The 52,194-nt window shown below is 61.8% G+C and carries 64 protein-coding genes and 3 tRNA genes (2 of these 67 only partly in view); 20 read left to right on the top strand and 47 right to left on the bottom strand.

Annotated elements, in window-relative coordinates; genetic code table 11:
- The 3 genes from ACERI1_RS15190 to ACERI1_RS15180 form a co-directional block, all read right to left on the bottom strand.
- A protein-coding gene (locus ACERI1_RS15190) for a threonine synthase (protein ID WP_373619263.1) crosses the window boundary here: on the bottom strand, nucleotides 1–849 show its 5' portion. The gene continues 345 nt to the left of window position 1, outside the view; the window shows 849 of its 1,194 coding nt (coding positions 1–849); the start codon lies at nucleotides 847–849; its stop codon lies beyond the left edge, outside the window.
- A 152-nt stretch (nucleotides 850–1,001) separates the two neighbouring features.
- Nucleotides 1,002–1,178 carry a 50S ribosomal protein L37e gene (locus ACERI1_RS15185; protein ID WP_008011592.1) on the bottom strand — a complete coding sequence of 59 codons (177 nt, stop codon included), beginning with the start codon at nucleotides 1,176–1,178 and terminating at the stop codon, nucleotides 1,002–1,004.
- Complete coding sequence (locus ACERI1_RS15180) at nucleotides 1,175–1,402, bottom strand: LSM domain-containing protein (protein ID WP_008011591.1); 228 nt, start codon at nucleotides 1,400–1,402, stop codon at nucleotides 1,175–1,177. The genes ACERI1_RS15185 and ACERI1_RS15180 overlap by 4 nt, the downstream gene beginning before the upstream one ends.
- Before the next feature lie 128 nt (nucleotides 1,403–1,530).
- Here ACERI1_RS15180 and ACERI1_RS15175 point away from each other — a divergent pair, with 128 nt between their 5' ends.
- The gene (locus ACERI1_RS15175) at nucleotides 1,531–1,848 is read left to right on the top strand and encodes a hypothetical protein (RefSeq protein ID WP_373619261.1); all 318 of its coding nucleotides are present in this window, start codon (nucleotides 1,531–1,533) and stop codon (nucleotides 1,846–1,848) included.
- A 47-nt stretch (nucleotides 1,849–1,895) separates the two neighbouring features.
- Here the strand turns inward: ACERI1_RS15175 and ACERI1_RS15170 are convergent, their stop codons facing one another.
- Nucleotides 1,896–3,170: an RNA-guided endonuclease InsQ/TnpB family protein gene (locus tag ACERI1_RS15170; protein ID WP_373619260.1), complete on the bottom strand. Its 1,275-nt coding sequence runs from the start codon at nucleotides 3,168–3,170 to the stop codon at nucleotides 1,896–1,898.
- The gene (gene tnpA / locus ACERI1_RS15165) at nucleotides 3,167–3,547 is read right to left on the bottom strand and encodes an IS200/IS605 family transposase (protein WP_373619259.1); all 381 of its coding nucleotides are present in this window, start codon (nucleotides 3,545–3,547) and stop codon (nucleotides 3,167–3,169) included. The genes ACERI1_RS15170 and tnpA overlap by 4 nt, the downstream gene beginning before the upstream one ends.
- 337 nt (nucleotides 3,548–3,884) lie before the next feature.
- Here tnpA and ACERI1_RS15160 point away from each other — a divergent pair, with 337 nt between their 5' ends.
- Nucleotides 3,885–4,841 carry a zinc-dependent metalloprotease gene (locus tag ACERI1_RS15160; RefSeq protein ID WP_373619257.1) on the top strand — a complete coding sequence of 319 codons (957 nt, stop codon included), beginning with the start codon at nucleotides 3,885–3,887 and terminating at the stop codon, nucleotides 4,839–4,841.
- A gap of 27 nt (nucleotides 4,842–4,868) precedes the next feature.
- Here ACERI1_RS15160 and ACERI1_RS15155 read toward each other — a convergent pair whose 3' ends face one another.
- The 3 genes from ACERI1_RS15155 to ACERI1_RS15145 form a co-directional block, all read right to left on the bottom strand.
- Nucleotides 4,869–5,075: a hypothetical protein gene (locus ACERI1_RS15155; protein WP_373619255.1), complete on the bottom strand. Its 207-nt coding sequence runs from the start codon at nucleotides 5,073–5,075 to the stop codon at nucleotides 4,869–4,871.
- Entirely contained in the window at nucleotides 5,072–5,479 is a 408-nt protein-coding gene (locus ACERI1_RS15150; RefSeq protein ID WP_373619253.1) for a hypothetical protein, read from the bottom strand. Before ACERI1_RS15150 ends, ACERI1_RS15155 begins: the two co-directional genes overlap by 4 nt.
- A gap of 70 nt (nucleotides 5,480–5,549) precedes the next feature.
- Nucleotides 5,550–6,101, bottom strand: coding sequence for a hypothetical protein (locus tag ACERI1_RS15145; protein ID WP_373619252.1), 552 nt, complete (start codon nucleotides 6,099–6,101; stop codon nucleotides 5,550–5,552).
- A gap of 154 nt (nucleotides 6,102–6,255) precedes the next feature.
- On the opposite strand from ACERI1_RS15145, the gene ACERI1_RS15140 reads away from it, so the two are divergent.
- Nucleotides 6,256–6,510 carry a hypothetical protein gene (locus ACERI1_RS15140; RefSeq protein ID WP_373619250.1) on the top strand — a complete coding sequence of 85 codons (255 nt, stop codon included), beginning with the start codon at nucleotides 6,256–6,258 and terminating at the stop codon, nucleotides 6,508–6,510.
- Here ACERI1_RS15140 and ACERI1_RS15135 read toward each other — a convergent pair.
- Complete coding sequence (locus ACERI1_RS15135; RefSeq protein WP_373619248.1) at nucleotides 6,507–7,061, bottom strand: hypothetical protein; 555 nt, start codon at nucleotides 7,059–7,061, stop codon at nucleotides 6,507–6,509. The genes ACERI1_RS15140 and ACERI1_RS15135 overlap by 4 nt on opposite strands.
- Nucleotides 7,062–7,279: 218 nt before the next feature.
- Between ACERI1_RS15135 and ACERI1_RS15130 the strand changes: the two genes are divergently transcribed.
- From ACERI1_RS15130 to ACERI1_RS15120, 3 genes are all read left to right on the top strand, one after another.
- A complete protein-coding gene (locus tag ACERI1_RS15130) occupies nucleotides 7,280–10,018 on the top strand; it encodes an AAA domain-containing protein (protein ID WP_373619246.1) in 2,739 nt (912 codons plus the stop codon).
- A 96-nt stretch (nucleotides 10,019–10,114) separates the two neighbouring features.
- A complete protein-coding gene (locus tag ACERI1_RS15125; RefSeq protein WP_373619245.1) occupies nucleotides 10,115–10,954 on the top strand; it encodes a phosphatase PAP2 family protein in 840 nt (279 codons plus the stop codon).
- 124 nt (nucleotides 10,955–11,078) lie between these two features.
- On the top strand, nucleotides 11,079–11,393 hold the full coding sequence (locus ACERI1_RS15120; protein WP_373619244.1) for a YbjQ family protein: 315 nt from the start codon (nucleotides 11,079–11,081) through the stop codon (nucleotides 11,391–11,393).
- 39 nt (nucleotides 11,394–11,432) lie between these two features.
- Here the strand turns inward: ACERI1_RS15120 and ACERI1_RS15115 are convergent, their stop codons facing one another.
- Both ACERI1_RS15115 and ACERI1_RS15110 read right to left on the bottom strand, forming a co-directional pair.
- Nucleotides 11,433–12,434 carry an AIR synthase family protein gene (locus tag ACERI1_RS15115; RefSeq protein ID WP_373619242.1) on the bottom strand — a complete coding sequence of 334 codons (1,002 nt, stop codon included), beginning with the start codon at nucleotides 12,432–12,434 and terminating at the stop codon, nucleotides 11,433–11,435.
- A 127-nt stretch (nucleotides 12,435–12,561) separates the two neighbouring features.
- Nucleotides 12,562–13,563: a TIGR04024 family LLM class F420-dependent oxidoreductase gene (locus ACERI1_RS15110; RefSeq protein WP_373619240.1), complete on the bottom strand. Its 1,002-nt coding sequence runs from the start codon at nucleotides 13,561–13,563 to the stop codon at nucleotides 12,562–12,564.
- A 312-nt stretch (nucleotides 13,564–13,875) separates the two neighbouring features.
- On the opposite strand from ACERI1_RS15110, the gene ACERI1_RS15105 reads away from it, so the two are divergent.
- Nucleotides 13,876–14,538, top strand: a complete 663-nt coding sequence (locus tag ACERI1_RS15105) for an AIM24 family protein (RefSeq protein WP_373619238.1) — start codon at nucleotides 13,876–13,878, stop codon at nucleotides 14,536–14,538.
- Nucleotides 14,539–14,650: 112 nt separating this feature from the next.
- On the opposite strand, the gene ACERI1_RS15100 is transcribed toward ACERI1_RS15105, so the two are convergent.
- Together ACERI1_RS15100 and ACERI1_RS15095 are read right to left on the bottom strand one after the other, a co-directional pair.
- Nucleotides 14,651–15,175 carry an Lrp/AsnC family transcriptional regulator gene (locus ACERI1_RS15100; protein ID WP_373619237.1) on the bottom strand — a complete coding sequence of 175 codons (525 nt, stop codon included), beginning with the start codon at nucleotides 15,173–15,175 and terminating at the stop codon, nucleotides 14,651–14,653.
- Between the two features lie 85 nt (nucleotides 15,176–15,260).
- On the bottom strand, nucleotides 15,261–18,095 hold the full coding sequence (locus tag ACERI1_RS15095) for an ATP-dependent helicase (RefSeq protein WP_373619235.1): 2,835 nt from the start codon (nucleotides 18,093–18,095) through the stop codon (nucleotides 15,261–15,263).
- Nucleotides 18,096–18,242: 147 nt separating this feature from the next.
- On the opposite strand from ACERI1_RS15095, the gene ACERI1_RS15090 reads away from it, so the two are divergent.
- The 3 genes from ACERI1_RS15090 (at nucleotide 18,243) to ACERI1_RS15080 (ending at nucleotide 20,451) form a co-directional block, all read left to right on the top strand.
- Nucleotides 18,243–19,451, top strand: a complete 1,209-nt coding sequence (locus ACERI1_RS15090) for a hypothetical protein (protein WP_373619233.1) — start codon at nucleotides 18,243–18,245, stop codon at nucleotides 19,449–19,451.
- Nucleotides 19,452–19,615: 164 nt separating this feature from the next.
- Nucleotides 19,616–19,975: a hypothetical protein gene (locus tag ACERI1_RS15085; RefSeq protein ID WP_373619232.1), complete on the top strand. Its 360-nt coding sequence runs from the start codon at nucleotides 19,616–19,618 to the stop codon at nucleotides 19,973–19,975.
- A 209-nt stretch (nucleotides 19,976–20,184) separates the two neighbouring features.
- On the top strand, nucleotides 20,185–20,451 hold the full coding sequence (locus ACERI1_RS15080) for a HalOD1 output domain-containing protein (protein ID WP_373619230.1): 267 nt from the start codon (nucleotides 20,185–20,187) through the stop codon (nucleotides 20,449–20,451).
- 764 nt (nucleotides 20,452–21,215) lie between these two features.
- Here the strand turns inward: ACERI1_RS15080 and ACERI1_RS15075 are convergent.
- From ACERI1_RS15075 to ACERI1_RS15060, 4 genes are all read right to left on the bottom strand, one after another.
- A tRNA-Pro gene (locus ACERI1_RS15075) sits at nucleotides 21,216–21,286 on the bottom strand.
- A gap of 165 nt (nucleotides 21,287–21,451) precedes the next feature.
- Entirely contained in the window at nucleotides 21,452–22,360 is a 909-nt protein-coding gene (locus ACERI1_RS15070) for an RNA-guided pseudouridylation complex pseudouridine synthase subunit Cbf5 (protein ID WP_373619229.1), read from the bottom strand.
- Nucleotides 22,360–22,935 carry a (d)CMP kinase gene (gene cmk, locus ACERI1_RS15065; RefSeq protein WP_373619228.1) on the bottom strand — a complete coding sequence of 192 codons (576 nt, stop codon included), beginning with the start codon at nucleotides 22,933–22,935 and terminating at the stop codon, nucleotides 22,360–22,362. The genes ACERI1_RS15070 and cmk overlap by 1 nt, the downstream gene beginning before the upstream one ends.
- Before the next feature lie 134 nt (nucleotides 22,936–23,069).
- Nucleotides 23,070–24,035 carry a DUF106 domain-containing protein gene (locus ACERI1_RS15060; protein ID WP_373619227.1) on the bottom strand — a complete coding sequence of 322 codons (966 nt, stop codon included), beginning with the start codon at nucleotides 24,033–24,035 and terminating at the stop codon, nucleotides 23,070–23,072.
- A gap of 293 nt (nucleotides 24,036–24,328) precedes the next feature.
- On the opposite strand from ACERI1_RS15060, the gene ACERI1_RS15055 reads away from it, so the two are divergent.
- Entirely contained in the window at nucleotides 24,329–26,035 is a 1,707-nt protein-coding gene (locus ACERI1_RS15055) for a hypothetical protein (RefSeq protein ID WP_373619225.1), read from the top strand.
- Nucleotides 26,036–26,039: 4 nt separating this feature from the next.
- Here ACERI1_RS15055 and ACERI1_RS15050 read toward each other — a convergent pair whose 3' ends face one another.
- Entirely contained in the window at nucleotides 26,040–26,675 is a 636-nt protein-coding gene (locus ACERI1_RS15050) for an adenylate kinase (protein WP_373619224.1), read from the bottom strand.
- 58 nt (nucleotides 26,676–26,733) lie between these two features.
- Between ACERI1_RS15050 and ACERI1_RS15045 the strand changes: the two genes are divergently transcribed.
- Nucleotides 26,734–27,156 (top strand): hypothetical protein, encoded by a 423-nt coding sequence (locus tag ACERI1_RS15045; RefSeq protein ID WP_373619223.1) that lies wholly within the window; start codon nucleotides 26,734–26,736, stop codon nucleotides 27,154–27,156.
- Between the two features lie 367 nt (nucleotides 27,157–27,523).
- Here the strand turns inward: ACERI1_RS15045 and ACERI1_RS15040 are convergent, their stop codons facing one another.
- Nucleotides 27,524–27,787, bottom strand: a complete 264-nt coding sequence (locus tag ACERI1_RS15040) for a cytochrome C oxidase subunit IV family protein (RefSeq protein ID WP_138781942.1) — start codon at nucleotides 27,785–27,787, stop codon at nucleotides 27,524–27,526.
- Nucleotides 27,788–27,922: 135 nt separating this feature from the next.
- On the opposite strand from ACERI1_RS15040, the gene ACERI1_RS15035 reads away from it, so the two are divergent.
- Both ACERI1_RS15035 and ACERI1_RS15030 read left to right on the top strand, forming a co-directional pair.
- Nucleotides 27,923–29,326 carry a hypothetical protein gene (locus tag ACERI1_RS15035; protein WP_373619221.1) on the top strand — a complete coding sequence of 468 codons (1,404 nt, stop codon included), beginning with the start codon at nucleotides 27,923–27,925 and terminating at the stop codon, nucleotides 29,324–29,326.
- A 126-nt stretch (nucleotides 29,327–29,452) separates the two neighbouring features.
- Nucleotides 29,453–29,740 carry a hypothetical protein gene (locus ACERI1_RS15030; protein ID WP_373619220.1) on the top strand — a complete coding sequence of 96 codons (288 nt, stop codon included), beginning with the start codon at nucleotides 29,453–29,455 and terminating at the stop codon, nucleotides 29,738–29,740.
- Nucleotides 29,741–30,086: 346 nt separating this feature from the next.
- On the opposite strand, the gene ACERI1_RS15025 is transcribed toward ACERI1_RS15030, so the two are convergent.
- Together ACERI1_RS15025 and coxB are read right to left on the bottom strand one after the other, a co-directional pair.
- Nucleotides 30,087–32,579 carry a cbb3-type cytochrome c oxidase subunit I gene (locus ACERI1_RS15025; RefSeq protein WP_373619218.1) on the bottom strand — a complete coding sequence of 831 codons (2,493 nt, stop codon included), beginning with the start codon at nucleotides 32,577–32,579 and terminating at the stop codon, nucleotides 30,087–30,089.
- Nucleotides 32,579–33,574 carry a cytochrome c oxidase subunit II gene (coxB, locus tag ACERI1_RS15020; RefSeq protein ID WP_373619216.1) on the bottom strand — a complete coding sequence of 332 codons (996 nt, stop codon included), beginning with the start codon at nucleotides 33,572–33,574 and terminating at the stop codon, nucleotides 32,579–32,581. Before coxB ends, ACERI1_RS15025 begins: the two co-directional genes overlap by 1 nt.
- Before the next feature lie 842 nt (nucleotides 33,575–34,416).
- Between coxB and ACERI1_RS15015 the strand changes: the two genes are divergently transcribed.
- The gene (locus tag ACERI1_RS15015; protein ID WP_373619214.1) at nucleotides 34,417–34,578 is read left to right on the top strand and encodes a hypothetical protein; all 162 of its coding nucleotides are present in this window, start codon (nucleotides 34,417–34,419) and stop codon (nucleotides 34,576–34,578) included.
- 295 nt (nucleotides 34,579–34,873) lie between these two features.
- On the opposite strand, the gene secY is transcribed toward ACERI1_RS15015, so the two are convergent.
- Genes secY through ACERI1_RS14890 form a run of 25 tightly spaced genes read right to left on the bottom strand, consistent with a single transcriptional unit; the run spans nucleotide 34,874 to nucleotide 49,344 of the window.
- The gene (gene secY, locus ACERI1_RS15010; RefSeq protein WP_373619212.1) at nucleotides 34,874–36,334 is read right to left on the bottom strand and encodes a preprotein translocase subunit SecY; all 1,461 of its coding nucleotides are present in this window, start codon (nucleotides 36,332–36,334) and stop codon (nucleotides 34,874–34,876) included.
- A 2-nt stretch (nucleotides 36,335–36,336) separates the two neighbouring features.
- Nucleotides 36,337–36,831, bottom strand: coding sequence for an uL15m family ribosomal protein (locus ACERI1_RS15005; protein ID WP_373619211.1), 495 nt, complete (start codon nucleotides 36,829–36,831; stop codon nucleotides 36,337–36,339).
- A gap of 2 nt (nucleotides 36,832–36,833) precedes the next feature.
- Complete coding sequence (locus ACERI1_RS15000; protein ID WP_373619209.1) at nucleotides 36,834–37,301, bottom strand: 50S ribosomal protein L30; 468 nt, start codon at nucleotides 37,299–37,301, stop codon at nucleotides 36,834–36,836.
- Entirely contained in the window at nucleotides 37,298–37,954 is a 657-nt protein-coding gene (locus ACERI1_RS14995; protein ID WP_138781950.1) for a 30S ribosomal protein S5, read from the bottom strand. The genes ACERI1_RS15000 and ACERI1_RS14995 overlap by 4 nt, the downstream gene beginning before the upstream one ends.
- Nucleotides 37,951–38,499 carry a 50S ribosomal protein L18 gene (locus tag ACERI1_RS14990; protein ID WP_008011529.1) on the bottom strand — a complete coding sequence of 183 codons (549 nt, stop codon included), beginning with the start codon at nucleotides 38,497–38,499 and terminating at the stop codon, nucleotides 37,951–37,953. The genes ACERI1_RS14995 and ACERI1_RS14990 overlap by 4 nt, the downstream gene beginning before the upstream one ends.
- Nucleotides 38,499–38,948, bottom strand: a complete 450-nt coding sequence (locus ACERI1_RS14985; protein WP_373619208.1) for a 50S ribosomal protein L19e — start codon at nucleotides 38,946–38,948, stop codon at nucleotides 38,499–38,501. Before ACERI1_RS14985 ends, ACERI1_RS14990 begins: the two co-directional genes overlap by 1 nt.
- Nucleotides 38,941–39,660 (bottom strand): 50S ribosomal protein L32e, encoded by a 720-nt coding sequence (locus ACERI1_RS14980; RefSeq protein ID WP_373619206.1) that lies wholly within the window; start codon nucleotides 39,658–39,660, stop codon nucleotides 38,941–38,943. Before ACERI1_RS14980 ends, ACERI1_RS14985 begins: the two co-directional genes overlap by 8 nt.
- A gap of 3 nt (nucleotides 39,661–39,663) precedes the next feature.
- Nucleotides 39,664–40,197: a 50S ribosomal protein L6 gene (locus ACERI1_RS14975; RefSeq protein WP_373619204.1), complete on the bottom strand. Its 534-nt coding sequence runs from the start codon at nucleotides 40,195–40,197 to the stop codon at nucleotides 39,664–39,666.
- 2 nt (nucleotides 40,198–40,199) lie between these two features.
- Complete coding sequence (locus tag ACERI1_RS14970; RefSeq protein ID WP_006180007.1) at nucleotides 40,200–40,592, bottom strand: 30S ribosomal protein S8; 393 nt, start codon at nucleotides 40,590–40,592, stop codon at nucleotides 40,200–40,202.
- A 1-nt stretch (nucleotide 40,593) separates the two neighbouring features.
- Entirely contained in the window at nucleotides 40,594–40,776 is a 183-nt protein-coding gene (locus ACERI1_RS14965; RefSeq protein ID WP_008011519.1) for a 30S ribosomal protein S14, read from the bottom strand.
- Nucleotides 40,769–41,308: a 50S ribosomal protein L5 gene (locus tag ACERI1_RS14960; protein ID WP_373619203.1), complete on the bottom strand. Its 540-nt coding sequence runs from the start codon at nucleotides 41,306–41,308 to the stop codon at nucleotides 40,769–40,771. Before ACERI1_RS14960 ends, ACERI1_RS14965 begins: the two co-directional genes overlap by 8 nt.
- Nucleotides 41,305–42,003, bottom strand: a complete 699-nt coding sequence (locus ACERI1_RS14955) for a 30S ribosomal protein S4e (protein WP_373619201.1) — start codon at nucleotides 42,001–42,003, stop codon at nucleotides 41,305–41,307. The genes ACERI1_RS14960 and ACERI1_RS14955 overlap by 4 nt, the downstream gene beginning before the upstream one ends.
- Nucleotides 42,000–42,356 carry a 50S ribosomal protein L24 gene (rplX, locus tag ACERI1_RS14950; protein ID WP_373619200.1) on the bottom strand — a complete coding sequence of 119 codons (357 nt, stop codon included), beginning with the start codon at nucleotides 42,354–42,356 and terminating at the stop codon, nucleotides 42,000–42,002. The genes ACERI1_RS14955 and rplX overlap by 4 nt, the downstream gene beginning before the upstream one ends.
- 2 nt (nucleotides 42,357–42,358) lie before the next feature.
- Nucleotides 42,359–42,757, bottom strand: a complete 399-nt coding sequence (locus tag ACERI1_RS14945; RefSeq protein ID WP_049953233.1) for a 50S ribosomal protein L14 — start codon at nucleotides 42,755–42,757, stop codon at nucleotides 42,359–42,361.
- On the bottom strand, nucleotides 42,757–43,194 hold the full coding sequence (locus tag ACERI1_RS14940; RefSeq protein ID WP_373619198.1) for a 30S ribosomal protein S17: 438 nt from the start codon (nucleotides 43,192–43,194) through the stop codon (nucleotides 42,757–42,759). Before ACERI1_RS14940 ends, ACERI1_RS14945 begins: the two co-directional genes overlap by 1 nt.
- Nucleotides 43,185–43,634, bottom strand: coding sequence for a ribonuclease P protein component 1 (locus ACERI1_RS14935; protein ID WP_373619197.1), 450 nt, complete (start codon nucleotides 43,632–43,634; stop codon nucleotides 43,185–43,187). Before ACERI1_RS14935 ends, ACERI1_RS14940 begins: the two co-directional genes overlap by 10 nt.
- A gap of 7 nt (nucleotides 43,635–43,641) precedes the next feature.
- Nucleotides 43,642–43,857: a 50S ribosomal protein L29 gene (rpmC, locus tag ACERI1_RS14930; protein WP_373619195.1), complete on the bottom strand. Its 216-nt coding sequence runs from the start codon at nucleotides 43,855–43,857 to the stop codon at nucleotides 43,642–43,644.
- Complete coding sequence (locus ACERI1_RS14925; RefSeq protein WP_373619193.1) at nucleotides 43,857–44,807, bottom strand: 30S ribosomal protein S3; 951 nt, start codon at nucleotides 44,805–44,807, stop codon at nucleotides 43,857–43,859. The genes rpmC and ACERI1_RS14925 overlap by 1 nt, the downstream gene beginning before the upstream one ends.
- Nucleotides 44,807–45,286 (bottom strand): 50S ribosomal protein L22, encoded by a 480-nt coding sequence (locus ACERI1_RS14920; protein WP_373619192.1) that lies wholly within the window; start codon nucleotides 45,284–45,286, stop codon nucleotides 44,807–44,809. The genes ACERI1_RS14925 and ACERI1_RS14920 overlap by 1 nt, the downstream gene beginning before the upstream one ends.
- Nucleotides 45,287–45,293: 7 nt before the next feature.
- A complete protein-coding gene (locus ACERI1_RS14915) occupies nucleotides 45,294–45,716 on the bottom strand; it encodes a 30S ribosomal protein S19 (protein ID WP_373619191.1) in 423 nt (140 codons plus the stop codon).
- Nucleotides 45,713–46,435: a 50S ribosomal protein L2 gene (locus ACERI1_RS14910; RefSeq protein ID WP_092929696.1), complete on the bottom strand. Its 723-nt coding sequence runs from the start codon at nucleotides 46,433–46,435 to the stop codon at nucleotides 45,713–45,715. The genes ACERI1_RS14915 and ACERI1_RS14910 overlap by 4 nt, the downstream gene beginning before the upstream one ends.
- 2 nt (nucleotides 46,436–46,437) lie before the next feature.
- Nucleotides 46,438–46,692, bottom strand: a complete 255-nt coding sequence (locus ACERI1_RS14905; protein WP_373619188.1) for a 50S ribosomal protein L23 — start codon at nucleotides 46,690–46,692, stop codon at nucleotides 46,438–46,440.
- Nucleotides 46,689–47,441 carry a 50S ribosomal protein L4 gene (gene rpl4p, locus ACERI1_RS14900; RefSeq protein ID WP_373619187.1) on the bottom strand — a complete coding sequence of 251 codons (753 nt, stop codon included), beginning with the start codon at nucleotides 47,439–47,441 and terminating at the stop codon, nucleotides 46,689–46,691. Before rpl4p ends, ACERI1_RS14905 begins: the two co-directional genes overlap by 4 nt.
- A gap of 3 nt (nucleotides 47,442–47,444) precedes the next feature.
- Nucleotides 47,445–48,464: a 50S ribosomal protein L3 gene (locus ACERI1_RS14895; protein WP_373619186.1), complete on the bottom strand. Its 1,020-nt coding sequence runs from the start codon at nucleotides 48,462–48,464 to the stop codon at nucleotides 47,445–47,447.
- 4 nt (nucleotides 48,465–48,468) lie between these two features.
- Nucleotides 48,469–49,344, bottom strand: a complete 876-nt coding sequence (locus tag ACERI1_RS14890) for a putative RNA uridine N3 methyltransferase (protein ID WP_373619184.1) — start codon at nucleotides 49,342–49,344, stop codon at nucleotides 48,469–48,471.
- Nucleotides 49,345–49,646: 302 nt separating this feature from the next.
- Between ACERI1_RS14890 and ACERI1_RS14885 the strand changes: the two genes are divergently transcribed.
- Together ACERI1_RS14885 and ACERI1_RS14880 are read left to right on the top strand one after the other, a co-directional pair.
- Nucleotides 49,647–49,717, top strand: a tRNA-Gly gene (locus tag ACERI1_RS14885).
- 298 nt (nucleotides 49,718–50,015) lie between these two features.
- Nucleotides 50,016–50,086, top strand: a tRNA-Gly gene (locus ACERI1_RS14880).
- Nucleotides 50,087–50,293: 207 nt separating this feature from the next.
- On the opposite strand, the gene ACERI1_RS14875 is transcribed toward ACERI1_RS14880, so the two are convergent.
- Complete coding sequence (locus ACERI1_RS14875; RefSeq protein WP_373619183.1) at nucleotides 50,294–50,704, bottom strand: DUF4112 domain-containing protein; 411 nt, start codon at nucleotides 50,702–50,704, stop codon at nucleotides 50,294–50,296.
- 321 nt (nucleotides 50,705–51,025) lie between these two features.
- Between ACERI1_RS14875 and ACERI1_RS14870 the strand changes: the two genes are divergently transcribed.
- From ACERI1_RS14870 to mch, 3 genes are all read left to right on the top strand, one after another.
- On the top strand, nucleotides 51,026–51,379 hold the full coding sequence (locus ACERI1_RS14870; protein WP_373619181.1) for a HalOD1 output domain-containing protein: 354 nt from the start codon (nucleotides 51,026–51,028) through the stop codon (nucleotides 51,377–51,379).
- Between the two features lie 97 nt (nucleotides 51,380–51,476).
- Nucleotides 51,477–51,791: an MTH1187 family thiamine-binding protein gene (locus tag ACERI1_RS14865; protein ID WP_373619180.1), complete on the top strand. Its 315-nt coding sequence runs from the start codon at nucleotides 51,477–51,479 to the stop codon at nucleotides 51,789–51,791.
- A gap of 158 nt (nucleotides 51,792–51,949) precedes the next feature.
- Nucleotides 51,950–52,194, top strand: partial view of a methenyltetrahydromethanopterin cyclohydrolase gene (gene mch, locus ACERI1_RS14860; RefSeq protein ID WP_373619178.1) — the 5' end (the start) only. The gene runs 688 nt beyond the window's last position; only the first 245 of its 933 coding nucleotides appear in the window; the start codon lies at nucleotides 51,950–51,952; the stop codon falls past the right edge of the window.

Here is a 52,194-nt window from a genome sequence, read left to right as displayed (position 1 = left end):
GTCGAACGCCTCGACGATCGGCGCACAGCCTGTCGCCTGCGTGGCATACAGTGCGGGCGTCTCGCCGATCAGTCCGAGATCGCGGTACTCGGCTGCGGCTTTGGCTGCCCCGACGAGGCCGACGCCCTCCCCAGTGGGGAAACAGATCGCGTCGGGAACGTCCCACTCGAGTTGTTCGACGACCTCGTAGAACAGCGTCTTCGCGCCCTCGTGGCGATATGGGGTCTCGAACGGTCGCAGGGAGTACCAGTCGTCGTGTTCGGCCAGTCCCTCCTCGAAGGCTCCAACGGCGTTACCGAAGCGACCGCCGACGACGTTCATATCGCCGCCGTGGACGTTGACCATCGCCTTGTTCGTGAATCCGGATCGCGAGGGAAGATACGCGTGTGTCTCGAGTTCCGCGCGAGCCGCGTAGGCTGCGACGGCCTGCCCGCTGTTGCCAGTCGAGGGCAGCGCGACATCGGTCGCGCCGTGGTGGGCAGCCGCCGTGACGGCGACCGACGCGCCACGATCCGTACTCGAGCCCGTCGGGTTCCGACCGTCGTCTTTGATGAGCACGCGCTCGACGCCGAGTTCGGCGGCCAGATCGGGACAGTCGACCAGCGCGGTCGCACCCTCCTGTGTCGTCACCGCTGACTCGCGGGAAAACGGGAGCAACTCCGCGTAGCGCCACTGGGAGTCGAACGGTCGAGCGGCGAGCGTCTCGCGGTCGAGTTCGATCGCGTCGTACGCGTAGGTCGGGTCAAGCGTGCCGTCACAGTCCGGGCAGCGATGAGACTCCGCGGCGGCGTCGACGGTGGCCCCGCAGTCGACACACTCGAGACCGGTAAAGGCGTCTGTCGTCTCCATACGGGAGTGTTAGCGGCTCCGAACTAAGGGCTGTCCATCGGCGAGTCAGCCGGCGACGGCAGGACGGCGACAGCCAGTGTGGCTAGCAACGCGGTGTGCAGCGCCACCGCTGTCTCTCACGTAAACGCGGAATCGAAAAAGAAACCGAAAGATCAGTTGTCGCCGGCTTTCGACTGCCACTCGTAGCCGCGGCGTTTGGCCGATTTGCCGAAGCCGCACGACGAGCAGACCTTCTTCTTCGTGTGGTAGGACTTCTCTCCGCAGCGACGACACTTGGTGTGGGTCGTCTTGTTCTTCTTTCCTTGGCTCGGGGTTCCTGCACCAGTCATGGAGTGATCGAGACGACGTTGTCGCCGCGTATAATGGTTGTGTCTTCGACCGGGGCATCCTCCTCGACACTCCCCTCAACGGGGATCGTTACGTCCTCGAGCACCAGATTCATGTGCTGATCGTAGCCGGCGAGTTCGCCGACGTGTTCGTCGCCACTCTTGAGTCGTACCGTGACGCGGTCACCGAGCGACGCCTCGAGGACGTCCAGCGGTCGTCCACTCATACGCAACACCGCAGGAGATGGGCACTTAATCGTACCGGTCCGGAGTCAAGTACAGCCGTATTTCATCCATGGATCAACAGAGTGGACCTAACCAAACGGCTAAGTGTCCGCTCGTGGACCGGCTACGCATGGGCGACAAGAAGTTCACTCTCATCGAATTGCACTTCGACGGCGACACACAGTTCGGACCGGGAACGATCGGCGAGGCGCTCCCGATCGGCAGCACCGAAACGACAGCGGAGACGGACTCCGAAACTGAGACCGAATCTGAAGAGGGTGTGGCTGCAGCCGACGACTCCGGTGGCAAAGGCAAAAGCGCCGTCGGCGCGCTGGTCGCACTCGTCGTCCTCGTCGGAATCGCCGTCGCCGCCAAGAAGTTCCGTGGTGGTAGCGACGAGGAAGACGAACTCGAGTCCGAAGAAGAACCCGACGTCATCGTTACTTGACATCCTCCCCGCGCTAAAGCGCGAGGATTCCTCCGTTGGGGGTTCGGCTACCGACCCACGGAGGCAACTTGCGGGTTTGTGCGCAGTTCTTTGGGACTTTCGTGAGGGTGTGGTTTCCCCGACCAGTCGTGGTCGTCCCACTCGAATCGCACGGGCCGTGCCATCGGCCTGATTTCGCAATCGCTGTGTTCTCGAAGGAATGTCTCTGACGCTGTGAGGTCGGCGTGCCCCTCGAAACCGCATGGGCACGTCAGCGTATCTTCGTGGCGAATCGTCGCGTCGTGGTCGCCACACTCGGGACACGTCTGACTCGTCCACGCTTCCGACTCGGCTTCGAGACTGATGCCGTACTCCTCACAGACACACGCGAGGCGGTGGATGAACTTCTTGAACGCCCAGAAGTTGTGCGTCTTCTCGTTCACCCTGACCGACCAGTGCGTTTCCAGCACGTCGGTCAAGTCGCCTACGTACACTGTCGTCACGCCCTCGTCGTACAGCCGTTCAACGAGGTTGCGCACCAGCGCGTTCTGTGCGTGGTCACGACGTTTCGTCCGCTGTCGGTACAGCCGTCGAATCCGGTTCGAGGAGTAGCGTCTCTCTTGGAGTTTTGACTGTAGGCGGGCGATTTCGCCAGTCGTCTCGCGGAACCGTCCGAACAACTCCCGACCGTCGTAGAGGTACTGGTTCCCTGTGGTCGTGGAACAGGCAACGAGATTGTTTGCGCCAACGTCGAGGGCGGCTTCGTGAGAAGCCAGTGGTGAATCCAGTCGAGAATCATCGACGGTGACTGGTTGGAAAGCCCTGAACGTGTCGCTCACTTCGTCGTACTCAAGTTCCAGACGACCTTGTTCGCCGTCCCATTTCGGGTTACCTCGGACTTCGAGGCGGAGTCGTTCGTGGTAGCCGAGTCCGTATTCGTCTTTCAGTTCTTGCCCAACAGGAATTTCGAGACGGCTACGCTTGCCCCACTGAATCGTGTACTGGTTGCACCGAATGTAGGTACGAAGTTCGCGTCCATCCTCCTCGTTGCCCCAGTACGACGGTGGGTTGGCGTACTCGCCTTTCTCCTTGAGGGCGAAGAACGATCGCCACGCTTCGCTGTTCTTGCGTGTGACCTGTTGGACGGTCGCACTACCGACGACACCGTTGTACTGTCCACGGTATTCGGAAGTGTCCCACACGTCGCCGTCTCCAAAATAGTTCTGACGACGTTCGTAGGTCAGCCCGTTCCACAGCGAAGCGGAGGCGTCGAGTAGTCGTAGAAGGCACTCTTTGTCATTCTCGGTCTGTGGAACCACTTTGAAGGTATTGACGCGCTTCATGCGTCCTCACCTTCCTGTTCAGCGATGTATTGTTCGATGGCCTCCTTCGAGGCACTTCCCGCCGTACCAACGTAGTAGGAACGAGTCCACTTCACGCGGTCGTCGTACCGCTGGTTATACTTCCGCGCCGAGATGCCCTTGACCCAGTTGACGATGAGTGACGGGGCGTTCTTGGGTGGACTCCCGATGAACAGGTGTACGTGGTCGGGCATGACCTCGGACTCGGCCAGTTCGAGGTCTTTGTCTTCACAGACTTCCTCGAAGATGGTTTCGAGACGTTCCTTCGTCTTCCCCGTCAGATATGAATGCCGATACTTCGGCACGAACACTATGTGGTAGTAGAGTTCGTATTTCGCGTGACGGGTACTCTTTACCATCTATGTATACTATCACGGTAGAACGTCTTAACGATTGCGTTGGAACCCCGTCGATGCCATCGTCGGCGGGTGAATACTATTGGTCGGCTTCATCCCTATCCTGAAGGGCGAGGCTTTCGCCTCGAATTTTCCGTAACCACTGAGCCGGGCTGCTGTCACGATGTCCCGGTGTACCCGCAGGTCGGTCGCGGGTGCACCACAACTGACTGATAGGTGTCCGTATGACACACCGCCGTCGACCGTCGAAGACGATCGTTCGAATCCGTCGACGGCGGCGGGTTCGCATTGACACAGGACGAGCCGAACGCTTTTGCGCTTCCTTCCCCTAGTTACTGTCGTGAATCTCTATCGTAGCGCCCGGGCCGTTGCCGGGGCGTCCGGTGACGATGCGATCGACTGGCGATCGGCTGCCGACGCCGCTAAAGCGGCAACCGATCCCGGCGCGCTCGAGCTCGAACCCGGCGAGCGCGAGGGCTATGCCCGCGACGTTCGGGACGCGCGTGCGGCTGTGCGGGCGGTCTCCGGTGCCGACTTCGACGTGCCCGAGACGATCGAGATCCAGAATCGCCACCACTGGATCGACGCCAACGTCGCCACCTTCGAGCGGGTCATGGGTGCCCTCGAGACCCACACCGGCGCGTTCCCCGGCGTCGCCCGGACGATCAACACGGGGACGATGACTGTCCTACTTGCCTTCCTCGGGCGGAACGTCTTGGGGCAGTACGATCCCCTCTTGCTGGCCGACATGCCCGACGACGATCACGCGCTGTATTTCATCCGACCGAACATCCGCAACGCCGCCGACACGCTCGGCGTCGACGCCGACCGGTTCCGCCGCTGGATCGCCTTCCACGAGGTGACTCATGCCGCCGAGTTCGGGGCTGCACCGTGGCTTTCGGACCATCTCGAGGCCCGCATGGAAGAGGGCATCGCCACCCTCTCGGAGGGCTCGTTCGACCGCGAGGCGTTCCGCGACCTTGACGCCGCGATGACTGTCGTCGAAGGCTATGCCGAACTCCTGATGGATCACGCCTTCGACGAGGAGTACGAGGACCTGCGGCGCAAACTCGACGAGCGCCGGCAGGGTCGGGGTCCCCTCCAGCGGCTGTTCCGTCGGCTGCTCGGTCTCGGACTCAAACAGCGCCAGTACGAACGCGGGAAGAACTTCTTCGAACATGTCGTCGCCGTCCGCGATCTCGAGACGGCAGGTCTCGTCTGGGAGCAACCGGAGAACCTGCCGACCCACGACGAACTCGACGCGCCGGAACTGTGGATTCGACGCGTCGATCGCTGATACGGCGCTCGAGGGAGATCTGCGACCCTAGTCGGCCATAATCCAGATTAAGTACCAGAGCAACGCGCCCCCGGTGGCGATCCCGCCGAGTATCGCGAGTCCGATCACTACCAGTGAGGCGTCGCTCTGGAAGGCGATCAGACCGCCCGAGAGTCCGACCAGCAATACGAACACGAGTTTGAGCTGATCGGCGGCGCGCTGCTGTGTGCTCGAGCGAGCAGGACCGCGACTCATAGTTCGCAGGGTGCGCTGACGTGCAGCACGGTAAACTGCCAGGCCGGTGCGTCCGCGTCTGCCTCCCCTTCCACCACTGCTCTTACCAGCGTTCCGCTCCAGCGGCTGTCGAAGCGGTATCGATCACCGCTTTCCGTGTCCGTCCAGGCCATCGTGACGTCGTCAGCCATCGTCGCAAAGTCGTCGCGTTTGTCGACGACGAGATGCCGACTGCTGACCGTCCACTCGTCGGTCGTCTCGGTCTGTTCCGTGAGCGCTCGTGCAATCTCGTCGATCCCGAACAGGGACTCGCTGATGCCGAACTTGACGGTTGAGGCGTCGTCACGGAAGTACGGCACGAGGGGGTCGCCGTTGCAGAGTGCATCGTAGTAGTCGCAGACGATCGCCTCGGCACTCGGTGACATACCCCTATGCTCGAAGCGCGATCCCAAAGAGCCACCGGACGCGAACGCAGGCCCTCCCTCGCCGGCAGTCTCACATGAAGCCCCGATCGACTTCGTCCGTCTCGATAAGGTCGTCGAGTTCCGCGTTCAACAGGTCGTCTGCCTCCTCAAAGCGCTCCGCGAGGTCCTCAAGTTCGTCGGGTCGGTCGTACTGGTCGTACGCCATCGGTCCGAAGGCGGGGCTCTCGATGGCCTCCATCACGTCGTCGAACAGATCCTGTGGACGGGTTGGCGCATCCGCGTGCGTCTCGAGGACCGTCTCCAGACGCTTACCGACGGTCTCGGCCTGAGACTCGTTTTCGGGCGGTGACTGGACCGCAAAGCGTCCACCCGCGTCGCGCTCGGGCATAAACGAGCCGATCTCGTCGTCGAGGTTGCGCGCGACCCGCGTGCCGACGCCACGGACCTCGAAGGGGTTTTTCGCGTACGTTTTCAGAAAGAAGACGCCGGCCCGGGGATGCGCGAGGTACATGTCTTCGCCGACGCCACCGGCACGATCACCGGCGACGGCACGCCAGTCCTCCGGATCGACGTCTCGCTCCGTGACGTCCTCGAGTATGTCCTGCCACTCGCGTATCCGCATACCAGATAGGAGGGTCGCCGGCAGAAAGAACGTATCGATTACTTCGACAGACGCCCCGGAGCGACTGTTCCACCACGCAGCAGGTGGGAGGTGAGAGGGGAACCAAAAGGAATACGACGACTCCCAGAGCAGGATGCGTAACTGACGCTTTCCGATGTCTCGCCGCCGCTCACTCTCGTTCGCCGAACTGTTTCGTGCCACGCCAGCGAAAAGTTCGCTGCTAACACTTGCCCCGCTTGCACTGGCGCTGGGACAACTCAGCAATAGCTACGTCAACGGCGTTTCGCCGATCGTTTCGATCGGTTTCGCCGTTGTCATGCTGATATTTTCTACCGTCGCGATGAGCCACCACGCTGCCGAACACCGTATCCATCGGCTCGAGGCCGACTACGGATCGAACCGGCTCTAGGGTTCCGCCTCGGGTTCGGTCGCGACCGTTCGTGCTTCGCGGGCTTCGTAGGTGTTGTACCCCGCGATTCCGGCGATCAACAGCCCGGACACGATCGTATTCCAAAATGGGCCGCCGGTCATCTCGAGCAGCGCAGTCGAGATGATCAACCAGATGCCGAGGATGGTGATCAGCGACGCGATGGCGGTACTGAGCGGGATGTCGTTCGTCAGTCGGTAGTAGTTATAGCCCGCGGCGGCGCCGATGACGAGGCCGACGAGGACGTTGTTCCAGAGCGGCGCAGCCGTCGTCTCGAAGACGACCGTCGACAGCGCGACCCACACCCCGATGACGGCGACGAGGAGGCTGAGGACCGACGTGTCTCGCCGTCGTTCCGTGGTTGCGACCTGGGTGGACTCGTCGCGTGGGTTGCCGCCCATGTCTGGTCGGTTACCGACACCGGTGCCGTGGCCGATGTCGGTTGTGGCTGTTTCCGTGCGGTTCGGTGGCCCGTCGGTGTCGTCCGCGGACGAGCCACCCGTCCGACGGTCGTCGCTGTTGGGGTCGCTCATAGCAGACAGCGGGTTGGCGCTCGCTCGCAAAAGCGTCCGCGTCCGTTCTTTCGCTCACGGTCTGATTGATATCAGAGACGGTTCCACGTCTCACTGAAACGGACAGTAACCGTCGGTTATCGACGGCTGAGCGCAGCTGTCCGCCAGCGGCTCACGAGCGCTCGCCTACAGCCGAGCGACCGATAGCGTTTTTGATCACTCGACCGTGACGGTACGCTGTGTACGTACGCGGAACCGTCGCTGACGAGGTCGACGTGCGGTCGGTGTCGACGAGCTACGGCGAGAATGACCTCGCCGAGGTGCCGCTTCGACTGGCCGACGACGGTCTCGAGCCGCCCGGCGACGCCACACCGACACTCGGCGATGGCGGGACGGCGACCGTCGCGGAGAGCCACGAGACCACGACGGTGACGCTCTGGAACAAGTGGACGGAGTCGGCCGAATTGCTCGAGCCGGGAATGGAGTTGCTCGTGACCAATGCCAAGGAGGAGGAGTACCAGGGAGAGACGCAGTACGCGACGACGGGCGACTCCTACGTCGTCGTCGAACCCTCCTTTCTGGTCAGCGTCACGTCGATCCGCAACTGGGTCGAGTGTCCCCGCCTGTACTACCTGAACAAGCTCTCGGGCGTGCCGCTGAACTACCCCGTTGTGAAGGGGACGCTCGTCCACGAGGTCTTCGGCGATCTCCTGCGGGGCCGGGACATAGAGGAGTCGATCGACGCCCGCGTCGAGGAACGCGGCCTCCAACTCGGCCTGCTGGGCGAGACGCCCGAGGCCGTCGCTGAGGACGTCCGTGAGAACGCCAAAGCGATCGAAGGCTGGCTCGAGCAGGGCAGGCTCACTGAGGACGATAACTGGCGCTCCGAGCAGTTGCTCATCAGCGAAACGTTCGGTATCCGTGGGCGAGCCGACGCGATCCGACGGGGTTCGCCGGTCGAACTCAAGACGGGGAAGAACCTGAAGAAAGAACCGCGGTTCAAGGACAAGGTCCAGGCCGCCTGTTACGCGCTGTTGCTTGAGGAACACGGCGGCGACGTCGACACCGGCACGTTGCTCTACACGAAGAACTCGGCGCTCGATCGCAACGAGGAGACCGGCGACCTCACCCCTGCGAAGGACTTCTCGATGGGCAACGGGCTCCTAAAATACGTCGTCCGCCTGCGCAACGAGATCGCGGCGATGGAGATGTCGGGCGACATCCCGACGGGCTACGAGGCCGACGCGAAGTGCGAATACTGCTTCGAGCAGGACACCTGCATGGTCGTCTCCGGTCGGCTCGATCAGGAGTCCAAGGCCGGCCAGATCGGCCAGCCGCTGCCCGAGGCAGAACGCGAGTACTTCGAGCGCTTCTATCGCGCGATCGAGGAGGAACGCCGCGAGGTCCACCGCGAGTACGCCAAGCTCTGGGAACAGAGCGCCGAAGAACGGGCCGACGACGACCGCGCGCTGATCGACCTCGAGTTCGTCGAAAAGCGGTCGCTCGAAGGTGGCCGCTGGGAACTCAGAGCGCGCCGTGAGGGCGGGGCAACGTCGAAGCTCCGGGAGGGCGACCTCGTCCTCGCAAGCGACGGCCACCCGGTTCGCGGCGACTCCGAGTTGGCACGGATCGAGCGGTTAGACGACGAGATCGTCCTCACGACGGACGAGCCGGTCGAAGTAACGCGACTCGACGTCTATCCTTCCGAGCTGACGACCGACCGGCTGCTCGTCGCGATGCACGATGCGCTCCTGAAAGGCGACGCGCGACGCAAGGATATCCTGTTCGGGCGCGCGGAACCCGAGTTTGAGGACGTAGACGAGACGTTCATCGACAACAACGAGCGCCAGAACGAGGCCGTGACGAAGGCCGTCGGCGCGCGAGACTGTGCGCTAATCCACGGCCCGCCGGGCACCGGGAAGACCTACACCATCGCCCAGGCCATCCGTGCGATGGTCGAGCGCGGCGAGCGCGTCCTGCTGTCGGCCTTTACGAACCGCGCCGTCGATAACGCGCTCGAGGCCACCCTCGAGCAATTAGGTGACGTGCTCGACGACGAGCGGGTCGTCCGCGTCGGCTCTGAAAGCGGCGTCCGCTCGGACATGGAACCGTACCGGCTCGAGCGGGCCGGCGATCCCGACGACCGCGTCGCGAAACTGCAGAACGCACAGGTCGTTGCGGCGACGACTGCGACCTGCGGTTCACGGGTCATGAAAGAGCAGGCCTTCGACGTGGCGCTGGTCGACGAGGCCGCCCAGCTCACCGAGCCCGGGACCTGTGCGGCGATCAACTTAGCCGAGCGGTTCGTCCTCGTCGGCGATCACGAGCAGCTCCCGCCCGTCGTGCGCGCCGAGAACGATCTTTCCGAGTCGCTGTTCGAGCGCCTCGTCGACCTGTATCTCGACGCCGGCGTCATGCTCGACCGCCAGTACCGGATGAACCAGCGCATCCAGGCCTTCGCCTCCACGGAGTTCTACGACGGCCAGCTTCGGCCCGCGACGCCGTCGGTCGCGGGACGGACGCTCGACGATCTTGAGGGCGTCTCTCGCGACGCGCTGCCCCCAAAGTTACAGGATCCGGTCTCGTTCGTCGACGTTACGGGCGACCCGAGCCGGTATACCGACAGCGAGGAAGCCAAACGGATCGCCGAGTTGATCGAGTCGTACGAGGCCGCCGGCCTCGAGCGCTCCGAAATCGGCGTCATCGCGCCCTTCCGTGCGCAGGTCTCGGAGATCTCGAAGCACGTCCCCGACGATGTCGCCGTCGACACCGTCGACCGCTTCCAGGGCTCGAGTCAGGAGGTCATCATCGTCTCCTTTACGGCGACAGGCACGCTCGAGGGGCCGATCTTCGAGGACTACCGCCGAATCAACGTTGCGTTGACCCGGCCCAAACGCGCGCTGGTGCTGGTCGGCGACTCGTCGGCACTCGCGTCCGATCCGGTCTACGAGCGCATGCTCGCGTGGGCGCGACGGTAAGCCGCCAGCCGTCACGATCCGGTTCGTGGGTGAACCGGACACACCCGTCTCGAAACTCCCTACACTTATCTTTCGCTGAGAGTAACGACCGACGACATGCGACTCAAAGAGCAGAGTGCACTCGTTCGGGATGCTGTCTCCACCGAATACGCGGAGTTCGTCGTCTTCGTGACCGACCTCGGTGGAACGACCGCGCTCATGCTCTTGCTCGCGGTGCTGTTCTGGTGGTCGAGTCGCCGCCGGAGCGCGCTCGTGATCAGTTATGCGATCGCCGGACTGGCGCTTCTGCTGGCACTCAAGTCGCTGTTTGCACTCCCGCGACCGCCGGCAGACGCCATGCTGGTCCCGCTCGAGGACGAACACACTGGCTACGGCTTCCCGAGCGGGCACGCCTTCGCTGCGACCGTCGTCTACGGCGGCCTCGTCTCCGCGTACGATCGGACGCGGGACCGACGGGCGCTGCTGGCTGCCGGGACGCTCGTCGTCCTCGTCTCGCTTTCACGCGTCGTCCTTGGCGTCCACTACCTCGGTGACGTGATCGTCGGTGTGCTCCTCGGCATCGTCTTCATCGCCGCCATGGATCGACTCACGGGCGGCGACCCGACGACCGGCTTCGCGATTGCACTCGTCCTCTCGATTCCCGCAGTCGTCATCGCCGGTGGCACGACCGACTCGCTGCTCGGACTCGGCGGCTCGATCGGGGGCCTGCTGGGTTCACAACGGCTGCCGGACCTGCCAGCGCTGCGATCCCGGCTCGAGGGATTCGTGCTTCTCGTCGTCGGTGGTGGATTCGTGGCCGTCGTTCAGGTGGCCGAATCGCTCGTCGAAACGGTCGAACCGCTGTTGGTCGTGCTCTATGCGATGCTTCTGGGTGGCATCTTCCTCGCTCCGGCTGCCGTCGGTCGGCTCGAGGTTGACGCGCTCGAGTCACGGTGAGTGTCGGCTGACCGGCCAGTGTCGTCGTCGACCGGCCTGCTGCCGACTCGCTGACGTCTCATATCAGCCGAACGGTCACACCGTTGGAATGGTATTTACTATTAGAAAATCAATACGATTGCGTATGGAACTCGTCACTACTGAGACGGTCCCCGGTCACGAGATTCGAGAATCGCTTGGCATCGCACGCGGCAACACGGTCAAAGCACGAAACGTCGGTCGCGATATCACACAGTCAATCCGGAATATCACCGGCGGTGAGCTCAAAGCTTACTCGGAGCTGCTGACCGACGCGCGCGACGAAGCGATCTCACGTATGGTCGCGGACGCCGACTCGATGGGTGCCGACGCCGTGGTCAACGTCCGACTCGAGAGTTCCGAGATCGCAAACGGTGGGTCAGAAGTCATCGCGTACGGCACTGCCGTCCGACTCGAGTGACGACCGCCGGCGTGCTCGAAACTCGCTCCCTCGAGCCGATCACTCCTTGCTGTCCGCCTGCGCCCACAGCGGATAGAGTTCGTCTTCGATCGGGTCGGCGATCGACTCGCCGTCGAGCACGAGTTCGGGGTCTCCCCCCTCGAGCGCACTGACAGTGCCGATCGTCGCGGCCTCGAGCCCAGCCTCGTCGAGTTCGATGAGACAGGCATCGACTGTATCCTCGGGAACGGTTGCGAGCAACGCGCCGGAGCCGAAAATTCGCAACGGATCGACGCCAGCAGCAGCACACAGCGCCGCCGTCGGCTCGCGGACCGGGACGGCGTCGCGGTCGATCTCGAGTCGAACGTTCGAAGCACGGGCCACCTCGAGCAAGCCCGACGTGACGCCACCCTCTGTGGGATCGTGCATCGCCGTCGCGTACTCGCGGACGATCCGTGATTCGGGGAGAACGCTGATCTCCTCGAGATAGCTTGCGGCGCGGTCGCGGAGCTCCGGCTCGACATCGAGGTTGTCGCCGAAATCCGCCGCGAGGATGGCCGAGCCTTCTATTCCCGCCGCCTTGGTGAGGACGACGGCATCTCCTGGCTTGGCGCCGCCGGTCGGAACGTACCGCTCGGTCGCACCCATCGCCGTCAGCGAGAGCAGCGGTCGCTCGAGTTGGTCGACGTACTCCGAGTGGCCGCCGACGATCGATGCGCCGAGTTCGCGGGCGGCTGCGTCGAGGTCGTTGGTGATTTCCTCGAGAACGGTCGTATCGGTGCCGGTCGGGAGCAACACGACGGCGGTCAACCAGCGCGGATCGGCCCCCGAGACAGCGACGTCGTTGGTCGCGACGGCGATACCGAGTTGGCCGACCTGCGAGGCGGCCAACGAGATCGGATCGGAGCTGACCACGAGCGTTCCCTCGCCGTCGGGCCAGTCGATCGCGGCGGCGTCCTCGCCCTCAGCCGGGCCCTGTAAGACCGTCTCGTCGGTCTCGGCAGCCCCCGTTCGCTGGAAGACGTGCGTGAGCAGATCGTCCGGACTCACCTTGCCGGGCATACCACGAACTGGAACAACGGGCGGTTTGTAGCTGTCGAAGCCCTCGAGTTCGATGGAACTGATACTGTCTTGTATATGGCGAACCCCCCGACACGGCTCCGAAAGCCCCATTCGGTTCAAGAACCAGTCAGCGATCTGGTGCGACCGCAGCCATCGTCTGGCGAATTCCTTCCTCGTCGGCACCGCGCGGGAAACTGACCGCGATGGCGTCGAGCCCGTCGACTGCCTCGTAGCGCGCGAGTTGCTCGCGAGCCGTTTCCGGACTGCCGACCGCACAGAGGTCGTCGACGATATTTTCGTCGACGAGTTCGAGTGCACGCTCGCGGTCGCCGTCCTGCCAGGCGTCGTAGATGGCGGCGGCCTCGTCGTAGCCCTGGCGCTCGAGGGAATCCCGGTAGAACGTCCCCATCCCGCCGATGTAGAATGCGACGTGCTGGCGGGCGAGCGCACGCGCTTCGTGGGGATCGTCCCGCACGCAGCAGGTAACGCCGGCAGTGACGTGGACATCGTCGGGGTCACGATCGCCCAGGTCGGCACCGCGCTCGATGTCCTCGAGTCGCGCGTCGATCCCCTCGGGTGTGAGCATGATGCCGTGCCAGCCGTCGGCAAAGCGGCCCGCGAGTTCGACCGCCTTGGGACCCATCCCGGTGACCTCGATCGGTGGAGTCGTTTCCGGCGGGTCACAGCGCAGCCGAAAGCCCGACAGCTCGAAGTCGTCGCCGTCGTAGTCGACGGGCTCGCCCGAAAGGACCTGCCGGACGATCTCGACGGTCTCGCGGGTCCGCTTGAGCGGGTTGCCGTACTCGACGCCGTGCCAGTTCTCGATCACGACCGGGCCGCTCGGGCCGAGTCCAAGCCGGAACCGGCCCGCAGCGAGTTCCTGAAGCGTCGCCGCCGTCTGGCCCAGCAGCGCCGGCGACCGCGAGTAGGTGTTGAGAATGCTCGAGCCGATGTCGATCGCGTCGGTTCGCTCGGCCATCGCCGACAGCACGGTGACGGCGTCGCGACCCCACGTTTCGGGGAGCCACGCACAATCGTAACCGGCGTCTTCAGCCGCCTGCGTGTAGTCGACGATCGACTCGATCGTCGGCTGTGCGGCGACGGGCAGGTGGACGTCTCTGTCAGTCATCATCAGTCATAGATGCCAGACAGGCTTTTGGCTGTATGGGAACCGGTGACGACTCGTCGCCCGTTTATGGCTGAACAGCGAGTGTCTCGGAAGCGGAGTGCGTCGACAGCACTGGATCGACGCAGTCGCGATTCCCATATCGGCGACTCAAGCAAGCTCACGAACAGTGGCTACCTCGACACTGCCGACACGCTCGAGTGACTGTCGAGTCGGGAACGAACGGTCGCCAGCCATTTGCTGTCGCTTCGTCCGACATCGAGATTGTTCTGGAAAAGAGTTTATATGACTACAACAGGTAATTCGAATGTCACCATGGATGTTGATGAATTTACACGAACGAACGCGCCGAAAGAAGGAAACAGCGGATTTCAAAAGGAGAACAAACGGCTACTCGACATTCCGGTCGACGGAACGGTGATGGTCAAAGCCGGCTCGATGATCGGATATACTGGGGAGCTGACGTTCACCGGAAAATCGTCTGCAGAAGGTGGACTCACGGGATTCGTCAAGGAGGCAGTATCGAGCGAAGGAACGCCGGTGATGGAGGCTGAAGGGAGTGGTCACCTCTACGTTGCCGATCAGGGAAAGAAAGTCCAGATACTCGAGCTCGATGACGGACAGTCGATCTCGGTCAACGGGAACGACGTCCTCGCCTTCGAGTCGACGGTCGACTACGAAATCAATACCATTGGCAGCCTTTCGGAAGTCGCCGCAGGAGGCCTGACGAACGTGTACCTCACTGGGCCGGGCGCAGTTGCGATCTCTACACACGGAGACCCGCTGGTGGTGACGCCGCCAGTCACTACCGATCCGGATGCGACCGTCGCCTGGAGTACCAACCTCTCGCCGTCGTTTGCGACCAACAAAACGATCGAGATCGGACAGACTTCCGGGGAAAGCATCCAGATGGAATTTACTGGCTCAGAGGGCTTCGTCGTCATCCAGCCGTACGAAGAAGGAGGAGCCCAGCCCTAGACCGAACGCGCAGTGACTGCGACCGGACTGTTTCGAGTCCGTCCCGTGGGTCTCGAGAGTGACGAACGTGAAGAGAGGTGAAAATCGACTCTGAGAGCCGCGCCGGGAGGCGTCATCGCTCGCTGCGTTCCTTGCCGAGATCTTCGTAGATCTGGGGATCGGTCTGGAACTTGAGAACGTTGTGGACCGCCGAGTTCCGAATGTTCTCGATGACCTTGCCGTGGTCCGAGTAGCAGTCGTGGATCCACTTGGGAACTTCCTGCCGGTCGCGAAACATCATGACGGTCTTCCACTGGTACTCCCCGTCGGCGAGGAAGAAAAACAGCGTGTGTTTGTCCGCTCTGATGTCCTCCATCGCAGCACGCCAGTGGTCGGCGAAGTGTTCGGTATTGAACTTGAACTCGAACAGCGCGAAGATATAGTATTCCTCGTTCGGGATGATCGCCTCGCGGAATACTCCCTCGTCGCGCATCCGCCGGATCGACTCGCTGACCGTGACGTGAGAGACGTCGATATCGTACTTGTCCTCGAGTACCGTGGTGAGCTCTCGCGAGGACAGCTGTGGGTCGTCGGCAAGCTCGGTGAGAATCGCGATATCCCGATCTTTAAAATCCCAATTCGGTGGGTCGCTGCTCATGCTAGTGCAACTGTCGTGGCGGCCCTGATATAGATTGATATTAGCGCGATCGGACAGCCGTCGTGCGGTCGCCGTGCAGTGACGATCAGTGGCTCCGTGAATCGGTGTCTCGAGTCGTCGAGAGCCCCGAAAGCGACTCCTCGCCGATCTCCTCGAGGACGTATTCGTGAAACGACTGGAGTGCGGCGCTCTCGTCTTCGGCGAGGACGACGTCGCTGGCCGACAGCGTCGCGAGTCCGAACGCCCGTGGCGTCGGCGAGTCGAGGAGGTGTCGCGAGAGGTCGAGGTCACCCCCATCGATCGCGTCGACGATGGCCTCGATCTCGGCGACGTTCAGTTTGTCCTCGAGGATTTCGCGGTAGGTCTCCTCGATCACGGCGAACTCCTCGAGGTCTTCGGCGAAGCCGAGCAACATCTCGCTCGAGACCTGCTGTTCGCTGGCGGACTTCTCGTAGCCCTTGTAGCGTTTGAGGATCATCAGCGATCGGGTCGCGTTGATCCGGAAATAGCGCTGGAGCAGGTCGGTTCCCGACAGCGCCGCCCGGAGATCCGCGCGGACATCGTCGGCTTCGAGGTCGGCGACAATCCCCTCGAGATCGACTTTCCGGTTTAACGGCATCGAGAGGACGAAGCCGTTGTCTGCGACCGCGACACGGACGTTCGCCGTCGCCTCCTGGGCACAGCGATAGGCGAGCAGGCGGGAGAGGCCGTCGTTGACCTTCCGGCCGTAGTTCGAGCGGACGTAGTAGTGGCGTTCGTACTCTTCGCGATCGCGGACGACTTCGATCGCGAGCCGGTCCGGCGTGCTCACGCTCTCTGTGCCCGCGTACTGCACGTGATGGTCGAACAGCCGGGCGATCGCGCGGACGCTGTCGTCGTCGAGGGGAAGCTCCCGGAGCCACGCGCGAACCCGCGGCGGCCCGCCAGCGTCGTAGCGCTCGAGGAGATCGCTCTGGAAGGCGAGGATCTCACGGCCCAGGTCGTAGGAGAGGGGCAACCGCTCGGAGTACCACGAGGGGACGGTTGGGCGGGCGCTCGTACGGTCGACGTAGACCTTCGAGCCGCGCCGATAGCGATACTCGAAGTGGTCGCCGCCCAGAACGAAGACATCACCTTTCTCGAGTGTATCGAGATACCCCTCGTCCAACTGGCCGACCCACTCGTCGCTCGCCCGCGTGTGGACGTCGCAGGTAAACGAGTCGGGGATCGTCCCGATGTTGGTCATGTAGATGACGCGCGCGAGTCGACCGCGTTTGCCGATCAACGGCTCGCCGACCGGGTACGCTTCGTGGTGGTGCTTGCCGTCCGGCGGGTCGTTTTCGTCCCGCCAAACCTTCGCGTAGACGTTCTTGTCCTCGAGACCGGCGTACTCGGCGGTGAGATACCGCATGAGCGACTCGTACTCGGCGTCGGTGTAGTCCCGGTAGGGATACGCCCGTCGGAGAATGCCTTTCAGTTCGGCCTCGGGCCGGATCTCGGCGATCGCCATTCCGTAGACGTGCTGAGCGGCCACGTCCTGAGCGTTCTCGGGGATCGACACCGAGTCGACAAAGCCCTCCGTGGCCGTCTTGAGCATGACCGCACACTCGACGAGTTCGTCCCGGTCGAGCGCGATCACCCGCCCCGTCACAGTCTGGCCGACGCGGTGGCCCGCCCGCCCGACTCGCTGAAGCAGGGCGGCGACGCTTTTGGGCGAGCCGACCTGCACCACGAGGTCGATATGGGGCATGTCGATGCCAAGCTCGAGGCTCGTCGAGGTGGTGACGACCTCGAGATCGCCGGCTTTCAGCCGGTCTTCGACATCTTGACGGACCTCCTTCGAGAGGCTGCCGTGGTGACAGGCCGAGTTGGCCTCGTCGTAGGCGTCGAAGTGCTCCCGAAGGTTGTGGAGGACGCGTTCAGCCCCCGAGCGCGTGTTGGTGAACACAAGCGTGTTCGTATGCGCCTGGACGTGGTCGTGGAGTTGCTGGTAGAACCGCTCTTGGATCACCTCACGGGACGTGTTGATCAGATCGGCAGTCGGACACTCGAGTTGCAGGTCGAACTCGCGGGCAAACCGGGCGTCGACGATTTCATAGTCGCGCGGGTCGCCACCCGGTTCATCGCGGCCCACCAGAAACTCCGCAACACGGGACAGCGGCTCGATCGTCGCTGAACAGCCGATTCGCGTAATCTCACCGTCGGCCATCGCCGCGAGTCGCTCGAGACTCACCGCGAGGTGGGTCCCCCGCTTGCTCGCCGCCAGCGAGTGGATCTCGTCGACGATGACGTACTCGACGGTCCGGAGTTTCTCGCGGAACTTGGGCGCGTTCAACAAGATCGCGAGTGTCTCGGGGGTCGTATTGAGGATGTGGGGCGTCTCTTCGAGCATCCGCTGGCGCTCACTGGAGTCGGTGTCGCCGTGACGAATCGCGTGGCGGATCTCGCCCATCGACACGTCGTCGCGCTCGGCCGCGATCGACTCGATGCCCGCGAGTGGCACCTCGAGATTGCGGTGGATATCGTTCGCGAGGGATTTTAGCGGCGAGATGTAGAGGCAATAGACCGAGTTCTCGAGGCCAGCGGGGGACTCCGTCTCCCGGGTAGACGCGCTCTGCCCGTCGACGTCGTCGGCGTCCCGCTCGCGCTTATAGAGCGAGTTGATGATCGAGAGAAACGACGACATCGTCTTCCCCGACCCCGTTGGCGCACAGACCAGCGTGTTCGTCCCTGCCTCGATCTTCGGGATCGCATCCCGCTGTGGCGGCGTAAAAAAGCCCTCGTTCTCGGGAACGAACTCGCCGAACTCCTCGAGCCACCACTGCTGGACTGCCGGCTCGAGAGAGTCGAAGACATCGCCGTCTCTGATCGTCGTGGTGGCTGGATCGAACGGCAGGGAATCGTCGTCGACCGGCACCTCGAAGCGCTCGTCGCCGTCCATTACCGTCGTCTCCGGGGCCGGCGTGTAAGAGCGTTTGGGCAGCACAGTGAAAGTGAAACCGCGATCCAACGGTCCCGACCGAGCCGGATCGATCCTGGCTATGAATAACAGAATTTTAATTTGTCTCCTGGACATGACATTCAGGAAATGCGGTCACCGCGTCTCCTCGTCGGTCTCGTGCTCACCGTCGGGCTGTTGACGGCGGGGGTCCTCGCCGGAACGACGGTCGTCGACCCCGACGACGACGGGGAACCGGTGGTGGTGGAACTGCGCGACGGGACGGCTCCGTTCGACGCCGACACCGATGATGACGGGCTGGCCGACGGTGCGGAAACGCGACACGGGACGGATCCGACCGTCGCTGATACGGACGGCGACGGCCTCAACGACGGCGACGAAGTGGACCGCGGAACGGATCCACTCGAGGCCGATACCGATGGCGACGGCCTCGATGACGCGATGGAAGTCCACGAGCACGGGACCGACCCGCTGACGGCTGATTCCGACGGCGACGGAATAGCCGATCGTGTCGAACTCGAGACGTACGGAACCAACCCCACCGACCCGGATACGGACGGCGACGGTCTCACGGACGGTGCGGAAGTCCACGAGCACGGGACCGATCCGAGCGCGGCTGACACCGACGACGACGGGCTGGACGATGGCCCGGAAGTCCACGAGCACGGGACTGATCCGACCGTCGCCGATACGGACGGGGACGGGCTCTCGGACGGTGCGGAGGTCCACCGCCAGGACCTCTTTCCCGACGCCGATCCGCTCAGTACCGACGTGTACGTCGAGGTTGATCGCATGGAGAGAGTCGCCTTCGAACGTGCCGAACTCGAGCGACTCGTCACGGAATTCGACGACGCGCCGCTTACAAACCCGGATGGCTCGTCCGGCATAAATCTTCACGTCGTTTCCAGCGAGACGATCCCGTGGGAGCCGTCGACCGATGTCGGCGATCTGTCCGTGTATCGATCGCGGTATTTCGACCGGGCAGGCCAGGGGTATCACTACCTGGTCATCGTCGAGGACGTCGCCGGCGATACGATGCATGGAAACGTCATCGGCAAGGCCGGCCTCGGAACGATGATGGTCGAATCGCAACCGGGCCGCGACCACACTGGCACGACTGTCATGCACGAACTGGGTCACTCACTCGGGCTGTCGAACGCCGACTTCGAGGGAATCGACTCCACACGATACAGCTTCCGGCGGTACCCGAGCGTCATGAATTACAACGCACCACGAGACTACTACGGATTCTCCTCGGGGACCGGGTACGACGACTGGGAGTTCCTCGAGAACCACATGGTCACACCGGCTACGTCGTTCGTCACGGTGGACGGATAGCAACGATACCCCGACACCGGTGTGGCCCCCGTCTTGTCGTCTCGACGCTGAATTTCTCCCTCGAACGGTTCTCGCGAGTCAATATCGCACCGGAGCACCCCCGTACGGAGCCGACTGCCACTGTAACCGAAGGAAAGAAGCCGACTGCAACGACTCGATGTCCCATGGAGAGCGATCGGAGGTCGGTTCTCAGCGCCGTCAGCGCGGGGACAGTGGCGTTACTGGCGGGCTGTTCCGCAAGCGGGAACGGGTTTGGCGGCGGCTTAACCGTCGATGATACAGTTGCGGAGACGACAGCGTTCGGAAACGTCGTCCTTACCGTCGCAGTCTCGAACACGAGCGGTTCGTCGAAAACCGGCACGCTGATCGGTCAGGTCGATATCTCCGGCGGCGACACCTACACCGAACGACGGGAAATTTCGGTCGACGGAGAAGGGGCGAACACGTACGAACTCGAGTTCGATATCGACATCTCCGACTCACTCAGCGCCAGCGAGTACGAGTACAGCGCTCGGATCGAGTAAGCCGTTCTCGAGCCAGATACGAGAATCGATGTGGCTTCCGAGATGGGCTGATTCGCCCTGCAATCACTTATTAACGCGAATATATTACTTGTAGTCATAAAACTCTGAATCATGCAACCATCCATGAACGATTGTTCAAAACGGATTGTCTGACGTGCGTCAGTGGAGGAACGGCTGAATTTATATGCCACTATCTGGCAGCAGCGATTGTGCAAACCACTCACTCAATTACCCTCACGGTTGTCGAGGAAATCGCTAACCGCGAAGAGATCCCACCGGAAGAGCTCCGACCACCGCTTCACGGCGTTATTGATACGGATGCACTCGACTCACTATTTCAGTCCGTTACTGGAGAGAAAGTCCCTACCACGGTCGAATTCACGTACAAAGATTACATCGTCTCGATCGACGAAACCGGCGACGTGGACGTGACCGTCCAGACGTCAGTCACAGATGCCGACAAAACTGTAGTGTGAATAATTCGGCGACCCGAAACTCGATTTTGATCTCTTACTCGGTAGCCAGAATGGCACTTTCAGTGTCGGCTCGTACGGTCTGCTGTCATGGATCCCGGCGCACCCGCATGGCAGGTCGGGGGTCGCCGGCACCCACTCACAGGAGTCCTATCAGAGAGTCGCTGTTCGCGTCGATAGGAAGTCTGTGACCTCTCGGCGTCGCCCAACCCGCGACGGCGTCGCGCTTGTAAGTGTTGTTCCCCGAACAAATGTCCGTAGACTTGGTTCTGCAACCTCTGAACGGTAGATGCGACGAGTAGCAGGAACGTGAGCGATAACAACAGTTATTGTAGTAGCTGTCCACGATGTCTGTGATGAGAGAGACTGAGACGGAGAAGGAACGAAAACTCGGTATCTGTGAACGCTGCGGAAAAGCAGGCGTCGTCTGGGTAGCGCCAGACGGGACAGTGTGGCCGGTAAGTGGACATAACGTCTGTCCCTGTAGTGATGCCTCGTTTCGTACGGTCGATGACGACGCTCCGTCTCGAAGCCAACCGTGACGACACGGTCAACACGACTGAGACTCGTTTCACAACAGCACTAGTGCGAATTGTATGTGAACAGCAGACAGTATTACGCCCGTCTCAGGAATACGAGCGACCACGAGTTGATCGCTGTGAGAAGATGACCGTGTAACGGTCACAGCGAAGTTGGTCGCTGCTGCCATTTTTGCTGCCCACACGCACAGCAGTCACGTCGCTCTCTCGCTCGTTGCGTCGTGAAAATGGGACCGCCGAGAATTGAACTCGGGTCCTACGGACCCCATCCGCAGAGGATACCACTACCCCACGGTCCCGTACTTGGATCGATGGTCGTCTGCCGTTTAAGGGTGTCGTTTCACGAGAGGTGTGTCACCCGGTTTCGAACCGACTGCCGGCCTCATACGGACTCCCGTCAGTCATGTCCGGTGGGACCGCGACCGCCCTCCGGTCGGGCCGGCCACTCGTGACAGCAGACCGTATCAGACCAGCACGCGCTCGAGGTCGACGACGAGGCCGCTATCAGCGTCCGGCGAGCCGACCAACTCGCCGAGACACACTGCCGCACCGTTTGGCGTATAGCAGGCCACGAGCGATCCATGCTCGATGTCGTCGTCGGCCTCGATGACGCCCGGCGCGTAGACCGGCGCACCGTTTGCCACCTCGCGGGCCGCGCTTTCGGCGATCACGACGCTGGGGATCCCCTCGAGGATCCGTTCGGCGGGGTCGACGACCTCGTACAGGGGGTCGGGGTCGTCGTCCTCGAGCCAGAACGCCAGCGCATCGAGGAAGTCGTGAGCGTTGTGGAGCGTCTGGTCGTCGAACGGCTCCGTCAGCGTCCGGCGGAGGTGGCCCATGTGAGCGCCGGTTCCAAGTGCCAGCCCCAGATCGTGACAGAGCTTGCGGACGTAGGTCCCGCTCTCACAGCGGATCCGCAAGAGGAGGCGCCGCTCTTCGGCCTCGAGGACTTCGAGATCGTAAATCTCGCGCACACGCAGGCGACGGGACACGGCACTCTTGCGCGGGGGCTTCTGGTAGATCGGCCCCTCGAACTCGGCGACGACCGATTCGGCGTCAGCCGGCACCGGCGCGTGACACTCGAGGACGGCGACGTACTCCTTGGCCCCCTCGAGGAAGACCGGCGCGAGACGGGTCGCATCGCCGAGCATGATCGGGAGACACCCGGTCACCTTGGGATCGAGCGTCCCCGCGTGGGCGGCGCGGTCGATGGTGACGTCGGCACCGCGGTCGGCGAGCGTCTCGTCGACGGCGTCGCGCAGCCAGCCGCTGACCTGGTGTGAGGACGGCCCTGGCGGCTTGTCGAGGTTGACGACGCCGAAGGTGAGCAGCTCGGCAGGGGACCGTTCCTCGGGTGGACCACGAAGCGACATTAGAACTCGTAGTCGGTGTCGACTGGTGTTTTCCCTTCGTCGCCGTCGGCGTCGTAGCGTTCGACCGCGGTGACGAGCATATCGAGGACGGCGTCAGGCTCCCAGCGAGCCGTGTTCACAGAGAGATCGTAGATCGTCAGATCACGGATGTTGATTCCGTAGTATTCCTCGTAGCGCTGTGCTTCGCTGGCCTCACGAGCCGTCGTTTCCTCGGTCGCACGGGCGGGATCTTTCCCTTCGCGTTCGGCGATCCGCTCGCCACGAACCTGTGGTGGCGCGTCCAGCCAGAAGCGGAAATCAGCCTGCTCGGCGGCCAGCCAGCCGGCGAGTCTGGACTCGAGTACTAGATCGTCTTCTTCGACGGCAATCTTGCGGAGCCGGCGGTCGAGATCGCGATCGATCTCGTCGTTTTCCTCGGCGAGTTTGTTGAACTCGAGGGGGGTGTAGCCGCGTTCGTCGGCCAGTTCCCGGAAGATGTCACCGCCGCTGACGTGGTCGAGCTCGAAGGCGTCGGCGAGCAACTCGGCAGTCGTGCTCTTCCCGCTGCCCGGCGGGCCGGAGACGGTGAGTAACATAATCGATCTGCGAGCGGACGGGTAAAATGGGTTTTGAATCCACGAGCACGACGGTGATAGCGGTCACACACGACAGCTTCCAAGCGATCGAACCGACGACACGTCGCGGTGGTCGAGCCGAACCGCCGGCGCAGTCAGGCGCCCGTCGGCGACATGTCGATGTTCAGTGACTTGCGCAGCAGTTGCGAGAAGCCCATCGAGCACAGGAAGTACCAGACGATCCAGGCCGGCATCGGTCCGACCAGACCAGCCTGCCAGTTGGTCTCGCCGACGAGCGGCAAGATAGCAGTCGCTTCCGCGCCGCTGAGGCCGACCGACTGGATCTTCCAGTACATCCAGAGGAACAGCGGGATCGTCAACAGCATGATCCAGACCATCGGGCGGAACTGCTCTTTGAACATCCCGAGGTTGTCCGCCATGGCCTCCATCTGCTCTTCGCGGACCTGCTCGAGTTCGTTCTCGAGGCGTTCGATTTCGGCCTCGCTCGCGCCGCGTTCCTCGGCTTCTTTCTTGCGCTTGCGGAGGTCTTTTTGCTCCTTCTGGACGGCTTTCATCCGCTCTTGATATTTCCCCATGACCTCCGTGTTCATCAGGTTCGCCTGTAGCAGCGACGAGTACAGGCCAGTGATCAGTGCCACGGAGAGGATCACGGCATAGAAGGGCAACGCCGCATCGAGCGGTCCGAGGACGATATCGATCGTCCCGCCCACGACGTTCCGGATCGAATCGAACCAGTACCCGGGCATCAACAGGAGCGCACCGATACCGGCTATCTTGTCCCACTGCGACCAGCTCGACTCCTCATCGTCGATATCGACGTCGGCACTGGCCACGGCACCGCCACCGCCACCGTCACCGTTTCCATCGAGTGCCCGATCGTAGGCCTCGCGATCGGCGATCTCAAACCCCTCGTCGCCGTCGACTAATACGCCTTTCTCGATCAGCCGCCCCCACTGACCGCTCGTCAGCTCGTCGCTGACGTCGGCCCACTGGACCTCGCCGCCGTTCCTGTCGGCTGCCTCGCGGATCGCCTCGAGTGCATCCGCCATCGAGGAATCCTCACGGACGAGGGCGTCGATCTTCTCGGCTGTACGCGTCATCTGCTTGGTCTAGGGTACGTCCGATATACAAGTGTTTTTCTTCGGTAGTTCGCGTTCGACCCGTGTCGCGACTACGAGATAGGTTAGTTAGGAGATATTCGATCCCAGTGATTCGGCAACTGGATCGTCACGGTCGGCAGCCAGTCGCGGCATGCGAGGATAGCAGCGGCGATACATCGCAATATCGTTTCGACCGATAGTGATTGTTTGTACACCCGACATACAGCGGGGACGAACTGTCTAATCGGTCGAACAAGTTATTATAAGGATTCCCGAATTAGTTGACTGTATAAATGGGACCACGACGTAATGGCGGAGCCGTTCGTCCGTCGGACCGCGGACAAGCCGCACTGCTCGGGCTCGTGTTGCTGATCGGGATGGTCGCTGCCGTCAGCGTCGGGCTGTTGCTCGTTGGCGGCAACATGATGGACAACGCCGAACAACAGTCGAAAAACGAGCGGATCGAACAGTCGTTTATCGAATTGAGTCAACAGATGTCGACCGTCTCGGCAGACCAAGATGCGTCGCGAGCGATCACATTCGACGTCGCTGGCAGTGGTGCAGTCACACGAACTGCGTCGGGGAACATTGTAATCAAGAGAAGCAGTACTGAAATAGAGAATCTTACAATGGGATCGATTGAGTACGAGGGCGATGATGGCAGTATCGTCGCTTATCAGGCTGGCGCTGTCTGGCGCGAGACCGGTAATCAGACTCGTATGATATCGCAACCGTCGTTCTCCTACAATTCTGATGACCAGACACTCTGGTTGCCTGTGACTAAAATCACTGGCGATAAAGAACTTAGTTCAGGCGAAGTAACTATTGGCTATAAAAACACATCCAATTCAGGTCCACCTGAGCCGTTCGTCGAGAACGACACGGTCACACTCGAAATTACTAGTAAATACCATCGCGGTTGGAAGTTATATTTCGAAGATGAAGTAGAAGACGCAGCAGTTACCGAATATAACACTAGTGAAAACTATGTGAAAGTTGAGCTCGGAAGAACAGATATCGACGCAGCGTTCGATACTGGTGTCACAGTGTCAGGCACAATCGAGGACAATGGCGACCATATTGACGATGATGAAATAAATATTGTAGAGGGAATGACACAGATTGGTGGGTTGATTGGATCACTTGTCGAACAGGCGGATTCTAGTGATGACTGGAATGATAGTGTTAGTGCAATCAATGGTGGATATACGTATACGAAAGGCACGTACTTGGTTGATGAAATAGATGTTGACAATACTGCCACGTTTGATTTGCGTAACGGAAATGCGACTGTTGTCGTTGATGGTAATACCTCTGTGGATGGTACGCTCGAAGTCAAAAACTGGTCGACTGGGTCGGGTCCAGATCGTGCTCTGAAAATCTATACGACAGGTGATGTCGACGTTCGTGGGGATATGTGTGTTAGCCCCTGTGAGCCAAATGTTGATGTGAATGCTGCCCAACTGCAACTATATGGTACACCCCAAACTTCTGTTAGGATCGGACAATCGAACAGAGGTAGTAGTTCTGGAAGCGGAAGTTGGAACAGTAGAGTAGTAGCAGCCGCTAGCCCCGGTAATTCTGAAGACAATCCCGGTAATTCTGGGAATGAGGGCAGTACTGGCAGTTCAGGGAATGAGGGCAGTACTGGCAGTTCAGGGAATGAGAGCAGTACTGGCAGTTCAGGGAATGAGGGCAGTACTGGCAGTTCTGGAAACGGTGGTGCTTACTACGAAGGTGTGATTTACGCACCAAGCGATGAGGACTTCAGCGATACATCATGTGGGTATCAAGTCTGTATCGATTCGAATGCTGATTTTGACGGCTCTATCGTTTCGTCTTCACTGTGGACACAACATGGTGGTGGAAACATCGAATTCGAATATGACGAAAAACTCGAGGGATTCGAACCCAATATCTACCCTGAAGGGCCGGTATTTCCACCGGATATTACGTACCTGAACGTCGCCGTTCACGAACTCGAGGTAAAAAACACCTGATCAGTTACGCTGCGTCTTCGATCGTCGCCTTCACGTCCTCCCAGACCTCGTCGGGTGCCTGTTCACCGTCAACACGCTCTAAGTCACCCTGCTCGTCGTAATACTCGATGACCGGCTCGGTGTTCTCGTGGAAGACCGACAGTCGTTCGCGGACAGTTTCTTCGGTGTCGTCGTCGCGCTGGACGAGTCGTTCTTCGACTTCGGGGTCCTCCGGTGGGTTGTACTCGACGTGGTAGATGTCGCCCGTCTCGGGGTCCATCCGGCGGCCCGTCAGTCGGTGGACGAGTTCCTCTTCGCCGACCTCGAGGTAGAGTGCAAGGTCCAGATCGGTCATGCCCTCGAGTTCTTCGGCCTGCTCTAAGTTACGCGGATAGCCGTCGAGGACGAAGCCGTCGGCCTGAGTGAGTGCCTCGTCGACGATGGCGTTGACGACCTCGTCGGGGACGAGTTCGCCCTGATCCATGTATTCACCCGGCGTGTCGTACTCGGTGTCCATATCGGAGATGTCCATCTCCTTGTTGTTCCGAAGCGCGTCACCGGTGGTGATGTGGTCGACGTCGAACTCCTCGATGATCTTTGCACTCTGAGTCCCCTTCCCTGCCCCGGGTGCGCCCAGGATCAGAATTCGTGGCTGTGCCATATGGCACCGTTCATGCCCATCACATAAAGGCTTAAAGAATCGAGCACGTCTCTCTACTATGACTCGCTTCGATGCGTCTGCGCCCGCCGAACGACGGAAACTGTACGTCGACGCGATTACGGCACATCGCGAACGCGCAAGTGCCTTCCTGACGCTCGAGGCGGACGACACCGCCCACGACGACAGCGATGACTCGGACGCACAGTCCAGCGCGGAGCTGGGCGTGCCATGGGTCCAGTTCGGTGACGGAACGATCAATCTCGACTGCAGCGATGTAGAACTCGAGGCGCTGAAGGGGCTGCTCGAGGACTTTCCGGCGTTCAAAATCGACGACCTGACGCGACCCGACGACGCCGAGGGGACCAACGTTCGGATCAGCGCAAAGGCGGATCCAAACCGGATCGCCCAGTTTATCGACGACGTCTTTCTCGAGGTGTATGAACTCCCGTCGTCGGTTCGTATCTGGCTCGTCGACGTGTGAGCAACTGGGTGTCGTTCTATCGGAACAACTGGACCGAGTGACACACCGATCGCGGGATTAGTGTGTGTGATCAGGGATACTGACGATCAGTGACGACGATCGCTGAGGGAGCGTTGCTGAAGACGTCGACTGTGCTGTGAGTGTCTCGGCTGCAAACCGACGCTCGACGTATTCGACAGTCGCGTCTCCCGGCTATGCATCCCGGTCCGCTCGAGACGTGGCGCGATCGCTCGAACAGCGAGCGTCGCTTCCAGACATCGATCACCAAAACGTCGTGAGACGGCAGACGGCACACTCGTCGGTCAGTGAAATCGATAGACGAGGCGAGAATAGGCCAAGTACGGCAGTCACGTCGACGGCTGGGACGTTACTGGATCGAGTAGCCTGCTGCGAGGGTGAGCAGGACGACCATAAACGCCGCAACAGCCATCGTGTAGGTGACCGCCCGTGGCTCGTATTTGAGGTGCTGGAAGTACCCGGCGATCAGTCCGACCTTGATGGCTGCCAGCACCAGCGTGCCGCCTACTGCCATCGTGTAGGTGAAGAAGTCGAAGTGGAAGAAGACGAACTTCCCCGTAGCCAGCAGTACCAGTGCCACGTAAATCAATGCGTAGTTCCGAATACTCGCCATTGGTGGGGAATGTGGGGGACGGATACTTATAGCTTCCCCATACGATCGCTCGGGGACCACCCGTCACGAACGCGAGTCCGTCCACGGCCATACAGAAGCGACACGTAGATGCAACGCCGGTTCGAAGGGCCGGCAATGAGTAGACGTTCGGCTCTCGTTCGCCGAGCCAGTATCGGCGTCGTGTTCGCGCTCGTAATCCTTGCCGCGGGCACCGGTGTCGTCGCTGCGAGCATGACTGCCTCTGGACTCATGGGGGGGAGTAGCAATGTATCCATCCCAACATGGTTGTACCTCGCAACTGGCGGCGGTACCGTCGGCGCATCAGCACTGTTGACAATGCTCGTTACCGATCGCGACATGATCGGAACCTACCACGACCGAACGCTCGAAGCGACGACTGATCGCCTCCGTGTTGCGGGCTCGCGGCTGTTCGGTGTGATCGGTCTGCTCGGGCTCGCGATCATCCTCGTTGCCGGGTTCGTTGGTCCAGCTATCGGGCTGGTCAGCGTGACTGTGCTGGCAACGTTCGTCGGAGGACGGGCGCTGCTGACGATCTTTGCGTACACCGTCGGCAACCCGTGGCCGGCGCTCAACCCGTGGCGACGCATCGCTGCAGCGCTCCCCAACGACTTCGAAACGTACCCGCCAGCCTTTGGTTCCTGGCCCGCCGTCGTGGCGCTGTTGACGTTCATTTGGCTCGAGGTCGTCGCTCCCCTGACCACTTCGGCGACCGTGCTGGCGCTGATACTCGTCATGTATTCGCTGTTTACGATCTCGAGTGCGGTTATCTTCTCACCAGAGACGTGGTTCCGACGCGGTGATCCGCTTTCGCTGTGGTTTCGCCTCTACAGCGCCGTCGCGCCGATCCAGCGGACCGATGACGGGCTTGAGTTCCGTTATCCCGGGTCGAAACTGGGCGAAGACGACGTGATCACTGATACCTCGCTGGTGGCCTTCGTGCTCGCGCTGGTCTGGGAGCTGACCTACAGCGGGTTCATCGTCACGCCGGCTGGGGTTCGGACGGTCGAAGCTCTCGTCGGGCTTGGCGTGCCGCCAGTGCTGGTCTATCTGTTCTTGCTCGTTGGTGGCTTCGCTCTGTTCTGGAAGGTGTATTGGGGCGCAATCGACCGGACTCGTGAGCGGGCCGAGACGTATCTCTCCCGTGAGTACCTCGGACTCCGGTTTGCCGCACCGCTGCTCGCGATCGCGGCCGGCTACCACTTTGCCCACTACATCGGCTTTGCGATCGCGCTATGGCCAGCGCTCGTCGGCGCGCTCGCATCGCCGCTTTCTCCGCCGCCGAATCCGACCCAGTACGTGGTGCCGGGCTGGTTCGGGTACATCGAAATTGCCGGTATTCTGGTCGGCCACATCCTCGCGGTGTGGGTCTCACACACCGTCTCGTTCGAACTCTTCCCAGGGAAGCTTCAGGCGATCAGGAGCCAGTATCCCCTCATCGTCGTGATGATCTTTTTCACAATGGCAAGTCTCTATCTCGTCTCCCAAGGGACGATGAGTCCGCCGTACGTCCCGGGCTAAGGCAGACTCGATCTATAACCACGCCTCACGCCTCGACGGTCTCCCGTCACTGGTGCTGTCCACGTGTGCTTAACCAGCGTGTCGAACCGGCAAACACTTCCTCACACTCCAATAATAGTCGATCGAATGGCAACCGACCGAACGCTCGAGCGGGAGTACGAGGTGCCACCGGACGAAACGCCTGCTACAACCTGTCCGTACTGTGGACGACCGTTTCGATCCGAGCGATACGCGACGTTCCACATCGGTGTTGAGCACGACGAGGTCTGCTCCGACGACGAACACGAGGCATTCGAGGAGGAACTCGGCGACGAGGAGTACGAACTGTTCACGTTTCACTTCAAGGCAGCCGTCTCCGTGTTTCTGGTCTACTTCCTGTTTACGTTCATTTATGCGCTGGTCTGGTCCGGCTAGCCGGTAGCTGGCAGCCCTATTAGCCGTGTTGTCTCTGAGACGATCGAGACGCCTGTCGACGGTGCAGTTGCTGTTCTGGTCTGTCTCTCGTCGATTCGATGGCAATCACACGATCAGACACGGCACAGACTGTCGCCCGGTGTGAGTTCCCGATCAAATCGAGTTGAGACACTGCGTAGCGGCGACGGTGTCGGCCCCTGCTTATGACTCTGTGACGTCGGAGTCCAGTCAGGGACGGTCACGTCACAGTCACGGGAGCCGTCAAGCGGTGCTGTCGCTTCTGGCGTTGCGTTGTAGGGAAAAACACGGTGAGAGAACGAGAATCAGCCTGTGTAGCGGCGGGCCGCTACATCAGGTAGAACAGTGGGAACAAGAAGACCCACACGATGTCGACGAAGTGCCAGTAGAGCCCGAAGTACTCGACTGGCATATGATCCTCGAGATAGGCGTCGACGGTCACGACCCGGTAGATCATGAACCCGGCGATTAACAGCCCGAGGATGACGTGCAGTGCGTGTAGACCGGTCGTCACGAAGTAGATCGAGTACTCGAGACCACTGAACCAGTAGTGGCCGTCAGCGAACTTGCTGGTGTACTCGAAGGCCTTGACGCCCATGAACACGAAGCCAAGCAGGACCGTCGTGGTGAGCGCACCGAGTAGCCCTTTCTTGTTCCCGCGTTCTGCCATCACGTGTGCGATGACGACCGCGAAACTCGAGGTCAACAGGACGTAGGTGTTGAACAGTCCTGCTTCGGTGATGGAAGCGAGATGCCAGTTGTTCCAGCCCATGTTGAGGCGCATGAAGACGAACGCGCCGATCGCCGCACCGAAGACGACGACGTCCGATGCCAGGAAGAACCAGACACCCAGCTTCTCGTTGTTGATGCCGCCGAACGGCCAGCGCTCGGCGACTTCCATCTCAGGTGCGGTGAACTGCTCACGACCGAACTGGAACAGCGTGATCCCGAGCAGGACGATCCCGAGCCCGGTCAGGGCTGGGTAGACGACGCTCTTCGGCGGTGCCTCGGCCAGAGTTACGAAGTCACCGCTGTGGATGTTAGACTGGACGAAGTCGTAGACGTACGGCGTCATCCCGCTGAGGCCGAGGAAGAACGTGAACGTCGCGACACCGATGCCGAACGGCCAGATGCTGGCGTGATCGGCGTGTTCTTCCTCATGGGTCGCTGTTGCCGTGGCAGTCGCACCCTGTGCGATACCACCGTCGGTCGCGGTCGGCGTGTCGTCGACGAACTCGAGGCTGCCGCTGGCGTAGCTTGGCCGATCCGGCCAGTTCTCGAGCGGCGGGGGCGAGGGAATCGCCCATTCGGCGGTCCGCGAGTGCGCCCATGGGTTGTCGGGCGCGTCGGGACCCGAGATGAAACTCTTTGCGAGCGTCACGAACACGAGCAGGAAGCCAAGCCCGAGGACGAACGCGCCGGCAGTTGCGAGCTGGTGGTAGAGCTGTGCGCTTTCGTTGTAGTGGAAGATACGTCGGGGCGTCTCCCAGGTAAGGAACATCGGGAAGTACAGCAGGTTAAAGCCGAAGAAGTACACGGCGAAGCTGAGCTTCCCGAGTCGTTCGGAGTACATCTTCCCGGAGATCTTTGGCCACCAGTAGTAGAGGCCGCCGATCAGCGCGGTGACACCGGAGACCATCACGTAGTGGAAGTGCGCGACGACCCAGTAGGTGCCACGGAACTCGTAGTCGAGCACGACGGCACCCAGGAAGACGCCGGTGATCCCGCCGAGGATGAACAACAGGAGTGCACCCAGCGAGAACAGGAACGGCGTCGTAAACCGAATGCGACCCTTGATCATGGTGTAGATCATCGCGAACACCATCAGGTCGAAGGGCAGCGAGATCCCGATCGTCGTCGCCATGAACAGCGTCTTGATCGGGAGGTTGATCGTCGACAGGAACATGTGGTGCATCCAGACGAGGAACGACTGGACCGCAACGAGAACCATCGCGATCATGACCCACTTGCGGCCGACCAGTCGCCGTCCAGTGAACGTCTGGAACGTCTCGAAGAGGACACCGAGCGCGGGGAAGTAGACGATGTACACCTCTGGGTGACCGAAGAACCAGAAGATGTGCGCCCACAGCAGGCTCGAGCCCTCGTTCGTTGCGAAGTACTGCGTGAGGAACAGTCGGTCGATCGACTGCAGCATCACTGCCGCGAGCAGCGCGGCGAATGCGAACAGCATCATCCAGGCCGTCAGTAGCCACGACCAGGAGAACATCGGCAGGTTCCACATCCCCATGCCTTCGGCACGGGAACGGTGCATCGTCGTCAGGAAGTTAACCGTCCCGATCGTGACCGAGAAGGTAAACAGGACGACGCCGAGAATCGCGGCGTTACCACCTGCCGTTGCTTCCATGACCGACGTGTACATGGGCACGTTCAGCGGGGCGTACATCGTCCAGCCGCCGGAGAACGACCCGCCCTGGAAGAACGAGATGATGAACAGGATCCCCGAGAACAGGTAGAACCAGTAACTCAGGGCGTTCAGTCGTGGGAACGCGAGGTCTTTCGCCCCGATCTGAAGCGGGACGAAGTAGTTCGCGAAGCCGGATGCGATCGGTGAGAGGAACCAGAAGACCATTATCAGTCCATGGCCCGTCACCGACTGGTAGTACTGATCGTTCGTCAGCAGCGTCTCGCCACCGAGCATCAGGCCACCCGATTCCCACAGGTGGGCCCGGAACAGCAGCGCGAGGACGCCGCCGAAGATCAGGAAGAACAGCGACGTCGCGAGGTACAGAATCCCGACGTCCTTGTGGTTGGTCGTTACCAACCACCGCTTGACCGACCGCATCGGCGGAAGATCACTCATCAGGCGTCACCTCCGTCGTTCGTATCGCTTGCAGTAGCATCACTTTCCGTTGCGTTCATCTCGAGCGTGTAGGTCTCGCTGACCGGACCGGTCATGTCGAACTGCTCTTCGACAGTATCGAACTGACCGTCGGTCGACGTGATCGTCACGTTGTAGACACCACCCTGCTCGACATCGTCGATCGTGATCGTTCCGTTCTCGTCGAAGTCATCGGCGGTGTACGTTTGCTCAAAGTCCCCTTCCTGGCTCTCGAGTGTCATCTCGTAGCCGTCCGTCACGGGGGACTCGTTGCCGTCGACCATCTCGAACTCCATCGTCAGCTGGTCGTCCATCCATGCTTCGTACTCGTCAGGTTCCATGACCTGAAGCGTCCCAACCATCGAGGTGTGGAACTCGCCACAGAGTTCGAAACACTTGATGTTGTACTCGCCGGGTTCGTCAGCCTCGAACCAGCTCTCGTCAACTTCGCCCGGGATCGCGTCGGCTTTTACCCGTTGCTCGGGTATGCCGAACGTATGCCAGACGTCGCCTGACGTCACCTCGAGGAAGACCCGTTGGTCAGCCGGGACGCGAAGCGTCGCCGTCGATTCGATCCCGTTGTCGTACCCGAATGACCACGAGAAACTATCTCCGACCACATCGACGTTCAGTGCTTCTTCTTGCGGGTTACTACCGTCAGTGGGATTTTCGACGTACAACAGCATCGTGTACGTCCAGATCACCAGCGAAATGACGATGACGGCACTGATGCCGAACGAGAGGAATAGCTTCTTTCCGCCCTTTCCACCTGTCGGTAACTCTCCGAGCGACGGTCGATCCTTGTCTTCGCCGGCCCCGCCGGTATCACGATACTTGTACGCGTTGTACAAGGTGTACGCGACCACGACGATGCCAACGAGCGTCCCGAGTCCGAGGAATACCATGAAGATACTCTCGAACACGTCGACGCGGGTCCGCTGCATCGGGGCAATGAGTGCGCTGTAGATTGTATTCATCTCTTTTGAAGGCCAGTTATATGTCGGACGATGGTTGCTGGGGGCACTTATCTATTTGGAAACCGCCCGGATGACTCTGCGTTGTCTGTCGAACCGCATCCGACGGCTTGACTGTGATTCATCCGGTTTCTGTCACCCCTCATCAGGCATCCGTTGTCGTCGATGACCTTTTGTCTATCGTTAGCTCGCCCAGATACAATGTGGATACCAATAAATAATGTTATACTGCTGTCGGTCTGCGCTCCGATAGTAACAACTCGTCGAAGGAGACACACCACTGCCACGGCTGGTAGTAAAGTACCACGGGTCGGGTGACCCGTGGCGTTCGCGGTTGGCCAGCGTCCAGAAACGGACGATGGCCCCTACGATGCTTTAATTCCCCTCGCGCTCACCGTAGGGCTTGCGTGGAACCAGTAGCACCCGAACACATTCACCACAACGATTCACGCCCGGTAATAGGGGTGCTATCACCGCCGACGCGAGTGTGACTTATCTGGACGGAGTATTCCGCCCCGTCACCAGCACAAGGCTGGTGTCCGTGAGGGCTGGCCGCTTTACTCGGCCCGACACTGCCCATCTCACCACGTCTTACCATGTTTCAGTGCGTGGGTTTTGAGAGGCTGTTACCGTAGGTCCCTCCCTGATTCAACGACGTACCGTAAAATAAAACTGTAGATTGTGGCGGGAAGCATACGCGATTCACCCACGGGTCAGGTGACCCGTGGAACTCTCGCTGTACTCTTTTAGACACCACCTCGACCTGCTCGAGACCCCCGCTTGCGAGTGGCTCCATGCATGTGCATCCGGTAACGGTTTTCCTCGGGCAATCAGACAGGGAAGACATGCCATTCCAGCCGCCGGTTGAGTGTCCGATCTGCCGAGACACGCTCGCACTCGACCGAACCCTCGAGGAGCATCTCGTCGGTTCACACACGCCACTCGAAGTCGCCCGCCAGCTCGCAACCGTCCGCGAGCGGAGCGGACTGCAGCGGATTTCTGAGTGAACAGTGGTCGGTGTCGAGTACCTCGAGCAACAGTCAGTGACGACCGCGGTCGCAGAGCTCGACGCCGGGTATCGACCGCTCGCGTCCGATCGGTGTGAATCGTATTGTTCGACAGTCGGACAGTTCTGGCGTGTGGCGTGTCTCGTCACGCGCTCGATCGTTTGTGAGCGTCTCCGTCGATGGCACGTCAAGCGAGCCAATGTCGCAAGGGTGACCGCGTCGAAACAGTATCGATGGAGCGCAGCCGCTCACGTTTGAAAGAACAAAATGAAAGACAGCAAAGACGAGAACGAGGTTACTCGTTGCCGAACATCTGGCGCATCATCGGGTGCATCTCCATGAGCTGCTCTTCGGCGATCTCCTCGTAGAGCTTGTACGTGATGGAGACAGCCAGCAGCAGCCCCGTTCCGGAGACGGACCCGATGGTACCAAGCATGTTCGCCCAGACGGCCAGCAGGCCGACCAGCGCGCCACCGATAACAGTCACCTGCGGAATGTACCGCTCCATGACCTTCTCGATGACGCCGACGTTCTGTCGGAAGCCGGGAATCTGCATCCCGGAGTTCTGAATCTGTTTTGCCGTCGATTCGGGACCCATGTCCGTCGTCTCGACCCAGAAGATGGCGAAGATCGCGCCACCGACGACCATGAACGTGACGTCGATGCCGATCCGGATCATCACTTGCCACCACTCCTGGGAGACGCTTGCCGTCCACCACATCCAGTCCTGTGGCGAGTAGATCGGCGAGACGTAGTAGAAGAACCCGCCGTCGGGCTGGCCTCCCGAATAGGAGCCCAGCCAGGCTGGCATTCCGGCCCACTGCCGGTTGAGGATCTGGCCCATGAACTGGACGTTCGCCTGCACTGCACGAACGAGGATCATCGGCAGGACGCTCGCGTAGATGAGCTTTACGGGGAAGCGACCGCGTGCGCCTTTGACCCGTGCGTGGCTCAGCGGGATCTCGACGCGGACCGACTCCGCGTAGACGACGATCCCGAAGATCAGCAGCGTCGTCAGCAACGCGATGATGTGCCCGTCGCCGATCAACAGTGTTTGCAGACCGGCACCCGAGACGAGCGAGCCGACTTCGACCTGCCCGGTCAGAATGCGGTACCAGTCGAAGAAGAACCCGCCAGTCGTGGGCTGGATGAGTCCAGCGACCAATCGCTGGCTCACGCCGGCGATGATGAACAGGCCGATCCCGCTACCGACACCCCACTTGCTGACGACCTCGTCCATATAGAGGATGAGGACCCCGCCAACGAAGATCTGGGCGAAGATGAGCAACTGGACCTGCGTCTGTTCGAGGGCAAGTCCACCGAGTTGCAGCGATGGCTGGGCTGGCAGGAAGCCGCCGGCGAACACCATCGGGAGCGCAGTCAACGCAACCATCACGACGACCAGCAGCTTCTGAAGGCCCTGGTAGAGGACCTGATCACGCGGATCGTCCGTATCGAGCCCGAGCAGGTTCGCACCGCCGAGCAACTGCAAGACGATGCTCGCGGTGACGATCGGTCCGATACCGACCTGGAGCACCGACCCCTGGGAGCCCGCGAGGATCGCGCGGAACTGCCCAAAGAGGTCGCCCCCCTGGCCCGTCTGCACGCCGAGCAGCGTGATGTTCGTCAGGAAGAAATACAACATGAGGATCCCGGCCGTCCACATCAGCTTCTCTTTGAAGGGGACGTGCCCTTCCGGACGGCGTACTGCTGGCATCCTCGTCAGGACCGGTTCAGCGGCTTCCTTCCATCCCATAGTTATTCCTCGTCCTGTTCGGCGTCGGCCTCAGCGTCCTCGGCGGCTCGTTCCTCGCCGCGCTCGGAGAGGACCGCCTCACCGCCGGCGGCCTCGAGTTTCTCCTCGGCTGCGTCCGAGAAGGCGTCCGCGGTAACCGTCAGCTGGTTGCGGACCTGTCCCGAGCCGAGGACCTTGACGACGTCGGCCTCGTGGCCGTCCTCGACGATGTCGCGAGCGTCGAGTTCGTAGCCGTCGCCGGTCTCTTCAGCGAGATCGTCCGCGACGTAGAGGATTGCGTCCTCGTCGAGCTTCTGGACGTCGATCTCGAGGACCTCCTCGCGGATGTCCTGCGGACGCTTGAATCCGTGTTTGCCCTTCGGTTCGTAGTTGTGGAACTCGTGTTTGCTCCGCCCGGCACGGCCGCGGCCACCGCGGTGGCCCGCACCACGTCGGTTCTTGTGGGTGCCGCCGCTGTGGGTCCGCGAGCCGCGCTGGCGTCGTTTTTTGCTCGTCATGGTTATCGCATCGATTCTAGGAGGTCGTTAATCTCTCCTGTTGTATGCTTTCCGAGTTGGCCGCCTTCGGCCGTCGGTTTCTTGATACCTTCGTGACCGCCACGTGGCGGGTGGAGTCGAAGCGTCGGCGACAGCCCTTCGTCGCGCAGCGTCGTCTCCTCGGCGAGCAGCGCCTCGGCCAGCGCACCGAAGTCGTCGTAGTCGGTGTTGTCGGCGAGCCACTCCTCGTCGACGTCTGCCTGCTTGCCCTCGAGGGGCTCGGCACGCTTTACAAGCAGCGTCTCGAGCACGTCGGCGTTGGGTTCGCCGTGGGCAACGTAGTCGTTGACCTTGGCGACCATCCCGTTGTACGCGTCGGTCTCGGGGACGAGTGCACAGTGGTTGACGCTGTGGATGTTGAGCATCTCCAGGGTGTCCTGGACGTCTTCCTGTCGGTTGACTTCGCCGCGAACCTGGACGATCGCTTTCATTGATCGGCCACCTCGCGTTCCTCACCGCGGTTCCGGCGTGGCTGGCGCGACTGCGAGGCGTTCTCGAGTGCGTTGAACGTCGCCTTCGCCAGGTTGACCGTCGTCCGGGTGTTGCCGTGGCTCTTGGTCCAGGCGTTTTCGATGCCGGCCAGTTCGAGGACGTGACGGACGGTGTCACTGGCGGCCAGTCCCAGCCCTTCAGGGGCAGGGATGACCTCGACTTCGACGGAGCCGGCCTTGCCGGTCGTCCGTCGGGTCAGCGAGTGAGGCCGGTCCGAGCGGTCCTCCCAGGAGCCCGAGCCGCGGGGCACCTTGATCATGTTCAGTTTCGCGATACCGATCGCCTTCTGGATGGCAGACCCGACCTGGTCGTCTCGACCCTCGGCGTAGCCGACGAAGCCGTCGCGGTTGCCGACGGCGACGACGCAACGGAACTTCACGCGTCGTCCGGAGTCGGTCATCCGCTGGACCATGTTGATGTCCAGTACCTCGTCTTCCAGTCCGGGAAGGAGCTGGTCGACGAGTTCGGGTTCCTTCAGCGGGAGGCCCGAGTTGAGGGCGGTCTCCATGTCCTCGATCTCGCCCTCCTGAACCATCCGGCCGAGACGGGTGACGGGCTGCCAACCGCCGTCGTTGTAGTCGTTTGCGCTCATTCGAGAATCGCCTCTCGTACCTCGTCGAAGTGTTCTGGAAGCTCGGTTGCGTCGAAGTCACCGCTGTACAGCGGCTCGTCGAGCTGTTCGGCGTACTCGGCGATGTGCTCGCCGCGGGTGCGCGACCAGTCTGCGAGTACGCTGTCGTTGTGCGGAATCTCGAGGCCGGCATCGATCGCGCCCTCCTGTACCGCGAACACCTTGTTGCCGGGCGTGGCCGTGTTGAGGCCGATGTCGAGGACTGCCTCCTCGAGACCGGCTTCGACGGCCCGTGTGCCGGCCAGCAGGCCGGTCAGGTACGCCGCGGAAATGTTGCTCGTGGGTGCTTCCCAGCCGTACTCCGCCAGATCGCTCGAGTGTGCGCTTGCGAGCGTCTCGTCTCCCTGAGGTCCGGGAGTGATCAGCTGCGCCGTAGTGTGCTTGTTGCTCTTGCGAGCGACGAGGCGGGGCTTACCCGATTTCAGCAGGCGCAACCTCTGGTGGTAGTCCGTCCGGACCTCACGGCGACGCCGCATCGGCACTTTGTATCGTGGTCCTGTCGCCATTATTGGTCACCGTAGTTGTCGTCGATATAGTTCAACAGGTACCGGACGCTACGGAACTCCCCACCGCCAGCCTTCTTGTAAAGCTCGCGGTACTGCGTGGGCGTCAGCTCGCCCTTGTCGCGGAGTTCGCGCAGTTTCCGTCGCTGTGCGCGGATCTTGCTCTGCCATTCTTCTTTCTCGTTCTGGCGTGCGCCCTTCTTGCCGCGGCGCTTACCGTGGCCCTTCTGGTGGCCGTAGGCACGCTTTGCGTTGCGCTCGCGGGCGCGACCGCGGGAGTTGCCCGAGGCATCGTCGGCCTGAATGCGACCGTCGTCGACGAGTTCACGGATTTCGTCGCGAGTGATCGCTTCGGCGATGTCAGCTTGGGCTTCGGGGTCGAGCCAGACGCGGTTCTCGCCGACGTCCAAAACGTCGGCTGCCAGTCGCTTCTGTGCGGAGAGATCAGTCATCTGCTTCCACCTCGACTTCCTCGTAGGTCGGGTTCAGAACGCGGACGCCCTGTTCCTCGGCTTCCTCTTCGATCCGTTCGCGCTTGCGTGCACCAACGGCGGAAGCGATCCGGACCGCCTCTCGAGAGCCGTCGACACCCTCGAGGTCGTCGAGGTTCTCGACGTAGACTTCCTCGAAGCCGCTGGGGTGTTTGCCCCGGACGGCTTTCGGCGTGCGGAAGCCAGCCTGGACCGTCGGGCCCTTGCCCTTGACACCGCGGCGCTGCTTCGAGAGCGTGCCGCGGGGTCGGCGCCAGGATTCCGGCGTCCGCTTTTTCTTGTGGTAGTCCTGTCGGTTGAACTGCGGTTTCCCTTCGCTCTTCCGTCGGTTGAGGAGTCGCTCCTCGTCCTCGGAGAGGTCGGGCGTCTTCTCGGTCAGCCCGCGGGGCTGCAGTTCAGTCTCGACTTCTTCTTCCGGCTCGGCTTCTTCCTCGACACCCTCGTCTTCGATCTCAGCCTCGGTCTCCTCGGTGACCTCGAGGTCACCGACGTCGGCTTTGATACGGGCGGCGAGTGCGTTGCCGATGCCGTCGGCCTCGGCCAGGCCATCCTGGTCGGCCTCCTTGACGTCCTCGATGGACTCGAAGCCGGCATCGCGCAGGGCTTCAGCCTTGCTCGAGCCGACGCCGCTGATGTCCTCGAGTTCCTGTGGTTCGGATTGGTCGTCTGCCATCTATCAGACACCTCCTTTGGCGGGTTTGTTGGTGATGTAGACCCCGTCCTGGAAGACACGGGTGTCCTTGCCGCTGACTTTCGTCAGCTGCTCGATGTCGGCCGCTGTCTGTCCGACGTCTTCCTTGTCGGGGCCGGACAGGACGAGTTGCTCGTCGTCGACGGTGACATCGGTCTCACCGTGGATAGTCGTGCGTCGCGGTGCCTTTTCGCCGAGGAAGTTCTCGATGACGACCTCGTCGCCTTCCACGCGGACCTGCATCGGGAAGTGAGAGTAGAAGACTTCCATCTCGTACTCCCAGCCCTCGGTCACGCCGTGGACGGCGTTGGTGATGTGACTCTCGAAAGTGCCGACGGTCGAGTTCGTCTTCGCGTCCTCGGCGTCGCTTTCGATGACCACCTGGTCGTCGTCGACTGCAACGGTCACGTCGGGGTACCAGAGACGGCGGGTAACGCTGCCTTCGGGACCTTCGACGGACACGTCGAATCGATCGACCTCGACGGTTACGTCTTCGGGGATTTCCAGTTCGACTCGCATGGTTAGTAGACGTATGCGATCACCTGGCCCCCAATACCCTGCTCGCGTGCCTCGTAGTGGCTCATGATGCCACTGCTCGTCGTGACGACGAGCGCACCGAAGTCTCGAGCGGGGAGATAGCGCTTCTCCCACTTCTCGAAGTCCTCAGCGCCAACGGCATAGCGGGGCTTGATGGGGCCGCATTCGTTGATCGCTCCTTTCAGTTCAACCTCGAACTGACCGGCTTTGCCGTCATCGACGTACTCGAAGCCGTCGATGTACCCGCGGTCGTAGAAGACCTCGAGTACGCTGCCGATCTCGTTCGAGGCGGGCGTTACCTCGTGGGTGAGATGACCCACACTCTCGGCGTTGTCGAGTCCCGAGAGCGCGTTGCTGAGTGGATCGTTTCCAGTCATATTATCGATACTTCTTGAATCCCATGTCGCGGGCGATCTCGCGGAAGCACTGTCGGCACAGGTTGATATCGTACTTGCCGACGAGTCCCTGCTCGCGGCCACAGCGCTGACAGGACTCGATCTGTCCCGTCCGCTTTGCGGCGTGCTCGCCCGTCTGGTCGTTTTCGGTTTCGCTTTCACTCATCGTCTGGGCCCTCCACGCTGACGTCGAAGTTCGCTTCGAGGAACGTGATGGCGTCCTCGTGGGTCAGTCGGTGGCTCGAGGGGATCGAACGGGTCGCCTTGTCTCGCTTGGCGATACGGTAGCCGGGACGCACCAGGTTGACGGTGACGTCCAGCCCGTAGATCCCGACGTTCGGATCGTACTCCTGGCTCGGGAAGTCGGTGTGTTCCTCGACACCGAAGCTGAAGTTGCCGGTGTCGTCGAACTGCGTCGCGGAGATGTCCGCGAGCGGCAGCGCTTTCTCGAGGAACGCGTGGGCGTCGTCGTCACGAAGGGTGACCTTCGTGCCGATCGGGTCGCCCTGGCGAATCCCGAAGTCGGGTTCGGTCTTTTTCGCCTGGGTCCGGACGCTCTGTTGGCCCGTGACTTCCTCGATGATGTCCTCGGCCTTGCCGAGTTCGCGGCCACCCTGGCCGACGCCCATGTGGACGACGACTTTTTCGACGCGCGGCTCGCGCATCTCGTGGAACTCGCCTGCGTCAGCTTCGCTCATTCGTCATCACCCGTGAAGTTCTCGTCGATGACGACGACGTACTCTTCGACCGTCTCGAAGCCACCGTCGTCCGTCGAGACGCCGACGGTGTTCGAGCCACTGCCGGGGGTGATGTCGATCGCGTCGACTTCGCCGATCTTGCCGCCGTGGTTGCCACGAACGGCCGTCACGAGCGCGCCCTCCTCGTAGGGGAAGTGGGCGACGATCGACTTGTCGTCGTTGTCGACGACGATCGAGTCGCGTGCGTTGTACTCGTCATCGTCGACGAGGACGTTCGTCCCGTCGTGCAGCGTCAGCTGCGTCTGGCCGCCGGGGACCTGCTGTTTGCCCTCGATCTTGCCGAGACGGCTCTCCGCAGCGTCCTCGTCGATCGCGGTCAGTGCGAGTCGACCGCCCTCGTCGGGGAAGACGCGGTAGTACTCCCCGCGTGCGGGGAAGGCGACGATGTCGAACATGCCGATCGGGCGCTGTTCGTCGTTGATCGCATCCCCGTTGACGAGGATCGCATCCTCCGAGAGAGCGTATCGCGCTTCCTTGCGCGAGTCCACGTAGCCGAGCACGTCCCGCAGGAGGACGACGAGCGGCACGCCGTCTTGGCCGTGCGGGCCGGCACCGGCTTTCACCGTGAAGGTCTCGGTCTTTCGCTCGACCGGCCAGGATTTCGGTACCGATAGTCGCTTCTGGTGTTTCGTCATTCGTTATCACCTTCGAGTCGCGCCTCGCGACGCTCGTCCTCGAGGTCGAGGTCCGTGATACGGACGTTCGACGGGTCGAGCGGTCGAGGCACTTCCTCGCCGTCGGCCGTCTCGATGGTGACGTCCTCGACGTGGATCGTGCCGTCCTCGAGGATCGCACGGATGACCTCGCCTTCGTCGCCGGCGTGGTCGCCACGCATGACCTCGACGGTGTCGCCCGCGTTGACGCGGGTGCGTCGAGTGTCGTACTCCTCGCGAAGCTCGTCGGACAGCGTCGCGTGCAGCTGCTTCTGTCGCTTGTGCAGCGGCGCGTTTCGCGTCTGCGTTCGCTGTTTGTGTGGTTGTTCAGTCATATCTATACGATCATCGTCGCCGTGCTGGCGATTGCTCCGAAGCGTTCTGCGACTTCGCGGGCGATCGGCCCCTTGATCTCCGTACCGCGGGGCTCTTCGTTCTCGTCGATGATGACTGCCGCGTTGTCCTCGAACTTGAGTCGGGTGCCGTCGGGCCGGCGGATCGACTTCCGCTGGCGGACGACGACGGCCTCGAGGACCTGGCGGCGCATCTCGGGGGTACCCTTCGTGACCGAGACGGTCACTTTGTCACCGATTCCCGCCTTCGGCTGGCGGCTCTTGGTGCCGTGGTAGCCCGAGACGCTGATGATCTTCAGCTCACGTGCGCCGGTGTTGTCGGCACACGTGACCAGCGAGCCCTTCTTCAGGCCCTGGGTGACGTCGGCTTTCATTGCCTCCATCACTGATCACCCTCGTCTTCGGCTGCGGCGAGGTCTTCCGCCGAAAGCTCCGGCTCAGGCTCGGCCTGACCGGTCAGCTCGGCAACATCTGCCGCAGTCGCTTCTTCGGTTACTTCGACGACCACGTGCGATTTCGTCTTCGACAGTGGTCGGGTCTCTGCGATCTTGACCGTGTCACCGACCGAGAGCGGCTCGAGCACGCCCGGTACGTGAGCCGGGATGCGCGAGCGTCGTTTCATCTGGCGGTCGTACTTCGGGACCGCCACATCGTACTCTCGCTCGACGACTACGGTCTTGTCCATGTCCGTCGAGACGACGGTGCCTTCGAGGACCTGGCCTCGAACGGCGAGGTCGCCGTAGAACGGACACTTCTCGTAGTCGTATTCCTCCGGGTTTTCTGGTTCCGGAGGGGTTTCAACGTCTAGTCCTATTGCCATGGTGAGTCACCATTCGTTTCCGTGCGTCGGGCGGGTCGTGAGAGCAGCCGCGATCCATCGACCGTAACGTAGGCCACATCCTCGCCAGCGCCGTCCACCGGTGTGGATTGCTCCACCCCAGCAGGTTGAGTGTCGGCCAGTTTGGACGCAGTCCCCGACTCCTTTGCGGATTCCCGGACCTCGTCCGGGAAGACGTCGAGGTCCCCTCGACGATAGTCGGCGGCGTCATCTGTGATCGCGAACTCGAACGTCGAGCCCGACTTTGGCACCATCACCACCCGTGACTCGCCGTCCGTTCGAACTTCTATCGAGAGGGTATTGGTCGTCTCGATGACGACCCGTCCCTCCAGACCGACCCGCGAGGCGTCGTCGCTTTCGACGACGCGGACGGGCAGTCCGTTGAGTTCGTGTCGCGGCAGCGTCTCGGGTGTCAGTGCCATTGTTGTCTTATTCTTCGTCTTCGAGGTCGCCTTCCTCGCGCTGGATCGTCTTGATCCGCGCGATGGTGGTACTCAGCTCGCCGATGCGGCCCGGATTCTCCGGGGCTCCACCGGCTGCGAGGACGGACTTCTGGTTCAGCAGTTCCGTCTCGAGTTCCTCGAGTTCCTCCTGCCGTTCGGCAGGCGTCATGTCACGGATCTCTTCGACGTGGAGGATCGCCATCAGGCGTCACCTCCCTCGTCTTCGTCGTCGTCCGCTTCCATCTCCTCGACGAGTTCTTCGGCTTCCGCTTCGACGTCTTCCTCGAGTTCTTCGAGTTCTTCTTCGACGTCTTCGTCGCCGCCGGGGACTTCGACCTCTTCGAACTCCTCGTCGGCGTCAGCCTCGACCTCTTCTTCGATGACTTCCTCGACGACGTCCTCGTCGAGTGCTTCCTCGTCGGCCTCCGTCGCCGGGGCTTCTGCCTCGGCGTCGGCGGCAGCGGCTTCAGCTTCCTCGGGTTCGCCCTCGAGGAGTTCCTCGACGCCTTCGGCCTCGTTGGCCTCGACGGCGTCGGGGACGAGCTCTTCGGGATCCATGTCCTCGTTGACTTCGAAGTCGTCGGGGAGTTCGGCTCCCGGCGGGATGATCTTGACGTCGACACCGATGGTGCCGAGTTTCATCACCGCAACGCCCTGGCCGTGGTCGACGACCTCTTCGGCGGGTTCGCCGTTGTGCTTGATGTAGCCGCGGTTGAACTTCTCGACGCGCGATCGCGCACCGGTGACCTTCCCGGAGAGGACGATCTCAGCGCCGAGTGCGCCGGCTTCCATGATCCGGTCGATCGTCGTGTGACCGGCCTTCCGGAAGTACCAGCCGCGCTCGAGTGCGTTGGCCAGTCGGTCCGCGACGATTCGTGCGTTCAGGTCGGGTTCTTCGACCTCCTGCACGTCGATCTGGGGGTCCTCGAGGTTGAACCGCTCTTCGAGGGCCGTCGTGACCTTCCGGATGTTCTCGCCGCCTTTGCCGATGACCATCCCGGGCTTTTCGGCCTTGAGGACGATCTGGGTTCCCATCGGCGTCTTGGCGACGTCCATACCACCGTAGCCCGCGCGGCCGAGTTCTTCCTGGAAGAACTCGTCGATCTGGGACCGCTGGAGGCCGTTCTCGATGAATTGGTGTTCGTCAGCCATTAGCTATCACCTTCTTCGTCCTCGTCGACTTCTTCGACGACGATCTCGACGTCTACCTGCGGCGTGTTCCAGGAGGACGCCCGCCCCATTGCGCGGGGCTTGCGGCCCACGGACTCGCCGACCTTGTGGGCGGCGACGTGGGCGATCTCCATGGACGCACCGTCGAAGCCCTGACTGTCCGCGTTGGCTTCGACGTTCTCGAGCAGGTCGAGGAACTCCCCGGAAACCTTCTCGGGATATTTGCCGGCGTCCCAGCCGTCGACGTCGGAGCGGTGCCCCGCGCCGGCGTTGTGGGACTTGAACGGAACCGACTGTACTTCGTCGATGACGTCCTGGAGGTACGCCTGTGCGTCCGCGACGGTGCGGCCCTTGATCTCGCGGGCGACCTCCTTGCTGTGCTTGTGGCTCATATGACGCTCCCGAAGCATGGCTTTCGCCGTGGTGTCGGGGTCGGCGTCGACTGAGTAGTTGATTCCCATGCGTGGATCACTTCAGTGGGACGAACTTCGACGATCGGGTCGCGCCGATACCGGCCTGGCCGTGCTCGACGGAGGTCCGGGTGAGTCGGAACTCGCCGAGGTAGTGGCCGATCATTTCGGGCTCGACGCGGACGCGCTCGAACGACTGTCCGTTGTAGACCTCGAAGGTCAGGTCAACGAACTCCGGCAGGATCGGCATATCCCGCAGGTGCGTTCGGATCGGCGCGTTCGCCGTCTCCTCTTCGTCCGCGTTGCGGGCCTCCTCGAGCAGCTTCTCTTTCTCGACGGAAAGGCCACGCTGAATACTTCGCCGCTGTCGTGCGGGCAGCAGTTCCACGACCTCGTCGAGCTCCATGTCCTGCAGCTCCTCGACCGTGTAGCCGCGGTAGGTGAACTCACCTTCACGGCCGGTTCGGTACTCCTGACTCATTTGTTGCCACCTCGACCGGTGCGTCGGGACGAGATGTCACCGACCTTCCGTCCCGGCGGGGCGTCCCGCGAGACGGACTTGGGTTTGCCGGGGTGCTGGCGGCCACCGCCACCGAACGGGTGGTCGACGGCGTTCATCGCAACACCACGGACGCGAGGCCACTTGGTGCCCCGGGCCTTCATCTTGTGGTACTTGTTCCCTGCCTTGACCATCGGCTTCTCCGTGCGACCGCCACCGGCGACGACGCCGATGGTGGCACGACACTGCGGATCGAGGCGCTTGACCTCGCCGCTTGGAAGCTGAACGACCGCAGCGTTGCGGTCGTGGGTGATCAGGTCCGCGTTGGTCCCCGAAGCGCGGGCGAATCGACCGCCGTCGCCGGGGTTCGCTTCGACGTTACAGACCGGGACCCCTTCGGGGATCTCCGCGAGCGGGAGCGTGTTGCCGGGCTTGATCTCTGCGGAAACGCCGACCTGCAACTCCTCGCCGACGGTGATACCCTCGGGTGCGAGGATCAGTCGCTGATCGCCGTCGTCGAACTCGACGGCGGCGACCGGTGCGGAGCGGGCCGGGTCGTGTTCGATGTCCACGACCGTCCCGCGCACGACGTCGTCGTCTTCCTCTTTCTTGTGGTCGAGCTTCGCCTTGTATCGGTGCGACGGGGCACGGAACGTGGAGGTCCCGCGACCACGTCGTTGTCCTTGAATGCGTCGTCCCATGCTCAGAACACCCCGATTCGCGAAGCGACTTCCTGTGCGTCGTCGTCCTCGGAGAGGCGGACGACCGCTTTCTTTTTGCCGTTCATCGTAACCTGCGTGTTGATCTTCTCAACCGAGATCTCGAAGCGCTCTTCGACCACGTCCCGAATCTCGGGCTTGGTCGCGTCCGGGTTGACGATGAACTGGAGCTTGTTCTCGAAGTCCATGTCGTCCATCGCCTTCTCGGTCACGAGCGGGTGTTCGATGATCGAACTCATCGGTCAGCCACCTCCTCGAGTGCGCTCTCGGTCCAGACGGTCAGCCGTCCGGGCTGTGCGCCGGGGGCGAGATCCTCCGCGTTGACCTCGGCGGCCGTCGTCACGTCGGCACCCGCAAGATTGCGGGCCGCACGGGACGGGCCGGTCTCGCTCGAGGTGACAAAGAGGATCGACGTCGGCGTCTTGTACTTGCGGCCACGGGCTTTCCCCTGACCGGAGCGGACGCTGCGACCCTCGTCGGCGCGTTCGATGTCGTCCGCGAGGCCGGCGGCCTCGAGGAACTCGACGACCTCTTTCGTCTTCTTGAGGTCCTCGAACTCGTCGGAGACGACAACCGGAATCTCGGCGTCGTCGTCGAACTCGTGGCCACGTTCGGCGACGAGTTCGGCGTCGGTCGTCGCAGCGATGGCGCTGCGGACGGCCAGTTTCTTTGCTTTCGTGTTGATCGATTCGGACTGGTCCTTTTCGGCTTTCGGCGGGTGAGCCTTGCGTCCCTTGATCGTCTGGGGAACGCGTCGACCGCGACCCTCCTGTCGTGGGACGTGGGCCATGCCTCGGCCGCTACCGAACGATTCGGCCGGCGTTCGAAGGCCAGCGAACTCGTCGGCACCGTAGTCCTGTTTTCGGTTGGCCTGTGCGGCACGCACGGCGCGACCGATCAAGTCCGGGCGGTACGTGGTCTCGAAGACCGCCGGGAGCTCGACCGTGTCCGCCTCGGAGCCGTCCAGGTTTCGTACTGTTGCGTCCATGTGTTATCCCTGGTTGGATGCGGTGGAGACGTAGCGCACCTCGGGATCGAGGCGCGGCTGGTCTCCGGGTCGGATCGCCGGGCGGAAGCGTACGAGACGCTGTTGTGGCCCGGGGAGCGAGCCCTTGATCAGCGCGTGCGGTCCGTCGACTTCGCCGTAGTTGACGAAGCCGCCGTCGACCGTCGCGTCGGCGCCGTCGCCGATGTCGACGAGGCGCTTGTTCAGTTCCGTCCGCTGGTGGTAGCCGGTCTGGCCCTGCTGGGGGACCGTCGAGCGGACGCGAGATGGGTTCCAGGGGCCGAGGTTGCCGATGCGGCGACGCCAGCCCTGCCGGGCGTGTTTGCCCTTGCGTTTCTGGACGCCCCATCGCTTGACGGGACCCTGGGTCCCTTTCCCTTTCGTGACGCCGCTTGCGTCGAGGTACTCGCCGGCGCGGAACACGTCGTTCATGACGTGCTCGCCGCCGTCCTCGAGCAGCTCGAGGGCGAAATCGACGCGTTCGTCGACGGAACCGCCGCCGACGCGCGTTTCCATCACGTCCGGTTTCTTCTTGGGTACCGAGGGAACCTCCGACGGTACCGTGTGGGTGATGACGCGAACGTCGTCGACGCGGCCCTCCTCGTGGAGGCCACGGAGCTCGTCCGTGGCGGCGTCGGCGTCGTAATCGTCACCGGGAAGGTCCAGCACGCGATCGAGTTCGGGGGCGAACTCGTCGGTCCAGACCTCAGTTAGCGGCTTCATACCATACGGCGTGTCTTCGTACGCTCGCAGGGACACGGCGCGCATCGGCGGCGTCTCCACGATCGTCACGGGGACGGTCTGTTCCATCCCTTCGGTCGGCGAATTCGATTTATCGTCGACCATGACGACGTGGGTCATGCCGGCCTTGTAGCCCGCGAACCCCTGCAGCGTCGGCTGTCCGTCGTCGTCCGGCCACGAGTTGAACCGTGGGACCTCGCTGGTCGCACGCTTTCGTGGGCCGAACCCGAGTGAGCCTTTGCGTGGTCTATTTGCTTGTGGCATTCTATCACTCTCTGAGTGAGAGGGGAGCGAGGGTGGCGAACAGAGCTTCTTCCGTTCGCACCACCTCGCTTCCCTGGTTCGGAACCGTGTTTAGCCAGAGGTCGAACCCCGGATCGGCAGTGGGTTCGACTCCGTCATCCCCGTCCGTGGCTGTCTCCTGGACAGCCCCGACGGCAGATGCCTCGATTCCGAGGATATCCGGCAACCCTCGCTCGGGCGCCCCAAAGGCGACGGTCATCCCGTCGTCCTCGACGCGTCCGGCCAGCGTCTCGAGCCGTCCCACGGTGAGTTCTTCACCGAATCGGGAGGCTGCGATACAGACGCCGGCGTCCTCACGGCCGAGTGCTGCCGAAAGGTCCGTCTGCTCGATTGTGAGCCCCGGAAGGGGTTCGTCGACGAGCTTCGCCCGGACCGGTCGTCGCGAAGAGATCCTGACGGTCACGCGCTCTCCCTCGTCGACCTCCATGTCAGGAGGTGTGTTGAGGGAGATCGGGTGTTGCAGTCCGCAATTGACCCGGACGCGCCCTTCAGGTCCGACCTCGGTCACGATCCCTTGTCTTGACGACCCCGAACCGTTCGATTCGGAGCCGGTCTGTGACACCGCGCGGAGCGGCGGCAAGACACCAGCGTACTCCAGTTCGTCCCGCATCCCCCAGGCCTCGTTGCGGAGGTAGGGGGGCGTTGCGGCGTACCGTAAGACGGTTGTGACGAACCCGCCGTCGAATCGCCCTGTTTCGCCGTCCCGATCGGGATAGACGATCAGGCGATCGGCCCGGAAGATCGTCGCCGCGCGGGCGACGTATCCAACTTTGCGAGTTGCCTCGCGTTTGTCTTCGGCTTCCCGGGTGAGTGACGACGGTACGAGTACGCTGATGGTCATGCCGAGACGCTTCGGCGCCGCGTCACTAGACTGTAGCGATGTATTGCGGAGAGGGTCTTAAAAGAATAGCGGATTCGATCCCGGCCGCCAACCGCTCACACCCGTGAATTCGTGCCGAACGGGCACACACTCACGTTCGGCAACTGGTCGCAGACACCAACCGCAAATGCGGATGATATTGCTGGTACTAGAGAAGGTGTCGCTACTGGTGGGTCGCAAAATCGGCATGCTTGGGCATGCCGAAGGCGGGCCGATTCGCAACCCTTATACATCCATCCGGCAGTAGGTATGAGTGCAGCAGGGCGCTGGTAGTGTAGTGGTATCACGTGACCTTGCCATGGTCACAACCTGGGTTCAAATCCCAGCCAGCGCACTTTTCGCTGAAGCAACGACGACGAGCACGGCGAGCAGGTTCTCAGGCGTGGTTTCAATCCCAGCCAGCGCACATCTCTGAATTCAATCCTACGAGCGACCGCGATCGACCTGTTGACGACACATTCGTACACTGACGCTATGAAAGTGAGCTCGAGCCACCGCCAACCGACTCCCATGAGTGCATGAGACTGATTTGTTGGTGAACGTCTGCTTTCGATGTTCGTCAGTTATAAATAGGGATGGCACATTTATCTACTTGCACTCGAGATGACCTGGCTGACCGAAGTCAGTCGAGGGCGCTGGTAGTGTAGTGGTATCACGTGACCTTGCCATGGTCACAACCTGGGTTCAAATCCCAGCCAGCGCATTTCTGTCGCGAACAACTCCGTGAGCGACGAAATCGTTCTGGGTTTGAATAAGGCCAGACGCGCGCAGTGAAACGAGCACGTCTGGACGTGGTTCAAATCCCAGCCAGCGCATTTCTCTGAATGCAATCCGACGAGCGAATTGTCCATGTAGCGAAACTCGTTCTGGATGTGAATGTGACTGAGATCCTCTGAGCGTCGCGGTCTGATTACTCGTATTCCGCAGCGAGATCCTCGAGCGCCAGCTCGAGGTTCCACGTGTTTGCCTTCCAGAAGGCGTCGAAGACGACGCCGAGGACGGGGATGGAACCGATGACGGCGTCGACGCCGACGTTTGCAAGCATGCGAAGCAGCGTCGATGTTGAGACGCCCATGCGCGCGGCTTCGACGACGAGATACAGCGAGACGACTGCGGCTGCGGTGTCACCAGCCCCCGGGAGGATCCCGACGATCGGATCGAGTCCGACCCTTGCGTCCGTTCCCGGGACCCGAATCCCCTCGTCGAGTGCGTGTGCGACGAACCGCATACGCTCGATCGCGCCGTCGTCGACCGCGGCGGGAAGGTCGTCCTCGAGTGCCTCGAGGTCTTCGCTGAGAGCGGCTGCTGTGTCGGATGCCATACTAATCGTTGTTGCTCTGCGTCGATAAAGTCGGGGGTGGACGTGGCAAGTGGACGATGGCTGTCGCGTTCGCACACCCGTCGCGACTGTCCGTGGACGCCCATCGAACGACCCACGATCGGTGTGTCGTCCGTGTCAGCTGTCACGGTCTCACAGTGACTCCGCATGGCTCTCAGCCACCCGTGCTGGGAAACGAGACCATTCAGAGACAGTATTAATCCGAGAGTGTATTTCACGCGTGCGTACTGTTAACGGCTGCGAGTCGTTTTTATACTATGACGGGGTACTGGGTACTGCACGGTTGAACGATCAGATCCAGCAATGCAGACGGACTTCTCACCTGCGGATGGCACGACCGACCTCCAGTATGACCAGCCCAACGACCGCTACGTCTTCCACCACGACAGCGAGGGGACGGCGACGCTCACCACGACGATCGTCCACGCGCTGGCGTCGATCGCGGACACCGACGTCTCGCAGGGTGAGTTCTCCCTGTACGATAGCGTCGACCCGGACGCGCTCGAGCGCATCTTCGCCTCGAAATCGGACGGCTCCGACCGGACGGGCGGCCACGTCGCCTTCACCGCGCTCGAACACGAGGTGTACGTCTACGCCAACGGCGATGTGATCATCTACCCACCGGCGGAGACGCCCCGGACGCCGACCAGGAACTGATCGTTTTTGCGCGCCACACACTGTGGCCGCCAGATCCTTCGGACCGACGGCGCCGGAAGCCACGGCTTTAGGTCGCCACCGCTCATCAGCAGTTGGTATGACAGTAGTCGCGCTCCTGAGCGTTGCACCGGTGATCGAAGGCAGTATGTCCGGCGAGGTTGCGAAAGCGGTCGACGCACTCGAGGACTACGACGTGAGCTACGAGACGAACCCGATGGGGACGGTGATCGAAGCCGAGACGACGGACGACCTCTTCGCGGCCGCACAGGCGGCCCACGACGCAGTCGACGCCGACCGTGTGAGTACGGTCCTGAAGATCGACGATAAGCGGACGCGCGAGATCGACGCTGCGGAGAAGGTCACGGCTGTCGAAGACCAACTCGGTCGGCCAGCCCGAAATCGCCGGGAGTGAAACGGACTCTGGCAGTGGATGCCGGCAGGCTCCCGACCGCCTGGCGGCCCCCTGGGACCGGACAGCAGACCGTCTGAGGCGTGACATACAGTGACATCAGCCCGGCGGGCGGATACGAACTGACAAACGGTTTTACCACGGAGGCTGAAGCCTGTCGCATGGAAAGTCTCAATCGGATGGCGATCGAGCTGGTCGACGAGGCCCTCGACTACGCCGAGGAGCTGAATATCGGTGGCTACGACCTCGCGAACGACGCGACGGTACTCGACTTCGGGCTCGAGTTCGACGGCGGGATCGAGGCCGGACTGCTGTTGACCGAGATCCAGACGGCCGGAATGGCGACGCCGAGCTACGAACTGGGCGAACTCGGCGACGCCTCGATCCCCTACGTGGAACTGTCGAC

This window comes from Natrinema sp. HArc-T2 (assembly GCF_041821085.1).
Taxonomy (GTDB): Archaea; Halobacteriota; Halobacteria; order Halobacteriales; family Natrialbaceae; genus Natrinema.
This window is presented reverse-complemented; position numbering and strand designations above follow the sequence as displayed.

Excerpts from the sequence above, each read along its gene's own strand:
- ACERI1_RS15185 (WP_008011592.1), bottom strand. The coding sequence starts at position 1,178 with ATGACTGGTGCAGGAACCCCGAGCCAAGGAAAGAAGAACAAGACGACC.
- ACERI1_RS15180 (WP_008011591.1), bottom strand. The coding sequence starts at position 1,402 with ATGAGTGGACGACCGCTGGACGTCCTCGAGGCGTCGCTCGGTGACCGC.
- ACERI1_RS15175 (WP_373619261.1), top strand. The coding sequence starts at position 1,531 with ATGGGCGACAAGAAGTTCACTCTCATCGAATTGCACTTCGACGGCGAC.
- ACERI1_RS15170 (WP_373619260.1), bottom strand. The coding sequence starts at position 3,170 with ATGAAGCGCGTCAATACCTTCAAAGTGGTTCCACAGACCGAGAATGAC.
- tnpA (WP_373619259.1), bottom strand. The coding sequence starts at position 3,547 with ATGGTAAAGAGTACCCGTCACGCGAAATACGAACTCTACTACCACATA.
- ACERI1_RS15155 (WP_373619255.1), bottom strand. The coding sequence starts at position 5,075 with ATGAGTCGCGGTCCTGCTCGCTCGAGCACACAGCAGCGCGCCGCCGAT.
- ACERI1_RS15150 (WP_373619253.1), bottom strand. The coding sequence starts at position 5,479 with ATGTCACCGAGTGCCGAGGCGATCGTCTGCGACTACTACGATGCACTC.
- ACERI1_RS15145 (WP_373619252.1), bottom strand. The coding sequence starts at position 6,101 with ATGCGGATACGCGAGTGGCAGGACATACTCGAGGACGTCACGGAGCGA.
- ACERI1_RS15140 (WP_373619250.1), top strand. The coding sequence starts at position 6,256 with ATGTCTCGCCGCCGCTCACTCTCGTTCGCCGAACTGTTTCGTGCCACG.
- ACERI1_RS15135 (WP_373619248.1), bottom strand. The coding sequence starts at position 7,061 with ATGAGCGACCCCAACAGCGACGACCGTCGGACGGGTGGCTCGTCCGCG.
- ACERI1_RS15125 (WP_373619245.1), top strand. The coding sequence starts at position 10,115 with ATGCGACTCAAAGAGCAGAGTGCACTCGTTCGGGATGCTGTCTCCACC.
- ACERI1_RS15120 (WP_373619244.1), top strand. The coding sequence starts at position 11,079 with ATGGAACTCGTCACTACTGAGACGGTCCCCGGTCACGAGATTCGAGAA.
- ACERI1_RS15115 (WP_373619242.1), bottom strand. The coding sequence starts at position 12,434 with ATGCCCGGCAAGGTGAGTCCGGACGATCTGCTCACGCACGTCTTCCAG.
- ACERI1_RS15110 (WP_373619240.1), bottom strand. The coding sequence starts at position 13,563 with ATGACTGACAGAGACGTCCACCTGCCCGTCGCCGCACAGCCGACGATC.
- ACERI1_RS15105 (WP_373619238.1), top strand. The coding sequence starts at position 13,876 with ATGGATGTTGATGAATTTACACGAACGAACGCGCCGAAAGAAGGAAAC.
- ACERI1_RS15100 (WP_373619237.1), bottom strand. The coding sequence starts at position 15,175 with ATGAGCAGCGACCCACCGAATTGGGATTTTAAAGATCGGGATATCGCG.
- ACERI1_RS15095 (WP_373619235.1), bottom strand. The coding sequence starts at position 18,095 with ATGGACGGCGACGAGCGCTTCGAGGTGCCGGTCGACGACGATTCCCTG.
- ACERI1_RS15090 (WP_373619233.1), top strand. The coding sequence starts at position 18,243 with ATGCGGTCACCGCGTCTCCTCGTCGGTCTCGTGCTCACCGTCGGGCTG.
- ACERI1_RS15085 (WP_373619232.1), top strand. The coding sequence starts at position 19,616 with ATGGAGAGCGATCGGAGGTCGGTTCTCAGCGCCGTCAGCGCGGGGACA.
- ACERI1_RS15070 (WP_373619229.1), bottom strand. The coding sequence starts at position 22,360 with ATGTCGCTTCGTGGTCCACCCGAGGAACGGTCCCCTGCCGAGCTGCTC.
- cmk (WP_373619228.1), bottom strand. The coding sequence starts at position 22,935 with ATGTTACTCACCGTCTCCGGCCCGCCGGGCAGCGGGAAGAGCACGACT.
- ACERI1_RS15060 (WP_373619227.1), bottom strand. The coding sequence starts at position 24,035 with ATGACGCGTACAGCCGAGAAGATCGACGCCCTCGTCCGTGAGGATTCC.
- ACERI1_RS15055 (WP_373619225.1), top strand. The coding sequence starts at position 24,329 with ATGGGACCACGACGTAATGGCGGAGCCGTTCGTCCGTCGGACCGCGGA.
- ACERI1_RS15050 (WP_373619224.1), bottom strand. The coding sequence starts at position 26,675 with ATGGCACAGCCACGAATTCTGATCCTGGGCGCACCCGGGGCAGGGAAG.
- ACERI1_RS15045 (WP_373619223.1), top strand. The coding sequence starts at position 26,734 with ATGACTCGCTTCGATGCGTCTGCGCCCGCCGAACGACGGAAACTGTAC.
- ACERI1_RS15040 (WP_138781942.1), bottom strand. The coding sequence starts at position 27,787 with ATGGCGAGTATTCGGAACTACGCATTGATTTACGTGGCACTGGTACTG.
- ACERI1_RS15035 (WP_373619221.1), top strand. The coding sequence starts at position 27,923 with ATGAGTAGACGTTCGGCTCTCGTTCGCCGAGCCAGTATCGGCGTCGTG.
- ACERI1_RS15030 (WP_373619220.1), top strand. The coding sequence starts at position 29,453 with ATGGCAACCGACCGAACGCTCGAGCGGGAGTACGAGGTGCCACCGGAC.
- ACERI1_RS15025 (WP_373619218.1), bottom strand. The coding sequence starts at position 32,579 with ATGAGTGATCTTCCGCCGATGCGGTCGGTCAAGCGGTGGTTGGTAACG.
- coxB (WP_373619216.1), bottom strand. The coding sequence starts at position 33,574 with ATGAATACAATCTACAGCGCACTCATTGCCCCGATGCAGCGGACCCGC.
- ACERI1_RS15015 (WP_373619214.1), top strand. The coding sequence starts at position 34,417 with ATGCCATTCCAGCCGCCGGTTGAGTGTCCGATCTGCCGAGACACGCTC.
- secY (WP_373619212.1), bottom strand. The coding sequence starts at position 36,334 with ATGGGATGGAAGGAAGCCGCTGAACCGGTCCTGACGAGGATGCCAGCA.
- ACERI1_RS15005 (WP_373619211.1), bottom strand. The coding sequence starts at position 36,831 with ATGACGAGCAAAAAACGACGCCAGCGCGGCTCGCGGACCCACAGCGGC.
- ACERI1_RS15000 (WP_373619209.1), bottom strand. The coding sequence starts at position 37,301 with ATGAAAGCGATCGTCCAGGTTCGCGGCGAAGTCAACCGACAGGAAGAC.
- ACERI1_RS14995 (WP_138781950.1), bottom strand. The coding sequence starts at position 37,954 with ATGAGCGCAAACGACTACAACGACGGCGGTTGGCAGCCCGTCACCCGT.
- ACERI1_RS14990 (WP_008011529.1), bottom strand. The coding sequence starts at position 38,499 with ATGGCGACAGGACCACGATACAAAGTGCCGATGCGGCGTCGCCGTGAG.
- ACERI1_RS14985 (WP_373619208.1), bottom strand. The coding sequence starts at position 38,948 with ATGACTGATCTCTCCGCACAGAAGCGACTGGCAGCCGACGTTTTGGAC.
- ACERI1_RS14980 (WP_373619206.1), bottom strand. The coding sequence starts at position 39,660 with ATGGCAGACGACCAATCCGAACCACAGGAACTCGAGGACATCAGCGGC.
- ACERI1_RS14975 (WP_373619204.1), bottom strand. The coding sequence starts at position 40,197 with ATGCGAGTCGAACTGGAAATCCCCGAAGACGTAACCGTCGAGGTCGAT.
- ACERI1_RS14970 (WP_006180007.1), bottom strand. The coding sequence starts at position 40,592 with ATGACTGGAAACGATCCACTCAGCAACGCGCTCTCGGGACTCGACAAC.
- ACERI1_RS14965 (WP_008011519.1), bottom strand. The coding sequence starts at position 40,776 with ATGAGTGAAAGCGAAACCGAAAACGACCAGACGGGCGAGCACGCCGCA.
- ACERI1_RS14960 (WP_373619203.1), bottom strand. The coding sequence starts at position 41,308 with ATGAGCGAAGCTGACGCAGGCGAGTTCCACGAGATGCGCGAGCCGCGC.
- ACERI1_RS14955 (WP_373619201.1), bottom strand. The coding sequence starts at position 42,003 with ATGACGAAACACCAGAAGCGACTATCGGTACCGAAATCCTGGCCGGTC.
- rplX (WP_373619200.1), bottom strand. The coding sequence starts at position 42,356 with ATGACTGAACAACCACACAAACAGCGAACGCAGACGCGAAACGCGCCG.
- ACERI1_RS14945 (WP_049953233.1), bottom strand. The coding sequence starts at position 42,757 with ATGGAGGCAATGAAAGCCGACGTCACCCAGGGCCTGAAGAAGGGCTCG.
- ACERI1_RS14940 (WP_373619198.1), bottom strand. The coding sequence starts at position 43,194 with ATGGCAATAGGACTAGACGTTGAAACCCCTCCGGAACCAGAAAACCCG.
- ACERI1_RS14935 (WP_373619197.1), bottom strand. The coding sequence starts at position 43,634 with ATGGCACTGACACCCGAGACGCTGCCGCGACACGAACTCAACGGACTG.
- rpmC (WP_373619195.1), bottom strand. The coding sequence starts at position 43,857 with ATGGCGATCCTCCACGTCGAAGAGATCCGTGACATGACGCCTGCCGAA.
- ACERI1_RS14925 (WP_373619193.1), bottom strand. The coding sequence starts at position 44,807 with ATGGCTGACGAACACCAATTCATCGAGAACGGCCTCCAGCGGTCCCAG.
- ACERI1_RS14920 (WP_373619192.1), bottom strand. The coding sequence starts at position 45,286 with ATGGGAATCAACTACTCAGTCGACGCCGACCCCGACACCACGGCGAAA.
- ACERI1_RS14915 (WP_373619191.1), bottom strand. The coding sequence starts at position 45,716 with ATGAGTCAGGAGTACCGAACCGGCCGTGAAGGTGAGTTCACCTACCGC.
- ACERI1_RS14910 (WP_092929696.1), bottom strand. The coding sequence starts at position 46,435 with ATGGGACGACGCATTCAAGGACAACGACGTGGTCGCGGGACCTCCACG.
- ACERI1_RS14905 (WP_373619188.1), bottom strand. The coding sequence starts at position 46,692 with ATGAGTTCGATCATCGAACACCCGCTCGTGACCGAGAAGGCGATGGAC.
- rpl4p (WP_373619187.1), bottom strand. The coding sequence starts at position 47,441 with ATGGACGCAACAGTACGAAACCTGGACGGCTCCGAGGCGGACACGGTC.
- ACERI1_RS14895 (WP_373619186.1), bottom strand. The coding sequence starts at position 48,464 with ATGCCACAAGCAAATAGACCACGCAAAGGCTCACTCGGGTTCGGCCCA.
- ACERI1_RS14890 (WP_373619184.1), bottom strand. The coding sequence starts at position 49,344 with ATGACCATCAGCGTACTCGTACCGTCGTCACTCACCCGGGAAGCCGAA.
- ACERI1_RS14875 (WP_373619183.1), bottom strand. The coding sequence starts at position 50,704 with ATGGCATCCGACACAGCAGCCGCTCTCAGCGAAGACCTCGAGGCACTC.
- ACERI1_RS14870 (WP_373619181.1), top strand. The coding sequence starts at position 51,026 with ATGCAGACGGACTTCTCACCTGCGGATGGCACGACCGACCTCCAGTAT.
- ACERI1_RS14865 (WP_373619180.1), top strand. The coding sequence starts at position 51,477 with ATGACAGTAGTCGCGCTCCTGAGCGTTGCACCGGTGATCGAAGGCAGT.